This is a genomic window from Bradyrhizobium sp. CCGB20 (genome assembly GCF_024199855.1).
Lineage (GTDB): Bacteria > Pseudomonadota > Alphaproteobacteria > Rhizobiales > Xanthobacteraceae > Bradyrhizobium.
The window spans coordinates 6513398-6568321 of record NZ_JANADN010000001.1; the positions used below are offsets into that span (position 1 = coordinate 6513398).

Annotated in this window: 59 protein-coding genes and 1 pseudogene (1 of these 60 running past the window's edge); 25 read left to right on the plus strand and 35 right to left on the minus strand. The window is 63.3% G+C overall.

All coding sequences use genetic code 11. The features are described 5' to 3' along the window. Positions 1-359 precede the first annotated feature (359 nt). Entirely contained in the window at positions 360-1142 is a 783-nt protein-coding gene (locus NLM15_RS30530; RefSeq protein ID WP_254121482.1) for a cyclase family protein, read from the plus strand. Positions 1143-1146: 4 nt separating this feature from the next. Here the strand turns inward: NLM15_RS30530 and NLM15_RS30535 are convergent, their stop codons facing one another. From NLM15_RS30535 to NLM15_RS30555, 6 genes are all read right to left on the minus strand, one after another. Next, positions 1147-1875: a Crp/Fnr family transcriptional regulator gene (locus NLM15_RS30535; protein WP_028156606.1), complete on the minus strand. Its 729-nt coding sequence runs from the start codon at positions 1873-1875 to the stop codon at positions 1147-1149. A gap of 273 nt (positions 1876-2148) precedes the next feature. Beyond that, on the minus strand, positions 2149-2277 hold the full coding sequence (locus NLM15_RS43575; protein WP_256565512.1) for a hypothetical protein: 129 nt from the start codon (positions 2275-2277) through the stop codon (positions 2149-2151). 99 nt (positions 2278-2376) lie between these two features. After that, complete coding sequence (locus tag NLM15_RS30540) at positions 2377-3090, minus strand: helix-turn-helix domain-containing protein (RefSeq protein ID WP_254121483.1); 714 nt, start codon at positions 3088-3090, stop codon at positions 2377-2379. 142 nt (positions 3091-3232) lie between these two features. Then, positions 3233-4336 (minus strand): ABC-type transport auxiliary lipoprotein family protein, encoded by a 1104-nt coding sequence (locus NLM15_RS30545; RefSeq protein WP_254121484.1) that lies wholly within the window; start codon positions 4334-4336, stop codon positions 3233-3235. Between the two features lie 3 nt (positions 4337-4339). Further along, a complete protein-coding gene (locus tag NLM15_RS30550; protein ID WP_254121485.1) occupies positions 4340-5107 on the minus strand; it encodes an ABC transporter ATP-binding protein in 768 nt (255 codons plus the stop codon). 2 nt (positions 5108-5109) lie between these two features. Then, positions 5110-6246: an MlaE family lipid ABC transporter permease subunit gene (locus tag NLM15_RS30555; protein WP_254121486.1), complete on the minus strand. Its 1137-nt coding sequence runs from the start codon at positions 6244-6246 to the stop codon at positions 5110-5112. 175 nt (positions 6247-6421) lie between these two features. Between NLM15_RS30555 and NLM15_RS30560 the strand changes: the two genes are divergently transcribed. Beyond that, positions 6422-6697: a hypothetical protein gene (locus NLM15_RS30560; RefSeq protein WP_254121487.1), complete on the plus strand. Its 276-nt coding sequence runs from the start codon at positions 6422-6424 to the stop codon at positions 6695-6697. Continuing rightward, on the plus strand, positions 6698-7180 hold the full coding sequence (locus NLM15_RS30565; protein WP_254121488.1) for a phage holin family protein: 483 nt from the start codon (positions 6698-6700) through the stop codon (positions 7178-7180). An 8-nt stretch (positions 7181-7188) separates the two neighbouring features. On the opposite strand, the gene NLM15_RS30570 is transcribed toward NLM15_RS30565, so the two are convergent. Continuing rightward, positions 7189-9882, minus strand: coding sequence for a bifunctional acetate--CoA ligase family protein/GNAT family N-acetyltransferase (locus tag NLM15_RS30570; protein WP_254121489.1), 2694 nt, complete (start codon positions 9880-9882; stop codon positions 7189-7191). 69 nt (positions 9883-9951) lie between these two features. Next, positions 9952-10791: a universal stress protein gene (locus NLM15_RS30575; protein ID WP_254121490.1), complete on the minus strand. Its 840-nt coding sequence runs from the start codon at positions 10789-10791 to the stop codon at positions 9952-9954. A 181-nt stretch (positions 10792-10972) separates the two neighbouring features. On the opposite strand from NLM15_RS30575, the gene NLM15_RS30580 reads away from it, so the two are divergent. From NLM15_RS30580 to NLM15_RS30590, 3 genes are all read left to right on the plus strand, one after another. Then, complete coding sequence (locus NLM15_RS30580; protein WP_254124502.1) at positions 10973-12496, plus strand: bifunctional aminoglycoside phosphotransferase/ATP-binding protein; 1524 nt, start codon at positions 10973-10975, stop codon at positions 12494-12496. A gap of 25 nt (positions 12497-12521) precedes the next feature. After that, positions 12522-13496 (plus strand): CHAD domain-containing protein, encoded by a 975-nt coding sequence (locus tag NLM15_RS30585; protein ID WP_254121491.1) that lies wholly within the window; start codon positions 12522-12524, stop codon positions 13494-13496. A 96-nt stretch (positions 13497-13592) separates the two neighbouring features. Continuing rightward, entirely contained in the window at positions 13593-14321 is a 729-nt protein-coding gene (locus NLM15_RS30590) for a CBS domain-containing protein (protein WP_254121492.1), read from the plus strand. Between the two features lie 13 nt (positions 14322-14334). Here the strand turns inward: NLM15_RS30590 and NLM15_RS30595 are convergent, their stop codons facing one another. From NLM15_RS30595 to NLM15_RS30605, 3 genes are all read right to left on the minus strand, one after another. Beyond that, entirely contained in the window at positions 14335-14793 is a 459-nt protein-coding gene (locus tag NLM15_RS30595) for a RidA family protein (protein WP_375166883.1), read from the minus strand. A 21-nt stretch (positions 14794-14814) separates the two neighbouring features. Then, the gene (locus NLM15_RS30600; RefSeq protein ID WP_254121494.1) at positions 14815-16506 is read right to left on the minus strand and encodes a benzoate-CoA ligase family protein; all 1692 of its coding nucleotides are present in this window, start codon (positions 16504-16506) and stop codon (positions 14815-14817) included. Between the two features lie 150 nt (positions 16507-16656). Then, positions 16657-17175 (minus strand): MarR family winged helix-turn-helix transcriptional regulator, encoded by a 519-nt coding sequence (locus NLM15_RS30605; protein WP_254121495.1) that lies wholly within the window; start codon positions 17173-17175, stop codon positions 16657-16659. Between the two features lie 261 nt (positions 17176-17436). Here NLM15_RS30605 and NLM15_RS30610 point away from each other — a divergent pair, with 261 nt between their 5' ends. Next, the gene (locus NLM15_RS30610; RefSeq protein WP_254121496.1) at positions 17437-18612 is read left to right on the plus strand and encodes an ABC transporter substrate-binding protein; all 1176 of its coding nucleotides are present in this window, start codon (positions 17437-17439) and stop codon (positions 18610-18612) included. 27 nt (positions 18613-18639) lie between these two features. Next, positions 18640-19095 (plus strand): cupin domain-containing protein, encoded by a 456-nt coding sequence (locus NLM15_RS30615; protein WP_254121497.1) that lies wholly within the window; start codon positions 18640-18642, stop codon positions 19093-19095. A gap of 2 nt (positions 19096-19097) precedes the next feature. Here NLM15_RS30615 and NLM15_RS30620 read toward each other — a convergent pair whose 3' ends face one another. From NLM15_RS30620 to NLM15_RS30635, 4 genes are all read right to left on the minus strand, one after another. Then, on the minus strand, positions 19098-20348 hold the full coding sequence (locus NLM15_RS30620; protein WP_254121498.1) for a flavin-dependent oxidoreductase: 1251 nt from the start codon (positions 20346-20348) through the stop codon (positions 19098-19100). A 52-nt stretch (positions 20349-20400) separates the two neighbouring features. Continuing rightward, positions 20401-22752, minus strand: a complete 2352-nt coding sequence (locus NLM15_RS30625; protein WP_254121499.1) for a bifunctional salicylyl-CoA 5-hydroxylase/oxidoreductase — start codon at positions 22750-22752, stop codon at positions 20401-20403. Positions 22753-22850: 98 nt separating this feature from the next. Beyond that, on the minus strand, positions 22851-23687 hold the full coding sequence (locus NLM15_RS30630) for an enoyl-CoA hydratase family protein (RefSeq protein ID WP_254121500.1): 837 nt from the start codon (positions 23685-23687) through the stop codon (positions 22851-22853). A 43-nt stretch (positions 23688-23730) separates the two neighbouring features. Further along, complete coding sequence (locus NLM15_RS30635) at positions 23731-24492, minus strand: SDR family NAD(P)-dependent oxidoreductase (protein ID WP_254121501.1); 762 nt, start codon at positions 24490-24492, stop codon at positions 23731-23733. Positions 24493-24688: 196 nt separating this feature from the next. Here NLM15_RS30635 and NLM15_RS30640 point away from each other — a divergent pair, with 196 nt between their 5' ends. Genes NLM15_RS30640 through NLM15_RS30660 form a run of 5 tightly spaced genes read left to right on the plus strand, consistent with a single transcriptional unit; the run spans position 24689 to position 30420 of the window. After that, on the plus strand, positions 24689-25504 hold the full coding sequence (locus tag NLM15_RS30640; protein WP_254121502.1) for an alpha/beta fold hydrolase: 816 nt from the start codon (positions 24689-24691) through the stop codon (positions 25502-25504). Positions 25505-25511: 7 nt separating this feature from the next. Next, positions 25512-26801, plus strand: coding sequence for an acyl-CoA dehydrogenase family protein (locus NLM15_RS30645; RefSeq protein WP_254121503.1), 1290 nt, complete (start codon positions 25512-25514; stop codon positions 26799-26801). 2 nt (positions 26802-26803) lie between these two features. Continuing rightward, entirely contained in the window at positions 26804-28339 is a 1536-nt protein-coding gene (locus NLM15_RS30650) for a class I adenylate-forming enzyme family protein (RefSeq protein WP_254121504.1), read from the plus strand. Next, positions 28336-29424 (plus strand): NAD/NADP-dependent octopine/nopaline dehydrogenase family protein, encoded by a 1089-nt coding sequence (locus NLM15_RS30655; protein WP_254121505.1) that lies wholly within the window; start codon positions 28336-28338, stop codon positions 29422-29424. Before NLM15_RS30650 ends, NLM15_RS30655 begins: the two co-directional genes overlap by 4 nt. A 3-nt stretch (positions 29425-29427) precedes the next feature. Then, positions 29428-30420, plus strand: a complete 993-nt coding sequence (locus NLM15_RS30660; RefSeq protein ID WP_254121506.1) for a 3-hydroxybutyryl-CoA dehydrogenase — start codon at positions 29428-29430, stop codon at positions 30418-30420. Here NLM15_RS30660 and NLM15_RS30665 read toward each other — a convergent pair. The 6 genes from NLM15_RS30665 to NLM15_RS30690 all read right to left on the minus strand — a co-directional run bounded on the left by NLM15_RS30665 (position 30417) and on the right by NLM15_RS30690 (position 36773). Further along, entirely contained in the window at positions 30417-31463 is a 1047-nt protein-coding gene (locus NLM15_RS30665; RefSeq protein ID WP_254121507.1) for a peptidase M29, read from the minus strand. The genes NLM15_RS30660 and NLM15_RS30665 overlap by 4 nt on opposite strands. A gap of 38 nt (positions 31464-31501) precedes the next feature. Continuing rightward, the gene (locus NLM15_RS30670; RefSeq protein WP_254121508.1) at positions 31502-32269 is read right to left on the minus strand and encodes an ABC transporter permease; all 768 of its coding nucleotides are present in this window, start codon (positions 32267-32269) and stop codon (positions 31502-31504) included. Then, a complete protein-coding gene (locus tag NLM15_RS30675; RefSeq protein WP_254121509.1) occupies positions 32266-33051 on the minus strand; it encodes an ABC transporter permease in 786 nt (261 codons plus the stop codon). The genes NLM15_RS30670 and NLM15_RS30675 overlap by 4 nt, the downstream gene beginning before the upstream one ends. Further along, positions 33048-33893 carry an ABC transporter ATP-binding protein gene (locus tag NLM15_RS30680; RefSeq protein WP_254121510.1) on the minus strand — a complete coding sequence of 282 codons (846 nt, stop codon included), beginning with the start codon at positions 33891-33893 and terminating at the stop codon, positions 33048-33050. The genes NLM15_RS30675 and NLM15_RS30680 overlap by 4 nt, the downstream gene beginning before the upstream one ends. Positions 33894-34016: 123 nt before the next feature. Then, positions 34017-35711 carry a dihydroxy-acid dehydratase gene (ilvD, locus tag NLM15_RS30685; protein WP_254121511.1) on the minus strand — a complete coding sequence of 565 codons (1695 nt, stop codon included), beginning with the start codon at positions 35709-35711 and terminating at the stop codon, positions 34017-34019. Between the two features lie 78 nt (positions 35712-35789). Then, the gene (locus NLM15_RS30690) at positions 35790-36773 is read right to left on the minus strand and encodes an ABC transporter substrate-binding protein (protein ID WP_254121512.1); all 984 of its coding nucleotides are present in this window, start codon (positions 36771-36773) and stop codon (positions 35790-35792) included. 167 nt (positions 36774-36940) lie between these two features. Here NLM15_RS30690 and NLM15_RS30695 point away from each other — a divergent pair, with 167 nt between their 5' ends. After that, positions 36941-37867: an NAD(P)-dependent oxidoreductase gene (locus NLM15_RS30695; protein ID WP_254121513.1), complete on the plus strand. Its 927-nt coding sequence runs from the start codon at positions 36941-36943 to the stop codon at positions 37865-37867. A 6-nt stretch (positions 37868-37873) separates the two neighbouring features. On the opposite strand, the gene NLM15_RS30700 is transcribed toward NLM15_RS30695, so the two are convergent. The 6 genes and pseudogenes from NLM15_RS30700 to NLM15_RS30725 all read right to left on the minus strand — a co-directional run bounded on the left by NLM15_RS30700 (position 37874) and on the right by NLM15_RS30725 (position 42962). Continuing rightward, complete coding sequence (locus tag NLM15_RS30700) at positions 37874-38437, minus strand: flavin reductase family protein (RefSeq protein WP_254121514.1); 564 nt, start codon at positions 38435-38437, stop codon at positions 37874-37876. Positions 38438-38446: 9 nt separating this feature from the next. Further along, on the minus strand, positions 38447-39676 hold the full coding sequence (locus NLM15_RS30705; RefSeq protein WP_305887438.1) for an acyl-CoA dehydrogenase family protein: 1230 nt from the start codon (positions 39674-39676) through the stop codon (positions 38447-38449). Between the two features lie 181 nt (positions 39677-39857). Beyond that, a complete protein-coding gene (locus tag NLM15_RS30710) occupies positions 39858-41126 on the minus strand; it encodes a CaiB/BaiF CoA-transferase family protein (RefSeq protein WP_254121516.1) in 1269 nt (422 codons plus the stop codon). 246 nt (positions 41127-41372) lie between these two features. Continuing rightward, positions 41373-41471 (minus strand): annotated as a pseudogene (locus NLM15_RS30715) (GNAT family N-acetyltransferase); the annotation flags it as partial. Next, positions 41461-42288, minus strand: coding sequence for a PBSX family phage terminase large subunit (locus tag NLM15_RS30720; protein ID WP_254121517.1), 828 nt, complete (start codon positions 42286-42288; stop codon positions 41461-41463). The gene NLM15_RS30720 and the pseudogene NLM15_RS30715, both read right to left, overlap by 11 nt. A 338-nt stretch (positions 42289-42626) precedes the next feature. After that, positions 42627-42962 (minus strand): hypothetical protein, encoded by a 336-nt coding sequence (locus NLM15_RS30725; protein ID WP_254121518.1) that lies wholly within the window; start codon positions 42960-42962, stop codon positions 42627-42629. A 601-nt stretch (positions 42963-43563) separates the two neighbouring features. Between NLM15_RS30725 and NLM15_RS30730 the strand changes: the two genes are divergently transcribed. Continuing rightward, positions 43564-43791 carry a response regulator gene (locus tag NLM15_RS30730; RefSeq protein ID WP_254121519.1) on the plus strand — a complete coding sequence of 76 codons (228 nt, stop codon included), beginning with the start codon at positions 43564-43566 and terminating at the stop codon, positions 43789-43791. Between the two features lie 349 nt (positions 43792-44140). After that, the gene (locus tag NLM15_RS30735) at positions 44141-45670 is read left to right on the plus strand and encodes an FAD-dependent monooxygenase (protein WP_254121520.1); all 1530 of its coding nucleotides are present in this window, start codon (positions 44141-44143) and stop codon (positions 45668-45670) included. 65 nt (positions 45671-45735) lie between these two features. Here the strand turns inward: NLM15_RS30735 and NLM15_RS30740 are convergent, their stop codons facing one another. From NLM15_RS30740 to NLM15_RS30750, 3 genes are all read right to left on the minus strand, one after another. After that, positions 45736-45957 carry a hypothetical protein gene (locus NLM15_RS30740; protein ID WP_254121521.1) on the minus strand — a complete coding sequence of 74 codons (222 nt, stop codon included), beginning with the start codon at positions 45955-45957 and terminating at the stop codon, positions 45736-45738. After that, positions 45954-46394 carry a hypothetical protein gene (locus NLM15_RS43795; RefSeq protein ID WP_309144946.1) on the minus strand — a complete coding sequence of 147 codons (441 nt, stop codon included), beginning with the start codon at positions 46392-46394 and terminating at the stop codon, positions 45954-45956. Before NLM15_RS43795 ends, NLM15_RS30740 begins: the two co-directional genes overlap by 4 nt. A gap of 846 nt (positions 46395-47240) precedes the next feature. Further along, positions 47241-47555: a hypothetical protein gene (locus NLM15_RS30750; protein WP_254121522.1), complete on the minus strand. Its 315-nt coding sequence runs from the start codon at positions 47553-47555 to the stop codon at positions 47241-47243. Between the two features lie 153 nt (positions 47556-47708). Here NLM15_RS30750 and NLM15_RS30755 point away from each other — a divergent pair, with 153 nt between their 5' ends. The 3 genes from NLM15_RS30755 (at position 47709) to NLM15_RS30765 (ending at position 48974) form a co-directional block, all read left to right on the plus strand. After that, positions 47709-48383 carry an SOS response-associated peptidase gene (locus NLM15_RS30755; protein ID WP_254121523.1) on the plus strand — a complete coding sequence of 225 codons (675 nt, stop codon included), beginning with the start codon at positions 47709-47711 and terminating at the stop codon, positions 48381-48383. Positions 48384-48573: 190 nt separating this feature from the next. Next, positions 48574-48774, plus strand: a complete 201-nt coding sequence (locus NLM15_RS30760) for a hypothetical protein (RefSeq protein ID WP_254121524.1) — start codon at positions 48574-48576, stop codon at positions 48772-48774. Further along, a complete protein-coding gene (locus NLM15_RS30765) occupies positions 48771-48974 on the plus strand; it encodes a hypothetical protein (RefSeq protein ID WP_254121525.1) in 204 nt (67 codons plus the stop codon). Before NLM15_RS30760 ends, NLM15_RS30765 begins: the two co-directional genes overlap by 4 nt. Positions 48975-49001: 27 nt before the next feature. Here NLM15_RS30765 and NLM15_RS30770 read toward each other — a convergent pair whose 3' ends face one another. Next, positions 49002-49250: a hypothetical protein gene (locus tag NLM15_RS30770; RefSeq protein ID WP_014493719.1), complete on the minus strand. Its 249-nt coding sequence runs from the start codon at positions 49248-49250 to the stop codon at positions 49002-49004. A 489-nt stretch (positions 49251-49739) separates the two neighbouring features. Between NLM15_RS30770 and NLM15_RS30775 the strand changes: the two genes are divergently transcribed. Beyond that, positions 49740-49937: a hypothetical protein gene (locus NLM15_RS30775; RefSeq protein ID WP_254121526.1), complete on the plus strand. Its 198-nt coding sequence runs from the start codon at positions 49740-49742 to the stop codon at positions 49935-49937. A 62-nt stretch (positions 49938-49999) separates the two neighbouring features. Beyond that, positions 50000-50236 carry a DUF6894 family protein gene (locus tag NLM15_RS30780; protein ID WP_254121527.1) on the plus strand — a complete coding sequence of 79 codons (237 nt, stop codon included), beginning with the start codon at positions 50000-50002 and terminating at the stop codon, positions 50234-50236. 224 nt (positions 50237-50460) lie between these two features. On the opposite strand, the gene NLM15_RS30785 is transcribed toward NLM15_RS30780, so the two are convergent. Beyond that, positions 50461-50640, minus strand: a complete 180-nt coding sequence (locus NLM15_RS30785) for a hypothetical protein (RefSeq protein WP_254121528.1) — start codon at positions 50638-50640, stop codon at positions 50461-50463. Positions 50641-50809: 169 nt separating this feature from the next. Here NLM15_RS30785 and NLM15_RS30790 point away from each other — a divergent pair, with 169 nt between their 5' ends. Beyond that, complete coding sequence (locus NLM15_RS30790) at positions 50810-51001, plus strand: hypothetical protein (RefSeq protein ID WP_254121529.1); 192 nt, start codon at positions 50810-50812, stop codon at positions 50999-51001. Between the two features lie 357 nt (positions 51002-51358). Continuing rightward, positions 51359-51544: a hypothetical protein gene (locus NLM15_RS30795; protein WP_254124504.1), complete on the plus strand. Its 186-nt coding sequence runs from the start codon at positions 51359-51361 to the stop codon at positions 51542-51544. 25 nt (positions 51545-51569) lie between these two features. Here the strand turns inward: NLM15_RS30795 and NLM15_RS30800 are convergent, their stop codons facing one another. Together NLM15_RS30800 and NLM15_RS30805 are read right to left on the minus strand one after the other, a co-directional pair. Beyond that, entirely contained in the window at positions 51570-51719 is a 150-nt protein-coding gene (locus NLM15_RS30800; RefSeq protein WP_254121530.1) for a hypothetical protein, read from the minus strand. A 33-nt stretch (positions 51720-51752) separates the two neighbouring features. Beyond that, positions 51753-51926: a DUF3606 domain-containing protein gene (locus NLM15_RS30805; RefSeq protein WP_254121531.1), complete on the minus strand. Its 174-nt coding sequence runs from the start codon at positions 51924-51926 to the stop codon at positions 51753-51755. 752 nt (positions 51927-52678) lie between these two features. On the opposite strand from NLM15_RS30805, the gene NLM15_RS30810 reads away from it, so the two are divergent. Further along, complete coding sequence (locus tag NLM15_RS30810) at positions 52679-53923, plus strand: NRAMP family divalent metal transporter (RefSeq protein ID WP_254124506.1); 1245 nt, start codon at positions 52679-52681, stop codon at positions 53921-53923. Positions 53924-54178: 255 nt separating this feature from the next. Further along, positions 54179-54406 carry a hypothetical protein gene (locus NLM15_RS30815; protein WP_254121532.1) on the plus strand — a complete coding sequence of 76 codons (228 nt, stop codon included), beginning with the start codon at positions 54179-54181 and terminating at the stop codon, positions 54404-54406. A 43-nt stretch (positions 54407-54449) separates the two neighbouring features. On the opposite strand, the gene NLM15_RS30820 is transcribed toward NLM15_RS30815, so the two are convergent. Further along, on the minus strand, positions 54450-54924 hold the 3' portion of the coding sequence (locus NLM15_RS30820; protein ID WP_254121533.1) for a c-type cytochrome. The gene runs 68 nt beyond the window's last position; only the last 475 of its 543 coding nucleotides appear in the window; the start codon falls outside the window, past its right edge; it ends in the stop codon at positions 54450-54452.

Here is a 54924-nt window from a genome sequence, read left to right on the forward strand (position 1 = left end):
CCGGATGCGAGGTTACGCTCGTCGTATCCATGGACGTTCCTCTGGTGTTGTGCTCGACCGCTATTGATTGCGGCTTGGAGGCTCGGGCGAGACGGTCGCCCCGTTCCTGTGCGATGCGCGCTGCAGCGGCGCGATGCCGCCAATGTCGTCCCTAGGGCGGGCGGCATTCTGAGTCCAAGCCAAATCCGGCATCGATCGATGCTGGAGTTGCATTGATCGATCACGCCGCGCTCCGGGGCGGCAATTGGCAGACATTGCCGTTTTTCAGAATTAATCCGCACCGAGGCGTTACTTGACGCCGTCAATCCAGCCCCCTCAAGATGGGCCGTGACAGTGCGGACCATCGCGAGGAAATGCCCATGCCGCGGAAGCTGATCGATATTTCCGTGCCGCTCCGAAACGACGTGACGGCCGATCCGCCGGGCAACCACCCGACGATCCAGTATATCGATCACCAGCAGGGCCTGCCGCGCATGCTGCAGTTCTTCGACGGCCTCAAGGCGGAGGATTTGCCGGATGGCCAGGGCTGGGCCGTCGAGCAGGTCTCGCTGTCCACCCACAACGGCACGCATCTCGACGCGCCCTGGCATTTCCACCCGACCATGAATCGTGGCGAGCGCTCATGGACCATCGACGAGGTGCCGCTGGAATGGTGCCTTCAGCCCGGCGTGAAGCTCGACTTCCGGCATCTGCCTGACGGCTACGTGGCGACCGCCGACGATGTCGAAAAGGAACTGAAACGGATCGGGCACACGTTGGCGCCGCTGGAGATCGTCGTCGTCAACACCAGCGCCGGCGCAAAATTCGGCCAGGCCGATTACGTCAACTCCGGCTGCGGCATGGGCTATGAGGCCACCATGTATCTGCTCGAGCGCGGCATACGGCTGACCGGCACCGACGGCTGGAGCTGGGACGCGCCGTTCGTCTTCACCGCGAAGAAATATGCTGAAACAAAAGATGCCGGCCTGATCTGGGAAGGCCACAAGGCGGGGCGGCACATCGGCTATTGCCATCTCGAGAAGCTGCACAATCTCGACAAGCTGCCTTCGACCGGATTCACGATCTCGTGCTTCCCGGTGAAGATCGAGCGAGCGTCCGCAGGCTGGACCCGGGCGGTCGCCATCCTCGACAATCAGGGCTGAGGCCTCACTCGCCGTCGAGGCCGCTCTCGGCGAGGTCGCGCAACGCATCGGTATCCAGCACAACGATGGCGCCGTGCTCGAGGCGAACCCAGTTGCGGCCGGCCCAGGCGCGCAATTGCTTGTTGATGCTCTCGCGCGTCATGCCCACCATCTCGCTGATCTCCTGCTGCGTGATGGCGAGCGTACCGCTGCCGGAGTCGAGCTTGCGCTCTTCGGTGAGACCGAGCAGCGCGCTCGCAAGCCGGCCCGGAAGATTCTGCAGGATCACCTGCTCGACCTGCTGGCTGGTCCAGCGCAGGCGCGCGCAGAGCAGCTCGATGAACTTCATCGCCAGCGCCGGCTGGCTCTTCACGAATGGCAGGAAGTCGCGGCGGTCGATGATGTAGAGCTCGCAATTGGTGTTGGCGGTCGCGTCGGCCGAGCGCGGCGCACCGTCGAGAACCGCGATCTCGCCAAAGATTTCTCCGGGACCGATCAGATTGAGAATAGCGTTCCGGCCATCCGGCGAAGAAGAGGAAATCTTCACTGTTCCCGTGATCACCGCGAACAAATTGTTGCCGGGATCGCCCTTGGCGGCGATCGTCGCACCGCGCTTCACCGTGGTGTGCTTGGCGTAACGGCAGAGCTGATCGAGCGCGTCCGGCTCGAGATCCGCAAAGATCGGGTGCTTGCGCAGGACCGATAATTTGTTGCCCGCAGCTTGTCGGGGGTCGCCGGTCTTGTCCTGAGGCACGCCGCTGGGCTCCTAAGACTGCGAGGCACTGGAGTTCCTGCGTAGTCAACGTTAGCAGGCTTTTCAACCGGAAAGCATGCGCACGGTTTGAGCCAAATACGGCGAAAATGCCGCGGTGAGGCGCGAAGGCGGCATCCGAAGGATGAGCCAATGCGCCCCGATCGATGCAGAGTTGCAGCCCCCGCACGTGGCATTGCGTCGAGACGCTGCCAAACGGCCACGAGCTGGCCAAGGAAGCATCAGCGGCAGCCGGGGCAACACGCGATTATGATCTCAGGAGCGCCCGGCGTCCGAATCGAGCCGGCTTCCGCTGGTTTGCCGGTCTGCCCAGGCCAGCGCCCCGGCGAATACGACAAAGATGGCCACGACGATGATAGTCACCAGCAGCGCGTCAGTCGGCATGAGGCCCTCCCCGAGATTGGTTAGGACATTATTGGCCGCGCGCGGCCACCGGCATTGATCGGGATCAAAAATTGGAGCGCGCCGGGTCGTGAGCAGGCTTCAGGCCGCGGCCAGGGCCTCGACCTTCGCCGGATCGAGCAGGCTGACGCCGCCGTGAATAATCTCGATCACCCCATGGCGCTCCAGCTTGGTGAAGGTGCGGCTGACGGTTTCGATGGTCAGGCCGAGGTAGTCGGCGATGTCCTGGCGGCTCATGGGCAGCGGGACGGTGTCGGACGATCCCTTCAGCGAGACCAGACGCTCGCGCCAGCCGAGCAGAAAGGTGGCAACCTTCTCCTCCGCCGAGCGGCGGCCCAGCAGGACCATATGGTCGCGCGCCTGGCTCAACTCGCGAATCGCCAACTCGTTGATCCGCCTGAGCAGGTGCGGCCGATCCTCGATAAAACGGCCAAACGGCACTTTTGCGAACTGGCACACGGTGACGCCGCCGATCGCATCGGCCGAAAAATTGTACCGGCCGGAAATATTCATCCCCAGGAAATCGCCGGGTAGCCCGAATCCCACGATCTGCCGCCGGCCGTCGGGCAGCAGCTTGTAGAGCCGCATGACGCCGTCGAGGAGGTTGTAGAACGAGGTCGCGATGTCCTCCTCGGAGAAGACGCTCTCGCCCCCGCCAAAATGGACGCGACGTCCCAGATGCTCGAACTCCCTGAGCTCGGCCGGGCCCAGCGACGAACACACTGCGAAGTCGCGGACCGCACAATCGCTACAGAAATGCCCGTTCGGCTCGATCGTCACCACGGAAGCCTTCATTGACCGCTCCAAGCGCCGGCTGCCCCGCATCAGGCCGGGTCCACCGCGCGGGCTGCATTTTACTGCACTGCGCCAAAGCCGATTGACCCAGATCAATTTTGGCAGCGATGGCCGCTTTGCCCTGTTGTAGGGCGCGAGGGCGTCAGACCGCCTGCACCGTCCAGCCGATCAGCTCCTTCGTGATACGGGCGAAGGCTGCGTCGAACGCTGCGACGGCTGCGGCCGGCTCGATCTTGTCGAGCTTCTCGCTGGTCTCGACGAGGCGTGACGCGACCACCTTGCCGTTTCTGTCGACGATACGTGCCGACAGCCCGATCTCGACCCGCATCTCGCCCTCGGTGGCGATGCGGAAGCGCCTGATGTCGATCAGGAGCTGATAGTCCGCCTGTCCAAGATCGGTGGTCCGCAGCGGCGCGTGGGCGATGTCGTAGTTCTCAAAACTGTCGATCAGCCGCGCCTGCACCAGCTTTGGAATGCTGTCGGCCCAGAGGAAGTCTGCGAACCCCGGATTGTCGCCACTGGGCATAAACAGCATACGCTGGGTCTGGAGCATCGCCACCGCCGTCGGTTCGGGAATGGCCAGTGACGCCGACAGCGTCTTGCCGGCAGGCCCGAGATTCTGCGGCGTGCGCAAATCGTAGGTGATCTTCTGCGCCGGCGTCCCACCGCCGGTCATCTTCTCGAGGCCCGCCAGGATGCCATCGATCTTGCCGGTGTTGCGTGCGAGCCCGTCGGAGAATGTCTTGAGATTCGCTATGGTATCCTTCAGCGGGCCGGAATTGTCCTCCAGCACGGTATCGACCCGCCGCAGCGCATCGCGCGCCGCCTGCGTCATGCTCTGGCCTGCCCCGGCCTCGGCGATCAAGGTCACGGGCTCGCCGGCCTTCGCAACGATCATGCCGCCCTCCAGCGTCACCACCGGCACGCCGGTCAGCCCCTGGAAATCGAGCCCGACCCTGGTGTCGGCACGCACGGGTGTCGTCGAGGCAACCGAGATCGTCGCATTGACGAAGCGCGGATTGTCCGGCGCAAGGCCAAGCTGCGTCACCTCGCCGACGCGGATGCCGTTGAACAGCACGCCGGCGCCGACCAGCAGGCCCGGCACCGGTCCCTGGAATTGCACGTGATAGTTCGCGCGCGGTCCGATGCCTCCTGTGTTGTTCAGCCAGTAGACGAAGCCGAACACCGCGAGGATCGCGGCCAGCACGAAACTGCCGATCAGCACGTAGGGAGCGCGGGTTTCCATGTCTCATCTCATCTCGTGTTGCAGCATCTGCGAGCGCTTGCCGTGGAAATAGGCGCGCACCCACGGATGCTCGGATTGCAGCAATTCGCGCATCGGGCCGATCGCCACGATCCTGCCGTCGGCGAGCGCGGCGACGCGGTCGCAGACCGTGGTGAGGCTTGCAAGGTCATGGGTGACCATGAACACGGTGAGGCCAAGGGTTTTCTGCAGCGTCCCTATCAGCGCGTCAAAATCGCCGGCGGCGATCGGGTCGAGACCCGAGGTCGGCTCGTCCAGGAACAGGATCGGCGGATCGAGCGCGAGTGCGCGCGCCAACGCCACACGCTTGGTCATGCCGCCCGAGAGCTCCGACGGATATTTGTCGGCGTCCTGCGCCCGCAGCCCGACCATCTCGAGCTTGGCGATCGCGATCTCGTCCATCAGCTCCTGCGACAGCACCAGATTCTCGCGCAGCGGGAACTGCACGTTCTGACGGACCGTCAGCGAGGAGAATAGCGCACCTTGCTGGAACAGGATGCCCCACGTCGTCGCCGCACCTTCCTTGCGGCCTCCGATGGGCTGTCCCATCACGTCGATGCTCCCGCGCTGGCGCGGGATGAGGCCAATGATGGTGCGCATCAGCACCGACTTGCCGCCGCCGGACGCTCCCACCAGCCCGAGGATCTCGCCCCGGCGGACATCGAGCGACAGATGGTCGAGCACGGTCTGGCGGCCGAAGCCGACCACGAGATCGCGAACGCGGATCGCGAACTCCTCTTGTGATTCGTCCATCGTCACATTCCGATCGAGGCGAAGAAGATCGCGAACAGGCCGTCGAGCACGATCACCAGGAAGATCGACTTCACCACCGACATCGTCGTCTGCCGTCCGAGCGATTCCGCGCTGCCCTTCACGCGCAAGCCCTCGCTACAGGCCACGATCCCGATCACCAGCGCCATGAACGGCGCCTTCAGGATGCCGACCTCGAAATGAGTGACGGAGATGGCCTCGTGCAGCCGCGCGATGTAGATCGCGGGCGCCATGCCGCCGTAGAATTGCGCGACCAGTCCTCCGCCATAGAGCGCCGCAACCGCCCCGACGAACGCGAGAATCGGCAATGCGATGACCAGGGCTGCTACCCGCGGCAATATCAGGACATGGACAGGATCGAGGCCCATGGTCGAGAGCGCGTCGATCTCCTCCCGCATTTTCATCGAGCCGAGCTCGGCAGTATATGCACTCCCCGAGCGTCCCGCGACCATGATGGCGACGATCAGCACACCCAGCTCGCGCAGCACCAGGATGCCGACCATGTCGACGGTGTAGGACTCCGCACCGAACCTGCGGAAATGGAAGAACCCCTGCTGAGCGATGATGGCGCCGATCAGGAAGGTAATGAGTACGACAATCGGAATGGCCTGCCAGCCGATGCGGTAGAGCTGATAGACAAGCGACGTCAGCCGCAGCGAGCGGGGCCGGCGCAGCACACCGATCACGGCGCTGAACAATGCGCCCAGCATTTGAAGGAAGATCGTGACGTCTTCGCGCGCGCCAACCGTGGATTTGCCGAGATCGCCGAGCCTGAGCAGAACCGGGTTTGGCGCGGCCGCAGGCGGCGGCGTGTGGCGATTGACCTGACGCACCTCGTCCATCAGTCCGCTGAAATGATCGGCGACGCCGACGAATTCTGCCGATCGGCCTGATGAAGCGGCTCTGCGCGACAACTTCTCCAGGACCCAGGCGCCGAGCGTGTCGAGCGCGCTGACGCCGGACATGTCCAGCGTCACGGCGCTGGATCGATCGACGTCCGCTCCGACCGATCGGGACAGCGTTTCGAGCGCCGACACGTTGGCTGCCGTCCACGGCCCTTGCGGGCACAAGTTCAGCGCATCACCGGAGGGCGTCGCCAGCAACAGCGGTTGGGAGTTCACGCTTCCACCTCATCGGGACAATCTGTCCCCATTCAGCCGGCATTTTTAGGCCAGCATGTGGCGACCGGCTTGACCTGCCTCAAGACCGGGACCGCGCGCCGTCCGTTGATGTAAGTCAAGCGCGGCAGCGTCGCCGGATCTTAGGGTCGTTTCATTCAAGGGAGTTCCTAAATCCATGTTCGACAGCGACAGGATGAGCGAAGAACTGCGAGCGCTGAAGATTGACGTCACGCGTCTGCTGAGCACCGCAGGCGAGGAGATGTTCGACAGCTCGAAAGACCGGGCCGAGGCTCTGGCCGATCAGATCAAGGCCGCGCTGGCCGAGCTCGGCGAAACCGTCAGTGACGAGCAGGAGCAGCTTCAGGGCCTCATTGCGGACCGTCCGGTCACGTCGCTCGCCTCCGCTTTCGCGCTCGGCGTCGTCGTCGGCTTCATGCTGAGGAGGCACTAGGTGAACATCGAAAATGTCGTCAGACATCTGCGCGCGCTGTGGCGCACCGACAGGATCATCGCGGACATCAGGCTGCGCCATCTGCTGATGGGCCTCGGCCTGCGCGCCTTCGCGGCGCTGATCGCCACATTCGGCCTGCTAATGCTGGAGCTATCGGCCTATTTCGCACTGATCCAGATCTGGAGTGCAGTCGCGTCGGCTGCCGCTCTCGGCGCGATCAACCTCGTCATTGCAGGAATCCTCTTCTTCGTTGCTGGCCGCCCGCCCTCCGGCCGTGACATCGAGCTCGCCAATGAAATTCACGGCACGTCCATCGAGGCCCTGCAGATCGAGGCGCGCGCGCTTCAAGCCCAGGTATCGGGCGCGGTGCATCATCCACTCAGCACTCTCATGCCGGTGCTGGTGCCGCTGATCGCGATCATCGTGAAGAACCTGCAGAAGACGGCTAAGGAGACGGCAGCTGCTTCCGAAGCGGGCTCGTAGCCGAACGCTCAGAGCTTGAGCCGGACGTCGCAGATGTCAGGCTCGGTCGGGTCCGGCTTCACTTCGAAACCAAGCTGCCGGCACATCTCGAGCATCACGGTGTTCTCCTGGAGCACGTCGCCCGAGATGGCCTTCAACCCTTCCGATCTCGCGTAGTCGATGATCAGCTGCATCAGGGTCCATCCGAGCCCCCTGCCCTTGAGGTCCGACCGCAGCAGGATCGCGTATTCGCCGCTCTCATAGACCGAGTCCGAATGGAGCCGGACCACACCGACCATCTCGTTGGTGGCTTCGTCGAATGCGATGAAGGCCATCGCGCGCGCATAGTCGAGCTGCGTCAGGCGCGCGATGAACTCGTGGGTGAACTCCTTCATCGGCGCGAAGAAGCGCAGGCGGAGGTCGTGCGCCGTGACGTGACGCAGGAATTCGTGGATGGTCGGCTCGTCTTCCGGGCGCAAGGGTCGTACGAAGATGCGCCAATCGTCCTTGAGCGCCAGGCGACGCTCCCATTGCGACGGATAGGCCCGGACGGCGAAATTGGCCGGGCCGGAGCCAGCGAATTTCCGCAGCGGCGGCCCCACTGCGACGCGGGCGTCGACCGCGGTCACGCCGGTCTCGTCCGCAAGCAGCGGGTTGATGTCGAATTCACGGATCTCGGGAATATCGGCGGCCATCTGGGCGAGCTTGACCAGCACCATTGCGACGGCATCCTGCGCGACCGCGGGTACGTCCCGATAGGCATTCAGCAGCCGTGATACACGCGTGCGGCCGATCAGGTCGCGGGCGAGTTGCAGATCGAGCGGCGGCAGCGCCAGTGCCTTGTCGTTGATGATCTCGACCGCCGTCCCGCCCCGGCCGAAGACGACGACAGTGCCAAAGGTGGGATCGTCGGCAAGACCCAGGATCAGCTCGCGCGCCTTCGCCTTGACGACCATCGCCTGCACAATAACGCCCTCAATGCGGGCTTCGGGACGGAGCTTCCTCGCACGTGCGAGAATGTCGGTGGCAGCCGTGCGTACGGCCTCGGGCGTGGTCAGATTGAGGACGACGCCGCCGACGTCCGACTTGTGGACGATGTCGCGCGACATGATCTTCAGCACGACTGTGGCGCCTTGCGCGAACATCTCGCCGGCGCAGGCGACTGCTTGCTCGACATCATTAGCAGCACGGGTCGGCACCATCGCGATGTCATAGGCCCCGAGCAAGTGCTTGATCTCGACGGGATCGAGCCATTTGCGACCGTCCGCGATCGCTGCGGCGACGATCTGCCTGGCAGCCCGGGCGTCAGGCACGAATGTATCGGGCATCGCGGGAGGAACCTGGCTCAACTCCTCCACGACTTCGCGGTGGCGAACCAGATGCATGAAACCGCGCACCGCATCGCCTTCGGTCGGGTAGTTCGGAATGCCGGCGCCGGAGAGCGCCTGAATGATGTCCTGATCGGCTCCGACCCAGACGGCCAATACGGGCTTTGCCCATCGGCCGTGCTGCTTACGGTATTTGCCGACGAGTTCCGTTACGGTTGCCGCGATGTCGGCAGCCGGGGCGATCGCGGTCTGCACGTTGAGGACCAGAACTGCGTCATTATCAGGATCCGCGAGCAGCACCTTCAGCGCCGCCGCGTAGCGCGATGCATCGGCATCACCGACGATGTCGACGGGATTTGCCCCGGACCAGGTCGGCGGCAGCACTGCATCGAGGTTCTTGCGCGCCTCGGCCGAGATGGACGCCGGAATGCCGCCAAGCTCCACCAACCGATCCACAGCCAGGACGCCGATGCCGCCGCCATTGGTGAGGATGGCGAGACGCTTTCCTGTCGGCGATTCGACGCGACCGAGCGTCTCGGCGCAATCGAACAGCTCGCCCAGATCGGAGACCCGCAGGACGCCCGCGCGGCGGAACGCGGCGTCGTAGACGGCGTCGGCGCCGGCGAGCGCGCCCGTATGCGTTGCGGCGGCCATGGCACCCTGCGCCATGCGGCCGGACTTCACCACGACGACGGGCTTCACGCGCGCCGCGGCCCGTGCCGCCGACATGAACTTGCGTGCGTCCTTGATGGCCTCGATATAGAGCAGGATCGCGCGGGTCTTGTGATCCATCGCGAAATGGTCGAGCAGGTCGGCAATATCGACGTCGATCTGATCGCCGATCGTGACGATGCCGGAGAACCCGACGCCGCGCTGTGCGGCCCAATCCACCATTCCGGCCGCGATCGCGCCCGACTGCGAAATGAGCGCGAGGTTGCCCGCCCCCGGCATGTGCGCGGCAAAGCTGGCATTGAGGCTGACACCGGGCATCATGATGCCGAGGCAATTCGGCCCGATCAGCCGCATGCCGTATTTGCGTGCCGCAGCGATTGCGGCCTCGTGCAGGGATCCCGGTCCATGACCGAGGCCCGCCGAAACGATCAGCGCGCCGGCCGAGCCGCGACGTCCGGCCTGGTCAATAATGCCGGGAACCTCTCGCGCCGGCGCGGTGATGACCACGAGCTCGGGCACGAAGTCCAGCCTGTCCAGGCTCTTCACCGCAGCGAGGCCGCCGACCTCGGCATGGCGTAGATTGACGAGGCCGAACCGCCCCTTGAATTCGGCCTTGCGAATGTTCTCGAGAACGGCGCGTCCGACGGAGAGTGGGCGGGCGCTCGCGCCGACGAGCGCAACCGAATGCGGCGACAACAGATTCTTCAAGCGATAGGTTGACATGACAACAAATGCGCCCGGTCGGTGGCGGTTCCGAAGGTTGACGATCAGGCCGATAAATCGGCAATGCGCCTAGTGCGAGATCATAACCCAGCACGGTGGCTGGCCAATGATGGTCTTTGTCACACCACCCCAGACGATCTCGTTCAGGCGCGAATGATGGTAGGCGCCCATCACCATCGCATCCATAGCATGGGAATTCGCCCAACTTCCGAGCACCTTACCGGTCGAGCTGCCGCCGCCTTTCACGGTCTCGAACGAGGCGTAGACCCCGTGTTCCCGCAGATGGTCGACGAGCGCGGTTCCCGATTTCATGATCGCATCGGTCTTGTCGTCCGCCACCGTGACCACCCGGACGGATGCCGCAGCCTGAAGAATGGGCAGCGCGTCGCCGACCGCCCGCGCGGCACGGGCGGAATGGTCCCAGGCGATCATGACGTTCTCGAACTCACCTCGCAGCTCGTCCGCACGCTGTTCCGGACACAGCAGCAGCGGCCGGCCGGATTCAAACAGGAATGTCTCGATGATGTGCTCCGTTCGACTGTCGTGCGGCTTCACGGGGATCAGCGTGAGATCGCTGAAGCGCGCCTGCTCGGCCAGGATCGACGCCATCTGGTCCGCCGGCACCTTGCCCGAACGGCTTTGGGCCCGAATGTTGGCGCGGGATGCCGCGTGGGTGAAGGCGTTGAGGAGTTGCTGCATGTCGCCCACGTCGCGCGCGCCCGCAGCCTCGGCGGATTCCAGATCAGTCGGGAGCACGACCGCCGGACGAACGAAAACCTCGTCTTCCAGCGCGAGCGCGGTGATCCTGGCGCCGAGGTCGGCGGCGACAGCCACGCATTTCTCGATCGCCACGAGGGCCGGTCCGCGCGGCTGGCCGACAAGCGGCAGAAAGACATCCTTGATGGGCATCGGAATTCTCCTTGCCGGTCAGGATAGGCCGCCTTTTGTCGGAACGCTTGATCCTGCTCAAGGCGGGAAAACATCACGCAGCCGACGACAGACCTTGACGGAAGTCAAGGACTCGCCCCGATCCGACTCTAAAGGTTAGCCTGTTGCCTCACCGCCGAAGCATCTGGATATGCTCGCAGAGATGACGGACGATTCTGCCACCCAGGAACGGGTCTTCCAAGCTCTGAGCGTGCGTCCCGGCGTGAAGCGAATCGACACGCACGCGGCGTCGGTGCTTCTCGACGGGCGCCGCGCGCTGAAGATCAAGCGGACCGTCAAGTTTCCATTCCTCGACTATTCGACCCTCGAAAGGCGCAAGGCGGCCTGCGAGGAGGAGATCAGGATCAACCGACCGCTCGCGCCGCAGATCTATCACCGCGTCGTGGCGATCACGGAGGAGCCGGATGGATCGATCAAGATCGACGGCCGCGGCCGGCCGGTCGAGTATGCAGTCGACATGTCCCGCTTCGACGAAGACCAAACGCTGGACCATCTGGCAAAGGCCGGCCCGATGGACGTGGAGCTGGCCCAGGCCGTCGCAGATGCAATCGCAGCGTCGCATGCGAGAGCGATGGTCGCGGATGGCGCTGCGTGGATGACGTCCGTTCCCGCTCTGATCGATGGCAACACCAATGGCCTGCGCGTCGGTGGCCATTTCGAAGCGGCAGAGGTCGATCAGCTTGGCGAAGCCTCACACCAGGCATTCCTGCGCGTCCGTGCGACGCTCGTGGAGCGCGCCCACAAAGGCTTCGTGCGCCGCTGCCACGGCGATCTGCATCTTGCCAACATCGTTCTGGTCGACCGGCAGCCCGTCCTGTTCGATGCGATCGAATTCGACGCGCAGATGGCGACCGTGGACGTGCTCTACGATCTTGCGTTCACGCTGATGGACCTGCTGCGCCACGACCAGTCGGTCGCGGCCAATACCGTCCTGAACCAGTATCTGATGTCGGCGGCCGACGAGACGCTCGACGCCCTGGCGGCGCTGCCATTGTTCATGTCCATTCGCGCGGCGATCCGTGCGCAGGTGGCGCTGGCGCGGCTGGAGCGGCCCGATGCCGACGGCCCTGCGGTTCTCGACGAGGCGCGCCGCTATTTCGGCCTCGCCCGGGCGTTGATCCATCCCCCCGCTCCCCGCCTGATCGCGGTCGGTGGACTGTCGGGCACCGGGAAATCCGTGCTCGCCCGCGCGCTGGCGGCCGCTGTGCTGCCGCAACCGGGCGCCGTCGTGCTGCGCAGCGACATCATTCGCAAGCAGTTGTTTCAGGTGGGGCATACCGAGCGGCTGCCGTCGTCCACGTACCGCCCCGAGGTCACAGCACAGGTGTACGACATGCTCGTGCAGCGCGCCCGGCGGGTGCTGGCGCAAGGCCATTCCGCCGTCGTCGACGCCGTCTTTGCGCGCGAATTCGAACGGGACCAATTGGCCGCCCTGGCTCGCGCGTGCGGCGTGCCACTCAGCGGACTTTTCCTCGTCGCGGATCTCGCGACCCGGCAGGCGCGAATCGGAAGCCGCCGGGGAGACGCATCCGACGCCACGCAAGAGGTTGCCGCGCAGCAAGAGCACTATAATATCGGCCATGTCGGTTGGGCGACCATCGATGCATCCGGGACACCAGAGCAGACGCTCCAGCGCTGCCGGGACGCGATCGCTGAGGGCAAGTAAGGCAATCTGATTGGCGCGGGCAAGGATGGCGCGACCCACCACGAGTTCGACGGCGACCGCGCGCGCCAAGCCTGCGGCGCGGCGGAGTGCCCTGCCCGGCCGCCTCAGCCCCGGCATGGCCTGCGACACCGCATTCCGGATCATTGCCCGCCGTCATCTCGATGCCGTCCTCACCCAGCATGACGGCACATGCCGCGGTGATCCCGAGGCGCTGCATCAGATCCGGATCGCACTGACGCATCTGCGCACCGCCATCCGCTTCTTCTCGCCGATGGTCGATGACGGGCTGCGGCCGCAGGTCTGGACCGAGCTGAAATGGCTGAACAGCCAGCTCGGCATGGTCAGGGACCTCGACGTCGCGATCGACCGCGTCATCGCCGACAGCGGCGGCGAGCTTGACGTGATCGCGGAGCTTCAGCACTGGGACGAGAAGCGCGCCGAGAGCCATCGCCTGCTGACGCGCGCCCTGCAATCCGCGCGCTATCGCCGCCTGGTCGAGCAGACCTCCAGCTGGATCGAGAGCGGTCCCTGGTCGACCAGGCGCACCAAGGAAGCCATCAGGCTGCGCCGCTGCTCGCTCGCCGACCACGCGACGGCGCGGCTGACAGAGTGGGAAAAGACACTGCTCAAGAAGGCCCGGAAGCTCAACAAGCTCGACGTCGAGAAACGACACAAGCTACGGCTTCTCAACAAGCGGATGACCTATTCGGTCGAGTCGCTTCAGGACCTGTTCGCCGACGAATCGCTGACGAAGCAGAAGTCGATCCTCAAGCAATTGCGCAAGGCGCAGAAATCCCTCGGACAATTGAACGACGATGCGCGCGGGCAAACGCTGGCAGCGTCATTGAACGAGGCCGTTCCCGGAGCGGGCATTCGCTTCCTCAACCGCAAGCGGGAAAAGAAGCTGTTGCGGACCGCCTCGGAAGCCTACCGGAAACTGGCCAAGGCCAAGCCGTTCCGTTCCTCCGACCTCGCGCCGAATGCAGAGCCCGAGGATTAGGTGCGGGCCAACCCGGCTTGACCTGGGTCAAATCACCTTCCTGCCGGTGATCTAAGCTCCACACATCGATATCAGTGTGAACTTGCGGAGCCCACCATGCGCGCCCACCAGATCATGACCCGGTCGGTTATCTCGGTGACCCCCGACACCAGCATCGTCGAAGCCGCAAACATCATGCTGAACCGGCATATCAGCGGCCTCACGGTGGTCGACGATGCCGGCAAGCTGGTCGGCGTGGTCTCGGAAGGCGACTTCATCCGCCGCAGCGAAATCGGCACCGGGCGCAAGCGCGGCCGCTGGCTGCGGTTCATTCTCGGCCCCGGTACATCCGCCAGCGACTTCGTGCACGAACATGGTCGCAAGGTCGCGGAAGTGATGACTGTCTCGCCCGTGACCATCACCGAGGATACGGCGCTTGCAGAGATCGTCGATCTCATGGAGCGGAACAACGTGAAGCGCCTGCCGGTGGTGCGCGGCGACAAAGTCGTCGGCATCGTCTCCCGCACCAATCTGTTGCAGGCCGTCGCGGGCCTCGCCCGCGAGGTGCCGGATCCGACGGCCGATGACGATCACATTCGCAGCCGCATCATCGACACCATGGAGAAGAACGACTGGTGCCCGTTCGGGCTGAATGTCATCGTTCGCGACGGCATCGTTCATCTCAGCGGCGTCATCACCGAGGAACGTGCACGGCAAGCCGCCGTCGTCGCGGCGGAGAACATCGAGGGCGTCAAGAAGGTGCACGACCATCTGTGCTGGGTCGACACCATGACCGGGGTCTATCTCAACTCGCCCGAGGACGACGATCTCGCCAAGGCCAGCTGAGGCCCAAAACGGCTCAGCGGGGAATGACAGCGGTGGCTTCGATCTCGACTCGCGCCGCCTTCTCGACGAGGCGGACGACCTGCACCAGCGCCATCGCGGGATAGTGCGCACCGAAGATGGCACGGTAGACCTTGCCGAGCTCCTTCAGGTTCGCCAGGTACTCGTCCATATCGACGACATACCAGGTCAGGCGCACGAGATGCTCGGGCCGCGCGCCGGCCTCCGCGAGAATCTCGGCGATATTGCTTAGGGTCTGCCGCACCTGCGCGACAAAGCCGTCAGCAAGACGCTCCTCGGCATCCCAGCCGATCACGCCGCCGGTGACGACGATACGTCCCTCGGCGGCCATGCCGTTGGCATAGCCTTTCGGCACCGGCCAGCCGGACGGCTGGAGCACCTGCACCCTGGAGCCGGTTTCGCCCTCGGCTGCTGTTGGCAGCACCGCGAGGTGCGGGCCTTTCGGCGTCGTCACGGACAATTCTCCATCCTTCTCTCACTCCGCCGCGACGCCAGAGGACGTCGCTGCCGCCTGCGCCAATTGCCGCAGGGCAAATCGCTTCAACTTGCCGGTCTCGGTCTTCGGCAGCTGCGTCACGAACTCGATCGCGCGCGGATATTTGTACGGCGCAATCTCGCGTTTGACATGCTCCTGCAACTCGGCTGCGAGCTGAGCGTCCGGCGTCACACCGGGTGCGACGATGACATAAGCCTTCACGATCATGCCACGCGCCTCGTCCGGCGCACCGACGACGCCGCACTCGGCCACGGATGGATGCGTGAGCAGCGCCGCCTCCACATCCGTGCCCGCGATGTTGTACCCGGCCGAGACGATCATGTCATCGGAACGCGACTGGTACCAGAAGTAGCCGTCGCTATCCATCAGATAGGTATCGCCGGTGATATTCCAGCCGTTCTGGACATATTTGCGCTGCCGCTCGTCGGCGAGATAGCGGCAGCCGGTCGGCCCGCGCACGGCGAGCCGCCCCATCGTGCCCGGCGGCAGGTCATTGCCGTCGTCATCGACGATCTTTGCCTCATAGCCCGGTACGGGCTTGCCCGTCGCACCGGGGCGAATCTCGTCTTCGGTCGCACTGATGAAGATGTGCAGCAGCTCGGTCGAGCCGATGCCGTCCATCAGCTTGATGCCGGTGGCCTTGAGCCAGGCGTCGAATGTGGGCTTGGGCAACGTCTCGCCGGCTGAGACGCATTTGCGCAGTGAGGAGATGTCGCGGCCGGCAAGTTTGCCGATCATCGCGCGGTAGGCCGTCGGCGCCGTAAAGCAGACCGTCGTCTTGTACTGCTCGATCGCCGACAGCATGTCGTCCGGTGTCGTCTTCTCCAGCACGACGAAAGACGCGCCGATATGCATCGGAAACAGCACGCCGCCGAAGCCGAAGGTGAAGGCGAGCGGCGCCGAACCGACGAAGCGATCTTTCTGCTCCGCTCTCAAGATATTGTGCGCATAGCCGTCGCAGACCGCCAGCATATCACGATGGAAATGCATGGTGCCCTTGGGGTCACCCGTCGTGCCCGACGTGAAGGCGATCAGGCAGACGTCATCGGAGGCGGTATCGACCGCCTTGAACTCCGGGCTCGCATCCGCAATCAACGCCTCGAGCGAGTCGCCTGCGCCATTGCCCCAATAGACCACGTGCTTGAGATCGGGTGCCGCCGCTTTCGCTTTCTGCATCTCCTCCGAGAGTTTTCCATCGCAGAGCGCGAGCGTGATCTCCGCCTTCTGGATCGGATAAGCCAGCTCCTTGGCGCGCAGCAGAGGCATGGTCGCCACCACGATGCCGCCGGCCTTGATTACCGCCAGGTAAGTCGCGACCATCATCGGATTGTTGGCAGAGCGCAGCAGCACGCGTGCGCCGGTGACGAGGCCAAGCTTGCGAACCAGCACGTTGGCGATGCGGTTCACGAGCGCTTGTAACTCGCGATAGCTGTAGCTGACGGCGGGGCTGATGACGCAGGGCGCGTCGCCGTGGCCCTGCTCGATCCAGCGGTCGAGAAAATAGCCGACGCAATTCAATCGCGGCGGATAGTGCAGCTCCGGCCGGGTGAAAGTGAATTCGGGCCAAAGCTCTCGCGGCGGCAGATGCTGCCGCGCGAATGTATCGACGTGGGCCGTCGCGGCGTTGCCGTCATGCGAGCCCGACACTTGAACCTTCGCGGCGTTGGCCATCGCACGCTCCTTTCAGCATGGAAAGCACCCGGCAGCACTATCTGGGAAACATTTTAGGCTTAAAACAATTTGGCGCAATAGCGGATTTTGGGCATCCCATGCATTTTCCTGCGGCAAGGTGGGACTGGCCGGCGTGTCCCGCTGGCGGATCTACGGCCGGCGGCGACCGGCCGATTTCTGCGCCGAAGCCTTGGTCTTGGCGAGAAGGCGCATCAATTCGCGGACATCCTTCGGGGTCAGGTCGGCGAACAGATCGGCAATCCAGGTCTCGTGCTCCGCAGCCATCCTGCGGAACTCGGCGCGGCCCAGCTTCGTGAGGCGGATCACCTGGACGCGGCGGTCCGTCTCCGAGGTGCGGCGGTCGAGATGACCCGACTCCACGAGGCGCTCGACGAGGCCGGTGACGTTGCCGTTGGACACCATCATGCGCTTGGAGACGTCTGACAGCGTCATGCCGTCGGGCGCCTTGTCGAGCTGCGCCATCAGGTCGAACCGGGGCAGCGTGACGTCGAAGCGCTGCCGCAGGCGGCCGCGGACTTCGCCCTCGATCAGGGTCGTGCAGGTGAGCAGACGCAACCACAGCCGAAGCTCTTCGGCATGGTCCTCCGGCGTCTCGACGGCCTTGGTCTCGGAATCGAGCATCTCGATGCAATCACTCACGGCCGGCATTGGCGCCGGCTCGGATTCCCCAACGTTTTGAGCTTCAAATAAATCGGCCCCGGCCGCAAGCCAAAAGCTGCAACAATCGACCGCACCAGAGTTTCTTTAGGCTTCAAATAATTGGCGCGCCGCTTGCATGCGCCTCTGCCCGCAGGATGGCGACGCCTCGCGCGTGCTTGAGCTTGCTTGCCGCGGCCGCCATCATCAGCATAAGCTTGGATTGGAGTACGCGGCTTGCGGCGCAAGCCCGATCGTCACGGGGGACACATCATGAAGACGCAAATGACCTTGGCCGCAGCCGCCGTGCTGCTCGGCACCGCGGTGAGCCCTTCCCTCGCCCAGGAGAAGATCAAGCTGGGAGTGGTCGTGACCCTGTCGGGCCCCGCCGCCGCGCTCGGCCAGCAGGTCCGCGACGGCTTTGCGCTCGCAGTGAAGGACCTCGGCGGCAAGATGGGCGGGCGCGATGTCGAGGTGATCGTCGCCGACGACGAATTGAAGCCGGACGCAGCGGTCACGAAGGTCAAGGGCCTCCTGGAGCGCGACAAGGTCGACTTCGTGGTCGGCCCGATCTTCTCCAACATCCTCCAGGCGATCCACCGCCCCGTGACGGAGTCCAAGACGTTCCTGATCAGCCCCAACGCAGGCCCGTCGACGTTCGCCGGCAAGGACTGCAACCCGTTCTTCTATGTGACGTCCTATCAGAACGACCAGGTCCATGAGATCCTCGGCAAGGTCGCGCAGGATCGTGGCTACAAGCGCATGTACCTGATGGTGCCGAACTATCAGGCCGGCAAGGATTCGGTGGCGGGTTTCAAGCTCGACTACAAGGGCGAGATCGTCGAGGAATCCTACATGCCGCTGAACACGCTGGACTTCCAGCCGGAGCTTTCCAAGATCTCGTCGCAGAAGCCCGATGCACTGTTCACGTTCATGCCGGGTGGCCTCGGCGTCAATCTCGTCAAGCAATACCGGCAAGCCGGCCTTGCCGACACAATTCCGGTGCTCTCGGCTTTCACGGTGGATGAATCGACGCTGCCGGCGCAGCAGGATGCGGCCGTCGGCATGTTCGGCGGCGCGAACTGGGCGCCCAATCTCGACAATCCCCAGAACAAGAAATTCGTCGCGGCCTATGAGGCCGCCTATAACGTCGTGCCCGGCACCTACGCTTTCCAGGCCTATGACGCCGCGATGCTGATCGACAGCGCGGTCAAGGCCGCGAAAGGCGATCTCTCGAACAAGGATGCAGTCGGGGCTGCGCTGAAGAAGGCCGACTTCACCTCGCTGCGCGGCGCCTTCAAGTTCAACACCAACGGTTATCCGATCCAGGATTTTTACCTGACCAAGGTCGCCAAGCGTGCGGACGGCAAGTTCCAGACCGAGATCGTTCAGAAGGTCTTCGAGAATTATGGCGACCGCTATGCCAAGGACTGCAAGGCGGCAAACTAGGCCGCATCGCGTTACGGGAGGACTGCAATGAAGAGCGAAATCACCGGCATCACGCGTGCCAATGAGGGGATCCAGGGCATCTCCTGGAACATCCTCGGCCAGACCTATGTGCCGAAGAGCAATACCGAGCACAGCTTCTCCTGGCACGCGACATTGCCGCCGGGCACGTTCGTGCCGCCGCACATCCATCCCGATCAGGATGAGTATCTCTACATGCTCGAAGGCAAGCTCGACTTCGTGCTCGGCAATTCGGAGTCGCAGGCGACCGCGGGCGATCTGATCCGCCTCGGCATGGGCGTGCCGCACGGCATCTTCAACAAGTCGGAGCAGACCGCAAAGGTGCTGTTCTGGGTCTCGCCGACCAAAAAACTGTTCGACCTGTTCTGGGGCCTTCACAACATGAAGGAACAAAAGCCCGAGGATGTGGTGGCGATGGCCGCCGAGTTCAACATCCACTTCCTGCCGCCGCCACCCGGCGGCTAGCTTTAAGCGCGCACCGCCGCAAGTCCCGGCACCGCGGCGAAGCCGGCCTTGGTAGCATAGCCGCGCACGATCGCCTCGCGCTGGGAATAGCTCAGCACGTTGTCGACATTGTCGAAACCATCGGGCGCGAGCTGCTCGACCGCGTCGATGACGCCTTCGGGGCCGCCGCGCCGGTTGGAGCGGACGATGTCGGCGGTCATGGGCAGGCGCTTCTTCTCGTATTCGAGCAGCGCCTGGCGGGGATGCTCGGCGCGCACCAGCGCATCGGCAATGCAGCGCGCGTCGAGGATGGCCTGAGATGCACCGTTCGAGCCTACCGGATACATCGGATGCGCGGCGTCGCCGAGCAGCGTGACGCGCCCAGACGACCAATAGGGCAAGGGATCGCGGTCGCAGGTTGGATATTCGTAGAATTCGGGCGTTGCCGAGATCAGGCTCCTCACGTCGATATAGGGCACGGAGAAGCGTGCGACGTGCGGCATCAGTTCCTCGCGCCGGCCGGGCCGCGACCAATCCTCTTTCCGCGGCGGCGGGGCATTGCCCTCGCCGACCTTCACCAGCACTGCCCAGTTGGTGAGGCGGCTCGCGGGGCTCGATCCTTCCGCGATCGGATAGATCACCACCTTGGCATTGAGGCCACCGGCCACGATCATCGACTTGCCGGTGAGGAACAGCGGCCAATCGCGCGCACCGCGCCATAGCATCAGGCCGTTCCAGCACGGCGGTCCCTCGTTCGGGAACAGCGTGTCGCGAACGCGTGAATGGATGCCGTCAGCGCCGATCAGGATATCGCCGCGCGCAGTATGGATGTGCACACCCGTGCGGTCGAAGAAATAGGCGGTGACACCGCCCTCGTCCTGCGTGAAAGCGCCGAGCCGGCAGCCGGTGTGGATTGCTGCGGGGCCGAGCCGCTCCTCGACAGCGCGATGGATGACGCCCTGAAGCCGACCCCGGTGGATCGAGAATTGCGGCACATCGTGGCCGGCGTCGATGCCGCGGGCTTCGCGCCAGACCTCCTGACCGTGGCGATTGAGGTAATAGAGCTGGTCGGTGCGGATCGCGACGTCGTCGAGTTTCTGAAGCAGACCGAGGCCGGCGAGTTCGCGCATCGCATGCGGCAACGTGTTGATGCCGACGCCGAGCTCGCGGATTGTATCGGCCTGCTCGAAGATCTCGCAGTCCAGGCCGCGCGAGCGCAGCATCAATGCCGTGGTGAGACCACCGATACCGCCACCGACGATAATCGCCTTCATCGCCCTTACTCCACTCAATACCTAGGCAACGGGGTTAACGTCGCACGGGCGATCACTCCGCCGCAAGCGGCTTTGTCGCCTCCGCCTTGAGCTCGGCCCGGGTCTTGGGCTTAGCCTTAATTCTCAGCTCCTCGAGATCCTGCCTGTCGCGCACGCTGTTGCGGAAAATCTGATCTTTTCCGGGGAGGTATTGCGGCGGACAGAACGCATCGTTTGCCCCGTACCAGGCCGCCGCCCTCATGGTAAAGAAGGGATCCACCAGATGCGGCCGGCCAAGCGCGACGAGATCCGCCCGGCCGGCCGCCAAAATGGTGTTGGCCTGGTCCGCGGTCGTGATGTTGCCGACGCACATGGTGGCGACACGCGCCTCGTTACGGACCTGGTCGGAAAACGGCGTCTGGAACATGCGGCCGTAGACCGGCTGCGCATCACGCACGGTCTGCCCGGTCGAGACGTCGACGAGATCGACGCCAGCCTCGGCAAAGGCGCGCGCAATCGCAACCGCATCGTCGCCGGTGATGCCGCCGTCCGCCCAGTCGGTCGCGGAAATACGCACCGACATCGGCTTGTGCGACGGCCACACCGCCCGCAGCGCTTCGAAGATTTCGAGCGGAAAGCGCAGGCGGTTTTCGAGTGAGCCGCCATAGTCGTCCGTGCGGGTGTTCGTCAGCGGGGAGATGAAGCTCGCGAGCAGATAGCCATGGGCGCAGTGCAATTCGAGCATGTCGAAGCCACAGCGCTCGCCGCGCTCGGCAGCTGCGACGAAGGCGTCCCTCACCGCGTTCATGCCGGCACGGTCGAGCTCGTGCGGGACCTGGCTGTCCGGAAAATAAGGCAGCGGCGATGCCGAGAACACCTCCCAGCCGCCCTCGTCCAGGGGACGGTCCATGCCGTCCCACATCAGCTTGGTGGCGCCCTTGCGGCCGGCGTGGCCCAGCTGCAGGCAGATTCTTGTGGCCGAATTGCCGTGGACGAAATCCACGATGCGCCGCCAAGCCACCTCCTGCTCATCGTTCCACAGGCCGGCGCAGCCAGGCGTGATCCGGGCGTCTCGGCTGACGCAGGTCATCTCGGTGAAGATCAGGCCGGCACCACCGATCGCCCGCGAACCGTAATGCACCAGGTGGAAATCGGTCGGGACTCCCTCCTTCGCCGAATACATGCACATCGGCGACACCACAGCCCGGTTGGCGATCTCCATCTCGCGCAGGCGGAATGGCTGGAACAGCGGCACGATCGGCTTTTCTGTGTCGACGTCGAAGCCGCTGTCGCGAACCTGCCTGGCAAACGACTTCTCGACCTCAGCCACGAAATCCGGAGCGCGGAGCTTCAGGTTGTCATAGGTGATCGCCTTCGACCTCGTCATAACGCCGAAGGCGAATTGCACGGGATCGAAATCCCAGAAGCGGTCGACGTGCTCGAACCAGACCAGCGAAACGTCGGCGGCGTGCTGGGTCTTCTCGACCTCCTCGCGGCGGCCGTGCTCATAGACTTCCAGCGCTGCCTTGATGCTGGGCGCCCTCTCCATTGCATCGGCGAGTGCGATCGCGTCTTCCATCGCGAGCTTGGTGCCGGAGCCGATCGAGAAATGTGCGCTCGCCTTGGCGTCTCCGAGCAGCACCATGTTGTCCTTGACCCAACGCTTGCTGCGGACCATCGGGAAGTTGCGCCACATCGAACGGTTGGTGAGCAGCTTGTGCCCGTCGAGGAACCAGCCAAAAATCTCTGCCATCCGCGCCGCGGACTGGGTCTCGTTCAGCCCTGCCAGCCCTGCCCGCTCGAACGTCTCCGGATCGGTCTCGAAAATCCAGGTCGAGTGCCCGGCTTCATACTGATAGGCGTGGGCAATGAACGGACCCCACTCAGTCTCCTGAAAGATGAATGTGAAGGCGTCGAGTGGCCTGGTCGATCCCATCCAGGCGAACTTGTTGGAGCGGAGGTCCACCTCCGGCTGGAAGTGCTCGACATATTTTTCGCGGAAGCGGCTGTTGATGCCGTCGGCGAGCAGAACGAGATCGGCGTCGGCGAAGCGGGACTCGTCGTCGATGTCCACCTCGAAATGCAGGACGACGCCGAGCTCCCTCGCCCGCTCCTGGAGGATCATGAGCAGTTTCTGCCGCGAGCAGCCGCAAAAGCCGTTGCCGCCGACCCGATGCACCGTGCCGCGGAAGTGTACGGCGATATCGTCCCAGTAAGCGAACTCCTGGGTGATGCGGCGGTAACTCGGAAGATCATGCTTCTCAAAATTGTCCAGCGTGGCGTCGGAGAACACCACGCCGAAGCCGAACGTGTCGTCGGCCCGGTTGCGCTCGTATACGGCGATGTCGGCGCTCGGCCGCTGCTTCTTGAGCAGAATGGCTGCGTAGAGACCCGCAGGTCCGCCACCGATGATCGCGACTTTCATGGGAGCCTCGCCAAATGACCCGGCGGAAATTATTTTAACCCTAAAATAATTCCGCGCAAGTCCCCGTTGCTGACCTCCCGCAGGAAAGGCTTGGCGGCTCAATCCCCCCTGAAGACCGGCTTGACCTTGTTGGCGAAAGCTTCAAAGGCCCGTTCGAAATCGGCGGTCGTCATGCACAGGGCCTGGGCAACGGCTTCCGCCTCGATTGCCTCTTCCACTGACATCGCCCACTCCATCGCCAGCATCCGCTTGGTCATGGTGTTGCCGAAGGTCGGTCCTTCCGCGACCTGCTTGGCCAGCAATTGTGCCTGGGGCAGTACCTGCTCGGGCGTGACGATGCGGCTGAAGAAGCCCCAGCGCTCGCCCTCCTCCGCGGTCATGAACCGGCCGGTAAACAGCAGCTCGGAGGCGCGGGACTGTCCGATGATCCGCGGCAGGATCGCGCAGGCGCCCATGTCGCAGCCACCAAGACCAACCTTGTTGAACAGGAACGCGACCTTGGCGCCGCTCGCTGCGAGGCGCATGTCCGATGCCATCGCGATGATCGCGCCGGCACCGGCGCAGATGCCCTCGACCGCGGCCACGATCGGCTGCGGGCAGGCCCGCATCGCCTTGACGAGGTCACCTGTCATCCGCGTGAAAGCCGTCAGCCCCTTGGTGTCCATCTTCACGAGCGGGCCGATGATCTCGAACACGTCGCCGCCGGACGAGAAATTACCCCCGGCGCCGGTGACGACGATGGCCTTCACCGCATCGTCGAAAGCGCAGGCGCGGAAGAAATCCGTCAGTTCCCGATAGCTTTCGAAGGTCAGCGGATTCTTCCGCTCGGGACGATTGAGCGTCACGTTGGCAACACCGTCGACAACAGCTAGCAGAAAGTGCTGCGGCGAATAGTCCGCGAGCGGCACCGTCACAGGATTGGCTGGTCTGCTCATGCGATCTCCTTAAGCTCCTTGTTACGCACCTGCGCCATGCACGTTAGATCTCACCGCCCGCAACCGCGATCGCCTGTCCTGTGATCGCGCCAGCGCCCTCGCCGCACAGCCAAAGCACGGCGTCTGCCACCTCTTGAGGCGTGATCAGCCGTCCCTGCGGATTGTGCTTCGCGAGCTCGGCGATCGCCTGGTCGCGGCTCCTGCCGGTCTTCTTCATGATGTTCTCGATGCTGCCGGCGACGAGATCGGTATCGGTGAAACCAGGACAGACCGCGTTCACGGTCACGTTGCTTCCGGCTATCTCCAGCGCAAGCGAACGGACGAGACCAACCACGGCGTGCTTGGCAGCCGTGTAGGCGCTGACATAAGCATAGCCCTTGAGCCCGGCCGTCGATGCAATTGCGACAATGCGACCATAGGGGCGATCCTTCATCCCCGGCAGAACGGCGCTGATGGCATGGACCACGCCCATGAAGTTGACGTCCATCATGCGCGCGAACATTGCACTGTCGGATTTCGCAAACGGCGCGGATTCAGCGCTGCCCGCGTTGGCGACCAGGATATCGATCGGCTGTCGCGCGCTCGCTTGCGCGATGGCGGCTTTCAACGACGCCTCGTCCGAGACATCGGCAACGGCCACGAAGTGCGCGGCGCCTGCCCCGACCGCCTCTTCGAGAGCGGCGGCGTTCCGGCCGAGCACCGTTACGGTCGCACCTGCCCCGACAAGAGAGGCCGCGATCGCGCGACCGATGCCGCGACCGCCACCGGTCACCAGCGCGTGCGGCGAGTGCGGCAATCCGGACATGCGTTGGCTCCCTGGGATCTGCTGATCGTTCCCTCGATATATTTTAACCTTCAAGTTTTTGCAACGAAAGTGCCGATCAACGCCGCGAATGCTATCGCGCGAGAGGCCGGCCCGAAAATTGCTTTAAGTATAAAATTATCGCTTCCCATCCCCCACAGGCCTGTTAGCATCGCCGGGCCAAGCAGAAGGATGTCGCGTGTCGCAGCCTGCGCCAATGATAACAAAAGACGGCCGCTTCGCCTATGAAGCCGCGGGCGATCCGGACGCGACGCCCCTTATTTTCCTGCATGGCATTGGCGGCGCGGCACGGGCCTGGCGACAGCAGCTTGCCAGATTCGGCACCCAATTCCGCGCGATTGCATGGGACATGCCGGGCTACGGCGGATCGGCGCCGCTCGCCAACGTCAGCATCGCGACCCTGGCCGATGCGCTTCAGCAATTCATCGAGCAGCTTGGGGCGACCGGGCCAGTTCTCGTCGGCCATTCAATCGGCGGCATGATCGTCCAGAAATGGCTGACGCAATCACCGAAGCTGGCGCGTGCGGTCGTCCTTGCGCAGACCAGCCCGGCCTTCGGCAAGGCCGACGGCGACTGGCAGAAATCGTTCATCGCGGCGCGGCTTGGGCCGCTCGATCGCGGCGAGACGATGAAGTCGCTGGCTCCCTCCCTGGTGAAGGAGCTTGTCGGCGACGATCCTGATCCGAAGGGAATGGAGCTTGCGCGCGAGTGCATGGGCAGCGTACCCGAGGCAAGTTATCGCGCCGTGATGCTGGCCTTGATCGGCTTCGATCAGCGCAGCTCACTCAAGGACATTACCATCCCGACGCTGTTGCTGTCCGGCTCCAAGGACAACAATGCGCCTGCGCCTATGATGGCGAAGACAGCAACATTCATTCCCTCGGCCGAATATGTCGAGCTACCCGGCGTCGGCCATCTCGCCAACCTAGAGCGCCCCGATGCCTTCGATGAGGCCGTCGGCCGGTTCCTGAACTCCCTCGCAAATGTAGGGTGACTGCGCAATGATCATGCAAGTCAGCAAGAACATCGGCGCAACCGACAAGGTCGCGCTCGATGCTCCGATCTTCGATCCCGTCGCATTCCGCCTGAGCGACGAGCAGGCCGGCATCATCGCGCGCGCCCGCGAGATCGGCCAGAGCGTGTTCGCAGGTCGCGCCGCGACTTACGATCGCGAGGCCATCTTCCCGACCGAGAATTATCGCGACCTGCATCGCGTCGGCCTGCTCGGCATCGCGGTTCCCAAGAAGCATGGCGGGCTCGGCGCGAACTATCAGACTTACGCACTGGCGGCAGCCGAAATCGGCCGCTATTGCGGCGCGACTGCCCTCACCTGGAACATGCACGTCTGCTCGACCCTGTGGTCAGGTCCGCTTGCCGACGATCTCGACATGGACGCGGAGACCCGCGCCGAGCACGAACGGCGGCGCGCGGTTCATTACAAGCGCATCGTCGAGGACGGCGCGATCTATTCGCAGCCGTTCTCCGAGGGCGGCGCTGCGGCCGCAGGCGGCGTCGCCTTCGGCACGGAAGCAAAGCGCGTGGAAGGCGGCTGGATCGTCAACGGGAAAAAAATCTTTGCATCCCTTTCCGGTCACGCCGACTATTACGGCGTGCTCTGTACCGAGATCGAGGAAGGCGAGAAGGCCTCGCGCCGCAATACCCTTTATCTCGCTATCTCCGCCAAGTCGCAGGGCGTCTCGGTCGTCGGCGACTGGGATCCGCTCGGCATGCGCGGGACCGTCTCGCGGACGCTGCTGTTCAAGGACGTGTTCGTACCGGAGGATTCTGCGCTGATGCCGCGTGGCGTCTACTTCCAGGCCGCGATGCGCTGGCCACACATGTTCCTGACGCTGTCGCCAACCTATATGGGGCTGGCGCAAGCCGCCTATGATTTCACCGTGCGCTATCTTCGCGGCGAGGTGCCGGGCATGCCGCCGGTCAAGCGCCGGATGTACCCGACCAAGCAGATCGCGGTGGCGCAGATGCAGATCAAGCTTGAGCAGATCAAAGCGGTCTGGTTCCAGGCCGTCACCGAGGCCCGCGCCAATCCAAGCAAGGAACAGGTGCTGCGCGCCTACGCCGCGCAATATTCGGTGATGGAGGGCGCCAATGAGCTCGCGGCGCTCGCGATCCGCACTTGCGGCGGCCAAGCCATGCTCCGTTCGCTGCCGCTGGAACGGATCTATCGCGACAGCCGCTGCGGCTCGCTGATGCTGCCCTGGACCGCCGAGCTTTGCCTCGACCGCATCGGTCGCGAGGCGCTGTACGAGGCCGGCGAGACGGATGACTGACGGTGGACCTCTGTAGTCTGATCGATCGCAACGCGGCGTTTGCGCCAGACAAGACGGCCATTGCCTTCGAAGGAACACGGTTGAGCTACGCGGCGTTTGCCGCCCGTATCGAGCAGACCGCCACAGCATTGAAGCGGGAGCTCGGAGTCGGTCGGGGCGACCGCGTCGCGATCCTGAGCCTGAACCGGCCGGACTACCTCGTTCTGCTCTATGCCTGCGCGCGGCTCGGCGCGATGCTGGTGCCGCTGAACTGGCGGCTGGCCGTCGCCGAGCAACTGTTCATTCTTACCGATGCTGGCGCCAAGGTCCTGGTGCTAGAGCAGGCGTTTGAAGGAGTTCTTCCCGAGCTGGCGCAGACAGTGCCGGGAACCGCTGTCGTCGGCCTCGACTTCGAGCCGCCGCACGGCACGACATTCGAGAACCTGCTGACTCGCCGCGAAGGCAGCGGCCGGAACCCGCACACCGATCTCTCCTGCCCCCTCCTCATCGTCTACACCTCAGGAACGACCGGACGGCCCAAAGGCGCCGTGCTGCGGCAGGACGCTTTGTTCTGGAACGGCGTCATGAGCCAGCACATGCACAATATGACGTCCGACGATCACGTATTGACGGTGCTGCCGTTCTTCCATGTCGGCGGCCTCAACATCCAAACCACACCTGCTCTCCAGCTTGGCGCGACCGTCACGATCCATGCTCGCTTTGCGCCGGATACGGCACTCGCGGCCATCGAACGGGAACGGCCGACACTGACGGTGATGGTGCCGGCCATCATCCAGGCTGTCAGCGAGCATCCCGACTGGGCCACGACCGATCTTTCGTCGCTCAAGGCCGTCGCGACCGGATCGACAATCGTGCCGCCGCATCTGATCGACCGCTTCGAGGCGCGCAATGTTCCGGTGCTTCAGGTTTATGGTTCCACGGAAACCTGCCCCATCGCTGTCTACACCCGACTTGGCGGCGATCTTTCGCGCGCGGGATCGACTGGACTTGCCGGCTTGTGCTGCGAAGCGCAGGTGATCGATCAACTAGGCAACGAGGTGCCTGCGGGCACGCCGGGCGAGATCACGGTGCGCGGGCCCAACGTCTTCTTCGAATATTGGGGCAATGCGGACGCGACGCGCGACGCCTTACGCGATGGCTGGTATCGCACCGGCGATATCGGCCTGTCCGACGCTGACGGCTATTTCTGGATTCGCGACCGCAAGAAGAACATGATCATTTCCGGCGGCGAGAATATCTACCCGTCAGAGGTCGAACGCGTCCTGCTCGAGCATCCCGATGTCAGCGAATGCGCCGTGATCGGCCGGCCGGACCCGCGCTGGGACGAGGTGCCGATCGCCTATGTTATCGCGCGTTCCGGGTGCCGGCCCGAAGCCGATGAGCTGAGGGCGCATCTTCAGGCGCAGCTCGCGCGATTTAAGGTCCCGCGCGATATCGTCTTCGTCACCGATCTGCCGCGCACTGCCCTGGGCAAGGTCCAGCATTTCCTGCTGAAGCAAGCTGATGCGCAGTCACGCGCGCAAGGAGAAACATCTTGAAGATCGCAGTTCTGGGAGGGGGAAACGGCTCTTTCGCGGCCGCCGGCGATTTTGCGCTGTCGGGACATGAGGTCCGACTCTGGCGCCGCGATGCGGAGCGAGTTGCGGCACATCGCGCCGCCGGCTGGCACATCCTGGTGAAGGACCATAACGGCCCTCATGACGTGAAGCTCGCGCTGGTCACGACCGACATCGCCGAAGCCGTCAACGGCACAGAGCTGATCCTGTGCCCTGCCCCTGCCTTCGCACAGCCGGACATTGCTCGACTGCTCGCCCCGCATTTGCGGGATGGACAAGTCGTATTTCTGCCGCCAGCGACATTCGGCTCGATGATCTTTGCCCAGGCTGCGAGGGATGCTGGCAACCATGCGAAAGCGAGTTTTGCCGAAACCGGGACACTACCATGGCTCACCCGCAAGCACGGTCCGTTCGAGGTCGCGATCACCATCCGCGCCAAGCGACTGCCGGTCGGCGTGTTCCCGCTCGACCAGGAAGCGCATGCGCTCGCGGTGATCGGGCACGCTTTCCCCGATGTGATCGAGCCCTGTGGAGACGCGCTGTCCGGCGCACTGATGAATGCAGGCCCGATCATCCATCCGCCGCTGATCGTGATGAATGCTGGCCCCATCGAGCATTTCGAAAAGTGGGACATCCACAAGGAGGGCACACAGGCCGCAATCCGGCGGGTGACGGACGCGCTCGACGCCGAGCGGATCGCCGTGCGCGAGGCGCTCGGTTATAGCGCGCCCCACTACCCGCTCGCTCACCATTACGCCAAGGACGGCGAGATCTGGATGTATGGCCGCGGCTCGCATGACCGCCTGACCGATTCCGGCGACTGGCGCGAGCGGATCGTGCTGACCGAGCACCGTTACATGCGCGAAGATCTGCGGCTTGGGCTGTCGCTACTGGCCTCCGTCGCCGGCTTGGCGGGCGTGGCGACGCCGCTGGCCAAAGCATTTCTGGCCATTGGCGGCGCGATCTGCGGTGAGGATTTTGCAAAGAGCGGCCGAACGCTCGATACGCTGGGGCTTGGCAATCTCGGCAAGGCCGAACTGCAGACGCTTCTTCGCACGGGATTTTGACCGATGACCAGCCGCACCAATATTGCCTGTCTCGGGGCCGGCCGCATGGGGCGCGGCATCGCCGTCGCGTTCGCCTACGCCGGGCATACGGTCACGATGATCGACATCAAGGCGCGTTCCGCAGAGGACTTCGCGAAGCTGGAAGGGGACGCGCTCGGCGAAGTCAGGAAGACCTTTGCGAGCCTGTCGAAGCTGGGGCTGCTGACCGAGGCAGATGTTGACCCGCTCATCGCACGGGTCTCGGTGGTTCCGGCCAATCAGAGCGGCGCAACGCTATCCGAAGCCGGAATGGTCTTCGAGGGCGTTCCCGAAGTCGTCGAGCTCAAGCGCGAGGTGCTGGGAGCGGCTTCAAAGCAAGTCGGCCCCGATACGATCATCGCATCGACGACGTCCACAATTCTCGTCGACGATCTCTCCGGCGTGATCGCGAACCCTCGCCGCTTCCTCAACGTGCACTGGCTCAACCCGGCCTATCTGATCCCGCTGGTCGAGGTTTCACCCGGCAAAGCCACCGACCCCGCCATCATCGACGAGGTGAAGGCGCTGCTTGAAGGCATCGGCAAAGTGCCGGTGGTCTGCGCGGCGACGCCAGGGTTCATTGTCCCGCGTATCCAGGCGCTGGCGATGAACGAGGCCGCACGCATGGTCGAGGAAGGTGTTGCCAGCGCGGAGGAGATCGACAAGGCGATCCGCTACGGCTTCGGCTTCCGCTACGCCGTGCTCGGGCTGCTCGAGTTCATCGACTGGGGTGGCGGCGACATCTTGTACTACGCCAGCCGATATCTCGAAGGCGCACTTGGCAGCGACCGCTATCGCGCGCCGGACGTCATTTCCCGCAATATGCACGAAGGCCGGATCGGCCTGCGCACTGGCGCAGGCTTCCTCGATTATTCAGGCATGGACGTCGACGCCTATCGCGCGAAGCGGCTTCAGGCCATGGTCGACCTGCTTCGGCACTTCGACCTGGCTCGCCCGCCTGTGCTCGATCGCAACTAGCCAAAGACCTCCTGAAGCACGCCTTCCCGCACCACCGCCACGCCATCGAGCTCGATGGTCGTTCCCATCATCGGCAAATCAAAGTGGCCCGCCGTATAGCGGCCCGCGAATTCGTTCGCGCCGGTCGAGAACAGGAAATTGCCGGAGACAGCACGGATCTCCGTGCCGTTGGTGTCACGCTGGTCGTACATTGACAGCGCTTCGTAGCGCGCGCCCGGGTTCATGCCGAAACCGACATGTGAGACCGCATAGGCCTCGCGATCGCCCCAAGCGGCGAGATAGGCGCGCATCATCGCAGCATCCGTGCCCTCGCCTTCCAGCTCGACGACGTAATCGTCCTTCAAGGTCATCTTCACCGGCGACGTCAGGTAGCGCTTGAAGGTCAGGTTGATGTCACCGGGCGCCATTACGAGCGTGCCGTTGATCGTCCCGCTCTTGGGGAAGCTGACGACGATGCCGCCCGGCCAGTGCGCCAGCGTGCCCGGCTTGTCGGTCCATCCCCAGACGCCGACCGTGGACGCACCGACCATATCCACGTCGAGCGCCGTGCCCGCCTTCGAGGTAACCCGCATCCGCTTGGTTCCACGCAGCATCTTGGCGGCTGCGCGGACACGCTTCTCCAGCGCAGGATCCGGCACCATGCGCTCCAGCGCCTCGGGATGTTCGTTGGAGATCACCAGGATCCGCGCGCCGGCCTTCAGGATCTCGGGCGTCTCCACGGCGTGCATCAGGCCCTCAATGGTGCAGTCCACGACAAAACCGGCCTGCTGAAGGGCGGTGATGACCGGGCCAAGCTTTTGGATCGCCTCGCTCGCTCCTGTCGAGCGAACCGGCACGATATTCCGGTTACGCGGCGTCGGCATCACAACATGAAACGGCCTCGCACCCATCCGCAACAGCGCGAGCTCCGCCAGATGCACGTTCAACGCGCGCGATTGGGTTTCCGAGAGGATCGCCGCGGTATCGCCAGCCTTGACGGCGCAGCGCTCAAAGATCTCGCAAAATGCGTCGATCCATTTTGCCTCGATGCGGTCAGCCAGCATGGTTCACTCCCGGTCTTCTGGTTTCTTGTCCAGTCAGATCACGCTTCAGGAAATCCCCGCAAGAGATACGATCGCACGGCGCCCAACAAGCCATTCAGGATCAACCCGAGCAGCGAGATCGTGATCAGCGGCACGAACATGTCAACCGCCTGAAACGTTCGCGCAGCCGTGACGAGCATATGGCCAAGTCCGTCCGTCGACGTGATCATCTCGGCCAGAAACACCACGATGCAGGAAATGACAAGCCCGATCCGGCAACCGGTCAGGATCGAGGGCATTGCCGCCGGCAACACCACCTTGAACAGGATTTCATAGCGCGGCGTTCCCGCCGCCATGGCCGACCAGATCAGCTTCTGCTCGACGGTCGATGCGCCGTAGTAGGTGGACAGCAGAATGGGAAAGAGAGCGTCCGCCGCCACCAGCGTGATCTTCGACCCATGACCGAAACCGAGCAACAGCAGAAGTGCCGGATAGAGCGCGACCTTGGGCAACGGCGCCAACACCCGGACGATCGGTCGAACCACCGCGTTGATCGTCGGATTGGCCGCAGCGGCGATGCCGATGCTCACGCCGAGCACGACCGCGATCGCAAAACCCGCAAACAGCCGGATCAGGGTCGCCGCGATCTCCTGCTGGAACGTCCACGTCACAAGCTGCTGGAGCAGCCGGCTGAAGACATATCCCGGCGGCGGCAGCAAGACCGCAGGCGCGAAGCCGAATGATACGAGGCCTTGCCACAGCGCGATCACCAGCACGATCGGCGCGAGCCCGAGGACGACGTTTGCCGAGAGAAGGCGCGATGTCATGAGAAGCTCAGCGGCATGTCGAACTGAGGCTCGGACCAGCGCACCAGCCGCGCGCGGACCCGTTCGAAGATCGCATCCAGGAAAATTCCCATCGCGCCAACGATGATGATCATCGCGAAGACCGTGTCGTACTGCCCCATGTCGAGCGCATTGAAGAGGATATTGCCTGCGCCGGACTGGCGGGCAATCATCTCGCTGGTGATCATCGTGATCAGCGCGAGCACGAGTCCAGTTCGGCACCCGGTCAGGATCTCCGGCAGCGCCACCGGCAGCACGATCCGCACCAGCCCTTGCACCGGCGAAAGTCCCATGGCCGCCCCCGACCACAGCATCTTCTCTTCGACCGCCTTGGCACCCTCGAAGCTATGATAGATCACAGGCAAGCTGACGCCGAGGAAGATCACCAGCGTCTTCGTAATATCGCCGACGCCCAGCCACAGCATGATGATCGGCATCAGTGCCGCCTTCGGCACCGGGTAGATTACCATCAGGAGCGGATTGAAGAAGGCTGCGACCGCCCGGCTGCGCCCCATCAAGAGACCGAGTGGAATCGACACCAGCACGGCGATGCCGAATCCGATCGCCATGCGGCGGAGCGAGGCGAGAATGTTGATCAGGGATTCCTTGTCGCCAAGGATGTCCGGGATCGCTCGGATCGCCTCGATCGCCGTCGGGAAACTATCGTTCTTCAGCGCCAGCGAACTGACCTGCCACGCCGCCAGCAATCCGATGCAGGCGAGCACCGGGGCAGCGCGTCTCATCACGACGGCCAATGAAATCATGGGGTAGACCCGGCTTGGTCGCTCTCGTCGAACATGCGCTCGATGTCGACGACGTATTTCTGATAGCGCGGGTCGAGCAGCAGCTCATTGCGACGGCGCGGCCGCGGAAGGTCGATGTCGATCACCTGCCGGATACGGCCGGGCGATTTCGACATCATCACCACCTTGTCCGACAGGAAGACGGCCTCGTCGACCGAATGGGTCACGAACAGCACCGTCTTACGGTCGCGCTCCCAGATATTCAGGAGATCGTTCTGCAGACGCGTCCGGGTGTGAGCATCGAGCGCACCGAACGGCTCGTCCATCAGCAGGACCTCGGGATGGTAGGCGAGCGTGCGAGCCAGAGCGACGCGCTGCTTCATGCCGCCGGACAGTTCCTTCGGATAGAAATTCTCATAGCCCTTGAGGCCGACCATCTCGATCAGAGCCCGGCTTTGCGTCTCTGCATCGGTGGCGCGCACACCCTGCTGGCGCGGACCGTACATGACGTTGCCCAGCACAGTCTTCCACGGAAACAGCGCGAACTCCTGAAACACCGGACCGCGGTCCGGCCCGGGCCCCGTGATCGCCTGCCCCTTGATCTTTGCCGCGCCGCTGGTCGGGCTGACGAAACCGCCGACGATGTAGAGCAGCGTAGACTTGCCGCAGCCAGACGGACCGAGGATGGAAACGAAGGCTCCCTCGTCGATCGTCAGCGAGATGTCCGACAGCGCCAAATGATCCTTCCGCGCCGAGGTCTGAAAAACCTGCGAGACGCGGTCGATCTCGATGATCGCAGAAGCCGGCTTTGGTGACGTCACCGGTTTCACCCATTCGCTCGATCTCGAAGGCGCTACCTTCATCTCGTCTCTCGCCTCACCCGCACGCCCCTCGCGCAACCGATCAGCTGATCGTTCTCTTTCAGCAGCGCGAGCTTAGCAAGAAACTTGCCAGACTACCGGCTGTTTCCGCGCGGACGCGGCGCGTCATTCGAACCAGGGCCATTCTGCAGGCCCCTCATGTGTGACCGCTCCTCCGGGCGCCTGGCCAACCAGCCGCGCATATTTTGCGAGCGCACCTGCGCGGTGACGCGGCGGCCGTTGCTTCCAGTCGCGACGCCGCGCGGCGAGTTCCCGCTCATCGACCAGCATATCCATCCGCCGGTTTGCGGCATCAATCCGGATCCTGTCGCCGTCGCGAACGAGCGCCAGCGGACCGCCGACAAACGCTTCCGGAGACACATAGCCGATGCACATGCCGCGGGTCGCGCCGGAGAACCGTCCATCGGTGATGAGAGCTACCTTCTCGCCCATACCCTGGCCATAGATCAGCGCAGTGACGCCGAGCATCTCGCGCATGCCGGGGCCACCGACCGGTCCTTCATTGCGGATCACCAGCACCTCGCCCGCTTTGTAACTGCGGTCGCGAACCGCCGCGACACAGGCTTCTTCATCTTCGAAAACGCGCGCCACGCCTTCGAAAAATTGGTTCTTCAAACCCGCGACCTTGATCACCGCACCGTCCGGGCAGAGATTGCCCTTCAACACAGCCACACCACCGTCGGGCATGATTGGCGCGCGGGCCGGGTAAACGACTTCTCCATCGGGAGGGTTGGCCGCGCCATATTCTTCAGCGAGTGTGCGCCCGGTGACGGACAAGCAGCTCCCATCGATGTGACCGCTCTGGATCAGCTCGCGGATCACTACGGCGGCACCGCCAATATCGTAGACGTCCTTTGCAGTGTACTTGCCGCCCGGCCGCAGATTTCCGATCAGCGGCGTCCTGGCAAAAACCTCGCCGACATCGTCGATCGTGAAGGCAATGCCGGCCTCGTTCGCAATCGCCGGCAGATGCAGCGCCGCGTTGGTCGAACCGCCCGTCGCAGCGACAATGGCCGCACCGTTCTCCAGAGATTTCCGCGTCACGATGTCGCGCGGCAGTGGCCCCCCTCGTTCCAGCATCTCCATGATCAGCCGCCCCGCGCGCCGCGATATCTGCGCGCGCTCGGCATAGACACCGGGCACCATCGAGACGTTCGGAATGGTCAGGCCCATCGCCTCCGAAACCATGCCCATCGTGTTCGCGGTAAACTGGCCGGCGCACGCGCCGATGGTTGGCAGGCAGGCGCGCTCGATCCGCTCAAGCGTGGCGCCGTCGATCTCTCCGGTCATGAAGCTGCCGACAGCTTCATAGGAGTCGAGCACCGTGAGGGTTCGTCCGTCTACTCGGCCCGGCAGCGAGCTGCCGCCGTAGATGAAAATGGATGGTACGTTGCAACGAACCATGCCCATCATCACACCGGGAAGCGTCTTGTCGCATCCGCCGTAACCGATCAGCGCGTCATAGGCGAGACCATGGACGACGGCTTCGATCGAATCGGCAATCAGCTCACGCGAAAAGAGAGAAAACTTCATTCCCTCGTGATTCATGCTGATGCCGTCGGAGACTGACACGGTCGAGAATTCGCGTGGCGTGCCGCCAGCCTCCTCGATTCCCGTCTTGGCTGCGGCCACCTGGAAGTCGTGGGTCATGTTGCAGGGCGTCTGCTCGCCCTTCATGCTGACGACGCCCACCATCGGCTTGGCAATCGCAGCGTCATCGAGCCCCATTGCGCGCATGAAAGCGCGGTGCGGAGCCCGGTCAAGGCCGTCTGTCGTGACTCGTGATCGCAACTTCTTCATAAGTGCATCTTCTTAATACAGCGTCCCGGATGATCCGGGGCGCTGCGATCTTCCTTGTTCGAATGTTTGTCCGGCCGCCTATTCCAGCGGCGCGACGATCGTCGGATGCTTGAATTGCGCAGCATCCAGCTTCGGCAGCATCCCCGTCTCCGCGTAGATGTCGAGCATCTTCTGGATCGCCGGGAAGTTCGGTGCTGCGCCGGGGTCGCGACCGAAATCGTTGTCTTTGAGCAGATAGGTCTCGAGCACCGGAATAGGCGCCTTGAGGACTTCATTCACGACCTTTAGCGTCTCTTCACGGTTCGCCAGTGCCTTCTTCATGCCTGACGTGATATCGCGGACATAGGCCTTGACGACCTCCGGGTTCTTGTCGACGAAATCGGCACGGCACGCTTCCAGGATGTGCACGATGTTCGGCATGGCCTGCGACAGGGAGAACAATTTGCGGGTGCCGCCCTTTGCCTCCGCCCGCGCGGCAAACGGCTGATTCATGTTGACCGCGTCGACGCGGCCCTGGCGCAACGCATCTTCAGAGACGGCAAAGCCGACCTCGACCAGCTTGATATCCTTTGCCGGATCGACGCCGTTCTGCTTCAGGAGCAGGTTGAACGGGCCTTGCGTGCCGCCGCCGATCACGGAAATGCCGACCGTCTTGCCCTTGAGATCCGCAATCGTCTTGATCGGCGAGTCATCCATCACCGCCCAATAGACCGAAAAACCGCCGGGCTTCTCGAAGACGTGCTGCGCCACGATGTAGGCCTTGAGATTGCCGCCGACCACGCCGTTAGCGAGCGACAGCGGCGCTTGCGTCGCGCAATCCAGAGCGCCGGCCGCCAATGCCTGCGTCATCGGCGCGGTGCCCTGAAACTGGGTCCATTCGATGTTGTAGGCCTTGCCGATATTGGGAAACTCGGCCGGTCTGCGCATCATCCAGTACTTGGATTCCTCGGCCGGGATCGTCCAGCCGACGCGGATGGTCTGCTGCGCCCATGACGGGATCGAACCCGCGGTCATGGCCGCGGCCGCCCCCAAAGCCAGGATCCACTTCGAAACAGTTCGCATCGTGCCCACTCCGCTGCTCCGGCGCTGACTGGCGCCACCCAACCCGACCGCCGCAAATGTTTCATGGTTCAAACAATCAGGCAAGCCATGCGAGCCCGGCGGTTTCGCGGTTCGACCCACGATGTATGGTAAGGCGCGCGTTGCGCTGCGACAGATGGAGGCAACCTATGGCTGATGCGAGCAAGACAAACCCGCAAGGCGTTGAGCGGCTAGGTTATCTCGGCCTTGGGCTAATGGGAACGCCGATGACCCGGCGCCTGCTTAAGGCCGGTCATCAAGTCGCGGTCTGGAATCGTTCGCAGGGTAAGGTAGCCCCGCTCATCGCAGCCGGCGCCAAGCCCGCAGCCACGCCTCGTGACCTTTTGGCGAACGCGGATATCGTGTTCATGTGCGTGACGGATGCCGCCGCCGTCGAAGGGGTGATCTTCGGGCCGGAGGGTCTTGCAGCGGCTCCCGGCGCAGGCAAGCTCGTCGTCGACTTCTCGTCGATCCATCCCGACGCCACGCGCGATCTTGCAGCGCGGCTGAAAGACGCGAATGGCGCGGGTTGGATAGATGCGCCGGTGTCCGGCGGCACCAAGGGCGCAGAAGAAGGCGCGCTTGCGATCATGGCCGGCGGCGAAGCTGCTGACATCGAGCGGGCACGACCCTATGTGCTGCCTATGGCGCGCAGGTTCACGCACATGGGCCCTACCGGTGCTGGTCAAACCACAAAACTCTGTAACCAGGTGATCGTCGGATGCGCGATGGCCGTGCTTGCGGAAGCAACGCGCCTTGCCGCCAATGCAGGAATTGATGCAGGCCGGCTACCCGAGGCGCTCGCCGGCGGCTTTGCGGATTCGATCCCGCTTCAGCTGTTCGTGCCGCGCATGGTCCAGGGCATCCACTCGCCGCCGCTCGGTCACATCGCGACAATGCTCAAGGATCTCGACACGGTCGCCGATGTCGCCCAGGCAACGTCAACGCCGGTGCCGATGGCGACCCTCGCGGGCCAGATATTCAGGCTGGCGAAGGCTGCACGCGGCGCGGACGCGGACGCTTTGGAAATCTACAAGCTCTCGGCCACAGACCGCCAAGCCGACGAGCGCCCCTGAATTGCCTTAAGGCGACTTCTTGCGTTCGTCGTCAACCAGGAACCGGCCATACGTCCCACGCGCAAACAGCAGTGGCTCCCCGGTATTGTAGGCATAGGCCTCGACCGCGCCGAGAAAGATCACGTGATCGCCGCCATAATAGCGATTGACGGATCGGCATTGAAAGTTGGCGACATTCTCGGTGAGCACCGGCGCATCGCCGAGACCCCGTGTCCAGTCGATTCCGGCGAACTTATCCTCGGACGATTTTGCAAACTTGTTCGCAAGCCCCTGCTGTGAAGTGCCGAGTATGTGAACGGCGAAATGGCTGGCGTTCTGAAACACGGTCAGGCTTGAGGAATAGATTCCGAGGCTCCAGAGGACCAGAGGAGGGTTCAGGGAGACCGATGCAAACGAATTGCAGGTGATGCCATAGGGCTTTCCGTCAGGAGCCATGGCGGTGATGATCGTTACGCCCGTCCCATATGTACCGAGCGCATTGCGAAAATCGCGGGGATCGATCGGCGAGCTGTCGCTCGCGAGTTCATTGGCTGGATCGGGAGCGGCCGGCTGCTTCGGCAGATCATTCATCGACCGGCCTCACAGCGTGAGATTCTCGGACGGCAGGCCTAGTGCCACGCGCCCATAATTGGTCCCCGCCGCATCGAAATTGAATGCCAGATGCGAGTTGATCGCATGCGCATCGCGGAATTGCCGCTGCAGCACGCCCGTCGTGAACAAGCCGCGGGCGCCGCTCGCGGCGAACAACATCGACACAGCTTCGGTGCACAGATTGACAGAGAAAGCCCCGTCGCGCCGATACCTGGTCTTGCTGGCCATGTTGGGAATATGACCGCGCCGCGCGTCGTCCATGGCATTGATGCAGGCTGAACGCATGATCAGGCGCGCAGCATCGACCTTGGCCGAAGCCTCCGCGATCTTGATCTGGGTGCTTTGAAAGTCGCTGAGCTTGGCTCGGTTGTAGGTCGATATGCGATGACGCGCGACTTCCGCATAGTCGTCGAGGCACGCTTGCGCATTTCCGAGCGCAACGCCGGACAGGACGTAGGGAAACAGCGAAAACACGGGTAGTGTATATGACGGATTGGGATTGACTCTGCTTCCAGGCGTCGGGCCGCCGGCAAGATCGCCGACGGCGACCGTCATGTAGTCGGGCACAAAGGCATCCTTGACTTCGACGTCGCAGGAGCCGGTACCGCGCAGTCCCGCGACATTCCAGGTGTCGAGCACGTTGTAGTCGGCTTTCGGCAGCAGAAAGATTCGGTACTCGATGCCGTCTGCTTCGTCGTCAGAATAGACGACGCTTGCCAGCATGTTCCATTCGCAGGAGGCAACGCCCGAGGAAAACGGCCAGCTCCCGTGCAACCTGTAACCGCCCTCCACTCTCGTGGCGCGCCCCGCCGGAAAAATGAACGAAGACGCAATCAGTGCGTCGGCATTACGGCCCCAGACCAGATCCTGCGCCTTCTGCTCGAACATGCCGAGCATCCAGTGATGGCTCGCCAGATTGGCAAGATTCCAGGCGACCGACGCGTCCGCCTGCCCAAGTAGATCGGCGCAGTCGATGAGCGCGACATAGTCAAGTTCGGCGCCGCCGATGCGCTTTGGTTGAAGCATACGGAACAGACCCGCGTCGTGCATATCCTGTTCGGTTTCCGGCGGAAGCTGTCGCAGTTCCTCGGTCCGCGCCGCGCGCTCTCGCAGCCGCGGCGCGAGCGCTCGGGCCTTCGCGATCATTGCTGCATAGGCACGTTCGCCGGCCTCCGGCCCAGTGGGCTGGTCCATGCTCGGCTCTTGACCAGGCGCCATTCGTGTCCCTCGCTTCGACATAGTTATGCGGCGGGAACTTCGTCAAATCAAGCCGAGGCTAGGTCAACGGGAGGCAGTCGCCCAGGCTCTTGGTCGCTGGAAATGATGCGAGGTCGCGAACGCCGGCATCGAAGGAATTCCCAGAAGTCAGGCGATGCCTCGTCCCATGAACCAACCAGGTTCAAGCCGACGCCGAAGGCTTCCCGGATCCAAAGACACCCTTTTGCGTGAATTCCGAGATCCGACGCTCGTCGTAACCAAGCGTATCACGCAGGACGTCCTCGGTATGCTCACCTAACAGGGGGGCGGCAACGGGATCGACCGGGCCGGTCAGGCTCATTGTAATCGGCGGCTCGATGTTGGGGATCCATTCCGCCGTAGGATGTGGAATCTGGCTCAAGCGATGGCGCTCCCGAGCCTCGGGTGCATTAAACCCCTCTTCAACGGTCCGGAGATAGCCGACAGGGATATTCGCCAGCTTCATCTTTGCCATCCAGTTTTCGAGGGTATCGCTCGCGAAAACCTCTGCGATGGCTGCCCGCAGAAGCTCCTTGTTTTCGGAGCGCGCTTTGCGCGACGCGAACTGCGGATCGGTGATCAGATCAGGCCGGTTCAGCACCTCGACCACCAGCCGGCGGTAGAGCCGGTCGTTCGCGCAGGCCATGTAAAGCGGCCCATCGGAGGCTTCATAGACGCCGACGGTGGGGGACCCGCTCGGCGAATTTCCGAACCGGCCGGGGTTCTCACCGTTGATCAGATAGGCCATGCCGTAGAACCCGGTCATGCCCATGGCGACGTCGAACAGGGCAACCTCGACATGCTGCCCGCGGCCGAGCCGATCGCGCGCCAACAGCGCCAGCAAGATGGCATTGCAGGCGGACATCCCCGTCGCCATGTCCACGATCGGTGGGCCCGTTCGAACCGCCGGCCCATCGGCAAACCCGTTGAGCGACATGAAGCCGCTTTCCGCCTGTGTGATGGGATCGAAGCCTGGGCGCGAGGCGAACGGTCCGGTGCGTCCGTAAGCCGAAATCGAGCAATAGACGAGCCGCGGATTGAGCGGCGCCACCGTCTCATAATCGAGGCCGAATTTCTTCATGACCCCGCTTGAAAAATTCTCCACGACCACGTCGGCTTTGCGGATCAGATCCAGCGCGATCTGACGGGCCTCCGGCACGGCCAGGTCGAGCGCAATACCGCGCTTGTTGCGGTTCAGGCTCAGATAAGCGGCGCTTTCGCCGCCGATTTCGGCGTGCTCATAGGCACGCGTATCGTCGCCGCCGTCCGGATTCTCGATCTTGATGACGCGCGCGCCAAAATCGGCGAGCGTCTGAGTGCAGGCCGGCCCCGCCACCACGCGCGTGAAATCGACGACCAGAAGACCATCGAGCGCGGTAGGCGCGCCCGTCGTCCGCGACGAACGTTCCGGCAAGTGAGGCTTGGTGGGCATCGACGGCGCTCCCTTACATCGGCTTATGGTCGCCGAATTTCCTGCAAGAGCAAACTTAAAGCCCGGCGCCGCCGACTTCGCAAGTGCTTCAGCAGCATCGCTTCAATACGCAAAAGGGGCCCGGCAGCCGTCAAGCTGCCGGGCCCTCGGACATCCCGGGTGCACAAGGTCGCGCTACGTCTCACGTAGACCATTCTACGTGGAGAAGGACACGTTCCACACCACGGGAAACCTTGCCCATTTCCCTCAGCGAAGCCATTTTCGCCAATAAAGCGTATGCGCCCAGGCCCAAGGCACATCAGGTTCGTAGAGCCGATAGCCCGCCTGAATGAAATTATTGGCAGATTTCGTTCCCGACCCACTGCACGACCCAGATCGTGAAGGCATCCGCCGCGGCGCCCGCGCCACCGATGTCGATGAAGGCGCGGAGCGGCAATAGCGGATCCGCGGCAACCTTCCCGATCCGCCCCTGCGCGCGTGCCTCTGACAGCAGCGCGGCGAAATAGGCGCCCTCGAAGGCACGCGCATACTCACCCTCCCAGATGTGATCGTAGCGCTCCGGATAGAGTTTCTGGTCGAGCAACCGCTCCTCCTCGAGCACCTCCGGAAACCAGGGATTGTCGCGCCAGTTCGCCTTGACGGTCACCGCCCCGTCGGGACGGCGCCCGCGCAAAAAATCGTCGATCGCATCGCTCTTGCGGCGCGGATTCCAGCTCGCCCAGAGCTCGGAATCCTTGGCGCGGATCGTCGGCCGCAGCAGCGCAAGGCTGCGCGCGCTCAACGATTGTGCCTCGTCGATCCAGGCGATGCGAAATCCTTCCAAGGACTTGATCGAGTCCGCCGTGTGATCCTGCAGCCCGCGGAAAATGATCAAGCCGTCCCCGGGCGTCTCGATCTTGTCGCTGAACAGCTTGAAGCCGTGACCGAGGCCAAGGCTCGCGATCTTGCCCTCGATCAATCGCTTCGAGGATTGCGCCAGCGTCCGCTGCGCCTCTCGGATGCAGACCGCGAGCGTGCCGCGCTCGGCCTGGCAGGTTTCGACCAGCAGCTCGCCGAAGAAATGCGATTTTCCCGAGCCACGTCCGCCGTAAACGCCTTTGTAGCGCGCAGGCTTCAGCAGCGGCTCGAAGATCTTGGCGGTTGGAATTTTTAGGGTCGACAATAGATACGCTCGCTTGCCCTAGGGCAGGCCGATACGCCTGCGGTCACGCCATACGTTCAGCCAGCGATCGCTTCGGCCGACACGCCGTACCTTGCCGCCGCAGCAGCGATCTGAGACGTCATCCCTCCATGAGGGAAGCCACTATCGCCTTTAATGGCGCGCCTATAGCCGGCAACGGGCGGCCAGCAACTGGCAGAACAATTTATCGAGACGAAAAACCCGCGGCCAATTGCTCGGCGCGGGCTGAACCAACTAAATCTCTATGATGCCATTCTGCCAATGTTTTGCCCGACGTGTCAAACGACAGATCGAATTCCAGATCGAATTTTTCTCTGAGCTCAGGCGTCACGCCCAGGGTCACTGCCCGAGCTTCCCGGATGAACGATGATGCGCTCGATCCGGTGAATCAATTCCAGAGCGCCGTCCTCGCCGTTCTCGATCGGCTGCGTAGCCTTGCCCCAGCCGCGGTCAAGGATCGCGTTGGCGGCCGAGACGCGGGCCGCCGGCGTCGCGTCATCGCTGCGCATGATGCCGACGAGGACGCGGACGGCTGTCCTGGTGTGGCTGCGCGCGAGCGAACGAATCTCGGTCAGCGTCCGCGCTCGGGATGTCTTCCGCGCTGCGGGCAGGCGGACCGGCTCGTTCTCGACCTCGCCTTCGATTTCCTCGCTCACGAAAATGTCTCCCACAGCACGATTGCGATCAGGCCCGCAATCGCGAGCGATATCAGATAGGCGGTCATCGTCTCTCCACGACAAGGAAAATGCGCGGCAGATCGCGTAACGACGCGCGATCGTTTCGGGCGCGAACCCTATCTCCGTGAAGCCCGGAGACCGCAGCGGCGCGAGCGACTGGCCCAGCGCCGCGAGGCCGGCACGTTCGCGCGTGCACGGCCAGCAATGGTTCGGACGGCGGCACGCCGATCGGCGCTCTCTGAACGCGTATCAAGCGAGTGCGTGGCCGTGTTGCGTGGGCCACCGTCCGATTCTGGAATCGAAACGAAAAAACCCGCGGCGGATGTTTTCCGCGCGGGTGAACAAACTCGTTTCGATGATGTCATTATGCCGGTGTTTTGCCCGACGTGTCAAAACCCATGTTGGATTGAAAAAGCCCGTCGCAGATTGCTCCGCGCGGGCCGAACCAAACGTCTTTCGATGATGCCATTCTGCCAGTGTTTTGCCCGACGTGTCAAACTCCGTCGTTCGACCACGCCGTGCGGGGAACTTACGCAAAGAGCCGCGCGTTTATTCCCGCGGTCAAAGGAACGTTCGTGCGATGAGCCATACTGTACTCGTTGTTGACGACGATCCCCTTGTTCTCGACGTCATCGTGGGCATGCTGGAAGATCTCGGCTACGAGGTGATAAGCGTCCAAAGCGGGCCGGAAGCGCTCGATCGGCTCAGGCAGAACGAGAACATCTCCATCCTCATCACGGACATCAATATGCCGGGCATGGATGGTCATGAACTTGCCGAACTGGCGAGGCGGCTGCGCCCGGAGTGAAGATCCTGCAATTGTCGGGTCGCGAACCCCGGCGCGGGGGCCTGCCAATGATCAGGAAGCCGTTTTCGTTCGAGGAGCTCGCCGAAGCCATGCGGCAAACCACCGGCGGTCACTGAACGTCGGATGCCAAAAAGCAAACCCGCGGCGGGCTCCCGCGCGGGCTGAACCAAACTCATGTCGATGATGCCATTCTGCCGGTGTTTTGCCCGACGTGTCAACGCGGGGAGAGCGGAAGAACGAGCCCTTCCTCCCAGCTTGATATGTGGTGTGCAAGGGGCTTGCTTCAAGTCCCCCGCCCGGCCGTAGAACCCCCGACCCACGACCAAAGCAACAACTCGAGGGGATCCACATGCCTGTATTGCTTCCGACCTCCCGGCCGCGCGGCCACACCAAACGCGCCGGCGCCAGTCGCGCAAGCCACCATGCCGTGGTGATCGCCGGCGGCGGCCCGACCGGGCTGATGCTGGCCGCGGAGCTCGCGCTCGCAAATGTCGACGTCGCCGTGGTCGAGCGGCGCGCGGATCAGGAGCTCGTCGGCACGCGGGCCGGCGGATTGCACGCGCGCACCATCGAGATCCTCGATCAGCGCGGCGTCGCGGAGCGCTTCCTGCGCGAAGGGCAAGTCACCCAGCTCGCAGGCTTCGCCTGGACCAGGCTCGACATCGGCGATCTCCCCACCCGGCACGCTTACGGCCTCGCGCTGCGACAGAGCCACATCGAGCGCATCCTGGCCGGCTGGGTCGCGGAGCTCGCGGTGCCGGTCTATCGAAACTCCGAGGTGACGGGCTTCGTTCAGGACGCGACCGGCGTCGACGTTACGCTCTCCGGCGGCGCGGCACTGCGCGCAAGCTATCTCGTCGGCTGCGACGGCGGCCGCAGCCTGGTGCGCAAGACGGCCGGCATCGATTTCGTCGGCTCCGATCCGACGCTCAGCAATCTCATGGCCGAAGTCGAGATGCGCGACGAGCCGGCATGGGGCCTCCGCCACGACGGGCTCGGCTTTCACGGTCTCAGCAAAACGGAGAGCGGACGTGTGCTGGTCGTCGTGACGGAAGCGACGCTCGGCCGCACCGGCGAACCCGGCCTGCGCGATCTCGGCGATGCGCTCCTCGCCGTGTATGGCACCGACTTCGGGCTCCAAAATCCCGCCTGGATCTCCCGCTTCACCGATGCGGCGCGGCAGGCCGTGTCCTATCGCCGGGAGCGCGTGCTGCTCGCCGGCGATGCCGCGCATATCCATCACTCCGTCGGCGGGCAAGGCCTCAACACCGGGGTGCAGGACGCCGTCAATCTCGGCTGGAAGCTGGCGCAGGTGGTGAGGGGCATTGCGCCCGACAGCCTGCTCGACAGCTACCACGCCGAACGTCATCCCGTTGCCGCGCGCGTCCTGCGCAACACCATGGCGCAGATCGCCCTGCTCCGCCGCGGCGACGACGGCCTCAAGGCCGCGCGCGAGGTGGTGTCCGACCTGCTCGCCATGGACGAGCCGCGCAAACGTTTTGGCGCGATGATGAGCGGGCTCGACATTCACTACGATCTCGGCGAAGGACACGAACTGCTCGGACGCCGCATACCCGACCTCGATCTGGTGGTCGAAGGCCGTCCGCTGCGGCTGTTCACGCTGCTGCACGGCGCGCGAGGCGTGCTGCTCAATTTCGGCGAGGCCGGCGATTTGAACATCGCCCCCTGGGCGGACCGCGTCGGACTCATCCGCGCGGCTTGCGACGGGACATGGGAGCTTCCGGTCATCGGACAGGTCGCCGCCCCCGAAGCCATTCTGGTGCGGCCAGATGGGCACGTCGCATGGGTCGGAGATCATAGACACCTCGGACTAGCGGAGGCACTTACCATTTGGTTCGGACCGGCCGCTGCGGCGTAACGCACGAACGTCATAGCGCCACGCGAACAAGCAGGCCCGCGGCATTCCGCGGGCCTGTCGAAACCTCAGGTTCTCAAAACTCGCCTCAAGACGCGAATGTTGCGCCGCTCGGTGCTTTCCGATGCGGCCGCTTCACCCGGCGAGCCGGGTTTCAGGGGCTGGTTCTGAGGTTTGTATGCGAGCGCGTCGGCGATCCAGCGCGGCCAGCCTGTCGGTTCTGCAATGCCCGACTCTTGGCGATCTGGCTCGATCCGCGGTTGATGCGGCTGCTGTCGGTTCGTGCTCATGTATTCTCCTGCGAAAGCAGCCAAAGCTCTTCGTGAGAGACGTCGAAATCGCCCGTCGCGCCGATGCTTCCAAGAACGCTTAGCGGTTCGCGGATCACGGACTCCTCAACACGGGCGTCGAGCGTTCGACAGTCATCGCCGGGGTGTGCAATGACCCGCTCGATGCGATGAATAAACTCAAGGGGCTTGCCGTCTTCATTCGCGATGGGCTGCAGCGGCTTGCCCCATCCGCGATCGAGAATGGCATTGGCTGCCGAGACACGTGCATGCGCCGGCGCCTTCTTGTCGAGCATGATCTTCACGAGAGTATTGACGGCGTGCACGGTGTGCGTCCGCGCCAAGGATTTGATCTCGGTCATCGTTCGTTGCTTCAAAGTTCTGCGGGCGGCTTCCCTCGCAAATGCCACTTCAGAGCGCCTGTTCACAACTTCATTCATCTGAAAATCCTTTGCAATTCAGGCCCGATGCTGGATCGGGAATAAAAAAACCCGCGGCGGATGCATCTCCGGCGCGGGCAGCAAACAATCGTCTCAACGATACTATTCTGCCAGTGTTTTGCCCGACGTGTCAAAATCGCAAATACGGCTCTGGCTGCGACGGGGGGCAGGTGCGCCCGAGGCCGGAACTAGAAACCCTCGCCTGAGTTTATGTCGGGCGTACAGGGACCGTTGCCCATGAACCGGATGATCCGACCGGAGGCAAACGAGCGCGCACACGTGTTGTTGCGGCGCTCAGCCGAAAGAATCCGAATATCTTTGGAGCTCCTGAACCAAGACCTCCCGTTTTTTGCGAGGCCGCAAGAGAAGCCGGTTTGCGAAGGCTGCGATAGGACAATGTCGTGGGCGAGGTCGTCCCTCGCTGCTACCTACCGGACGGTTTCAAACGTGTATACATGCACACTTTGCGGGGCGGTCAAAGAAACAGCGAGCCGGGCAAAGATATCGATAGAGTTGTAATACGCTTGTGGCTCTTCGCGCCATTTGCTGTTGCACAGAACCGGTCGTTGTCCGGGCGCAGCGGACATCACCGACGATTTATAAGTACGCGCCCTAATACTGAGGACGTTTCAGCAAATCAGGCAATCGAGAGATTGCCTTGGCGATCCTTCTTGCCTCGTCACGCGATAGGAACTGGTGGGCATACTGGTAACCCCACGAGTGCAAGTCTTCTCGATGGAGGACGCAGCAGATCGTGAAGCCGCTCGCGTCCTTAACGCGGAAACACTCTTCCTCCTCTTCCATGACCCACGGCGCCGGAAACCGCCTGAGATTGTCCATACAACTTCACGGACGTGCATAACCCCTGATCGGCGCAACGCCGGGCGGCAAAAGGCGACGCTTGGCAACGTGATCCCTTGGCGCTTGCGCTGGTCGGCGAGGAATAAAGAAACATTGCACGAGGATCGGCTCATTGTCGCCGAGCTGCACCCGCTCTTGCGCCAGACCGCTCATCACCACGCGCATCTTCATGATCTCTTCCGCGACAAAGGTGCAGTCTTCGTCGCGCTTGATCTGCTCATGCATGACGGCCTCGGCTTCGCGCATACTGAGGCGTAAGGCCCTGATAATTCGGCGAATTTCACTTATGCGGTTGTCCATAGCCATCTCCACTCGAAGATGTCAAAATAAGAACAAAACATGAACATAGAGTCAAGGGAGACGAAAGCATAAGAATGCTCGGCCCCCCCGCCCGAGCAAGTCGTCGTCCGTGGATGTATCAAGTGTGTCGCTCGCAGGAGGTCAAACGCTTTCATGTGCAATCTGTATTCGATCACCACTAACCAGGCCGCCATCGCCGAGCTTTTTCGCGTGGTCCGTCGCTACGAAGGCAATTTGCCGCCCATGCCCGGCGTATTTCCGGATTACCCCGCACCTGTCGTTCGCGACATCGGTAGCGGCGAACGCGAGTTCGTGATGATGCGTTGGGGCATGCCCCCGCCACCACGCACCGGCGGTCCGCCCGTGACGAACATTCGCAACACCTCATCGCCGCACTGGCGTGCATGGCTCAAGCCGGAGCATCGCTGCCTCGTGCCCGCCAACAGCTTTGCCGAATACGCACCGGAGCCGAACCCGGAAACAAAGAAGAGAGACGTCGTGTGGTTTGCGCTAGCTGAAGCGCGGCCTCTATTCGCGTTCGCCGGTATCTGGACGACGTTCAGTGGTGATCGCGGCACTAAGTCAAAGCCGGTCCGCGGACCGCATCAGGTCTATGGCTTCCTCACGACGTCGCCTAATGCCGTTGTCGAACCCATTCATCCAAAAGCGATGCCGGTGATCCTGACGACGGCCGAAGAACAAGAGGTTTGGCTGCGGGCGTCATGGGATGAAGCCAAGGCGCTGCAACGGCCTTTGCCGGATCAAGCTCTTAAAATCGTAGCGCGAGGCGCGGACAAGGAGGACAGTCCGGTCCAGCACGTAAAATGAGTAAACCGCTCATACCGCTCAAACCTCGCCTCGACGAACGCGCGAAATTTGCAGCGCAATGTATCAAATGATGCAGACTCCCGCCGAAGGCAGGCATACGGTTACCCCATCACCGCACGGCCCGTGGCATAGACCGGTGATGAGAACGCCAGTTGCGCTCCCGCCCCTGCGCTAACGAGGGAGCAGCGCCATGCTGAAACGGCGTCGTTTCAAACAGTCCAGAACGCTCGATGAACGGCTCGCAGACGAGGCCGCACGGCTTCGCGAGGAAGCGCGCGCGCTCAGGCCCGGGCGCCACCGCGAGATGCTGCTGCGCCGGGCGCGGCAGGATGAGACCGCGATCCAGATCGACGCCTGGTTGAAGTCGCCGGGCCTGAGGCCGCCGACATGACCCAGCAATATCGCGCTTATCTCGTCGGCGAGAACGGGGTGTTTCGCTCCGCCGAAGCATTCGAGGCGGTCTCCGACGAGTCCGCGCTTCGCATCGCGCAGCAGTTCACGCGGCACGGCAAGGTCGAGGTCTGGCAGCTCGGCCGAAAGATCGCGGTGCTCGAGCCCGAAGAGGCGGCGAGATTGCTGACGCGTCAATGACCGCTGCGCCGGCTCGCGCAGCGACCCTCACTCCTCTGCAAGCTTGCGCTCGATATAGGCGTCCACCGTCTCGGCGAAGGAGCGCTGCACCCCGACCGCGGCACCGTGCTGGTCGAGCGCGTCGCGCTGGAGCACGCGCAGGCCGCGGCCGCGCAGGCTGGCCGGCGCGGTGTTGAGATATTGATCGATGGCGCCCTTGGCGAGCGGGATGGCTCTCGGATCTCCCCTTGCGATCAAGAGACGCAAGAGGCTCTGGCAATCGGCCAAACCGGGCATGGGTTCAGCCTTCAGCCTTGCCGCGATTTCGGCCTCGGCCGCTTGACCGGCTGGGTGTGGGTGCCGAACAGCGCCAGCAGCAACGCGACTTCTTCCTTCGAACCGATCTGGATCATGACTTGCTTCCCTTTCGCTCCGTTGGTCGGGGCGAACGGGCACGGCGTTCAGGACAATCGGGTTTCAGCAATGTTTCAGGCGTGTTTCGTCGGGATCGAAAACGCCAACCCTCAATCGTGAAAACGGCCCCGGCGCGGGGACGGGGGGCTGGAGCGTCGGGGCCGTCATTCCAAGGCCGGCAATCGGCGGTAGGCCGGCCGCGAAACCAATTCGCGTTTGGAACAATAAGTTCCTAACAGGGAGCCGAGAATTCCACGCGCCTCTCGCGCGCAGATGGAGCCGAACAGGGTAAGTCATACTTTCGTTCTGATCGAGGAACCGGCCCGATCCGATGCGGTTGAGGGGTATCTTCAACGGCCCAGGGAGCGTGCCATGACAAAGCCCCGCCTCAGAGTGAGGCAAACCCGCTCGCTCGAAGAACGTTTGGCCGAAAACGCGGCCAGGCTCAGGGAGCGCGCCGATCAATTGCCGGCGGGCGCGGAGCGGGAAGCCCTGCTCAAAAGGGCACGCCTCGCCGAGACCGGAGCTAAGCTCAGCGATTGGCTCATCACCCGCACGACAGGCTCGTGAGTAATTTAGGAACGTTCTCGACCACACCCAAGTTGGCGCCATGCTCGAGACGCGGTGCCATCATGGCGAGATATTTTTTCGACATTCGAGACGACGGCGGAGTTTATCCGGACGAAGAAGGATTGGAGTTCGCAACGCAACGCGAGGCCGAGGTAGAGGCGACGCAAACCTTGGCAGGCCTGGCGCAGGATCTGGCCGTTCAGGACGAGCGGCCGGACGTGGCCGTCGAGGTTCGCACGGAGGAAGGGCGCGTCTTTCAGGCCGCGCTCATTTTCGAATCCAATGCGAAGCGACATTGAGGCCGGTCCGATCAGAACAATGCCGTGGCGAGCCGGTTATCCCGGCATGATTCGCATCTGGTACTTCACCGCCTTCATCGCCGTCACCGCAGCAATGTTCTGGCTGCTGGTCGGGTTCGACAAGTTTCTCGACGGGTAGGCCAAGCGAACAACCCTGAGGACGCTTCGACAAGCCCGGCCATCGCGAGATGGCCTTTGCGATCCGCCGCGCCTCAATGCGAAACTCAGGGCTCGCCGTCTTCGCGCGGGAACGGCTCATGCGTCTTGCGGCCGAGGAAGATGTCAGGTTTCGGCAGCTTCAAGACCGCGAGGCCGAGTTCATGCGCCGCAACACCACGCGCGTAAACCTCCACGAAGCGACTTTGGCTTTCGAGAAATGCCCGGGGGTCGTATTCGGAAACCATTACTGCACTCCGATTGCCGACCGACCATAACCGGAAATCAAATCACGACAGTCCAAAAGGATACTTGGCTAGGCACGCCGATGGCACGACTCTGTTACCAATATTGCCGGAACGCATGGACCGGGGGTCCATTAATCCACCGGATCGGACCAATTCAGGGATTGGTATCGTGGGCGTCGAGCGACACCGGCCGCCGAAATACTGGCGGATGAGAGCGGAGGAGTTCCGGGCCAAGGCGGACAATGCCGAGCACCCGCCCGTCAAGGCATCGCTGCGCAAGGTCGCGGAGACTTACGAAGAGCTCGCCCGCCGTGCCGAGAAAATCCGCACCATCCGGGATGTGGACGGGACGTCCGAATAGGCTCGCCGTCGCCACACCAGCTTCTTTGGACAATGCCGGAGTATCAGGATTTCACGTGGGTCCTCCGAGCCGCCTGCGAGCCTTCGCAGCATGGATCTCGGACAGCGCGATGATGATTGCGACAACGCCGCCGCCGCCAACCATCATGATCAACACCATTCCGAGCATTCGAATCGCCCGCGTTACCCGCGAGGTTCCTAAGTACCAAAGTGAACCGTTCGTTCCAAAAACAAAACGAGCGACGGGTCAAACTTTAACCAAATGCGGCGAAGCGGGTTGGGCGGAACGAAATCTCTTCGCGCCATGCTGGGACATGTCCCCTGCGAAGGGCGCTCGGGCAAGCTGGAGAGACCGTCGATGTATTACGTCGCCGCCGCATTGCTGGTGCTGTCGGGACTGTTCTACTCCGCGGGCCATCACGAGCTCGGCCAGTTCGGCGCGAACATGTGCCGCTACGGCAGCACGTTCTGCGACAGCCCGGTGCTGGTCTTCACCGGCGGCGCGCTGGCCGCCGCCTGGGGCATGTTCGTCAGCGTCAAGTAGCAGCACGCGCTTCGGCGCGCCGGCTTCAAGTCTCGTCGTTCTTGTAGCGCTTGCGCACGATGCTTTCGGCAACACGACGTTCGGTCGGACTGCGGTAGCGATTGCGCAGCACGCCGTAGATCAGCGCCACGAGCAGGACGAAGGCGCCGACAAAGAACACTGCTTCCAGGCCCATGAGGCCCTCCTTCGAATTCTTCCGCTCAACGCGCTACCTCGCCAATTCCTTGCGGACGGCGGCGGCCGAATTGCCGACCTTGTCGACGGCCTTCTTCAGCTCCTCCTTCGATACGCCGAGCGCGTGCGTCCAGTACTTGACCTCGAAGGCCTCGTGCATGTTGATCTTGCTGCGGTCCGGTTGCTCGCGCTTCGTCAGATTGTCCATGGCGTTTTCCTCCCTCAGGCAGGAAAAACGCCATCATGGACCGGCCGTTCCATACGGTGCGGCAGCGCTCACACGTTGAGCCACAGCATGGAAGCGAGCACCGCCGAAAACACAAACAGCCCTGCAATTGCAATTCTGAAAACCAGATCGGCGGCCACGTATGCCCCCTTCGTGTTTGCAAATTCTTTGCCCGCACGGCGCCCGGTCTCGGCCTTAGGCAAGGCAAGGACTGCACCGTGACTTCGCTGCCGGGTTGGATTGGGAACTGCCCGTCAAGCGGCAGCGCAACGCGCGAATCAATCTTTCGTTCCAAGTTGGTAGCGAGCGCGCGAATTTGACCGATGTCAATCCGCACGGCCGAGCGGAGTACTGCCTTGCACGATCCGACCGTGGACCATGACCTCGCTGCGCCGTCCGGTTGCACGCACGCCTTCGTCGGCAACGACGCGCCGAGAGGCGCGATGCCCTGCCGACCGTTTGAACGCGCGAAAACGAAAAGCCCGCAACCGGTGACGGTGCGGGCTCGAACAATCTCTGCGATGGTATGACTCTACATGTGTTTTGCCCGACGCGTCAAAGCAACGACGGTGCGTTGGCGTCGGCAGGCGGCGTGCGGGCCGACGAAGGAACTTTGCGGCCTTGATCGCGCTTAAAGCACAATTCGTAATTCCGGAAGGTCAGCCCTGTCAAATCGATCGAAACACGCCGCCAGGCACGACGACACCGAAGGCCGGGCGCAGTCCGGGCCGGCGCTGCTGAAGCGGCTGGGGCCCGGCCTCATCACCGGCGCTGCCGACGACGATCCGTCGGGCATCGCCACCTATTCGCAGGCGGGCGCGCAATTCGGCTTCGGGCTGCTCTGGACGGTGTTTCTGACCCTGCCGTTCATGATCGCGATTCAGCTCGTCAGCGGGCTGATCGGCCGGGTCACCGGCAAGGGTCTCGCCGCCAACGTCCTGCAGCTCGCGCCGCGCTGGATCGTGCTGGGGCTCGTCTCGCTGCTCGTCATCGCCAACACCATCAATATCGCCGCCGACATCGCCGCGATGGCGGAGGCGCTCTCGCTGGTCATCGGCGGGCTCAATCACGAGCACGCGCTGATCTTCGCGGCCGGCTCGACCCTGCTCCAGGTGTTCGTGCCCTATCGCCGCTATTCGCCGGTGTTGAAATTCCTGACGCTGGCGCTGTTCGCCTATGTCGCCACCGCCTTCACCGTGAAGATCCCCTGGAGCACCGCCCTGCTCGCCGCAATCTGGCCGAAGGCGAATGTCAGCGCCGAGTATTTCCTGATGGTCGTCGCCGTGCTCGGCACCACCATCAGCCCCTATCTCTTCTTCTGGCAGGCCTCGCAGGAAGTGGAGGAGATGAACCAGGGCAAGCGCGACAAGCCGCTGCGCGACCTGCCGAACGGCGGCGATCCCGAGATCGCGCGCATCCGCTTCGACACCATCGTCGGCATGCTGCTCTCCAACTGCATCGCCTTCTTCATCATCCTGACTACGGCGTCGGTGCTGAACGCCAATGGCGTCACCAAGATCAACTCGGCAACCGAGGCCGCCGAAGCGCTGCGTCCGCTCGCCGGCGACTTCACCTTCGCACTGTTCGCGATCGGCATCATCGGCACCGGCCTCCTGGCGATCCCGGTGCTGGCGGGCTCGGCGGCCTATGGCGTTGCGGAGATTTTCGGCTGGCGCGCCACGCTGGAGGCGAAGCCGGAGAAAGCGGTCGGCTTCTACACCATCATCGCGGCCGCAACCATCATCGGCTTCGGCCTCGGCTTCACCGGCATCGACTCGATCCACATGCTGGTATGGAGCGCGGTGCTCAACGGCATCGTTGCCGTGCCGATCATGGCCATGATGATGCTGATCGTCTCGAGCCGTGCGATCATGGGCCGCTTCAAGGCCCGCCCATGGCTGGTCGCGCTGGGCTGGCTCGGCACCGCGATCATGGCGCTGGCCGTCCTTGCTCTGCTCGGCTCGTCATTGATCGGCTGACCAGGGCGTTACTCATAAATGGCCGGATGGGAGGTCTGCTTCCGGGAGCATGGCAGACCAATTGTGCTCAACGTGAGTTCTTCGGATTTTGACCCATTGGAGACATTGTTCGGCGGAACGGGCGGTCGCCTCTCTCCTAGGAACCGCTGCTTCGTGGTGGTATTGTCTCTACATCATCGGCCGAGGCTCTGCCCGTAGGCGTCGATGGCTGAGAGACATTGCTGTGCTCCCGCCTGCAAGACAGGGAGCGCGGCCATGCCGATCGATCGCCACATCCATCATCCGCTACAAATCGATGCTGCACACGTCCAAATGGCGCGTGACGCAATCGGTGAGGCCCTCAAGGTGCTAAGGCAGCCTGCTCCCGATACCTTCCTCGGTCGCGAGACCTTCAAGCCGTTTCCAAAAGAACACACCGAAAATAACATACTTAATGGGAAGGTTAACTCAAACCCATCCTGCGAGTTCCGCCGTCGCTTTTAAGCAAGTTCCGAGCCACTGCGCGAAACCTGATCGTGCCATACGATCACTTCTTCACATCGGGGCGCGCGTCGCCGACGAATCTGTCGCGGTTCGGCATTTTGACGGCCGCAAGCGATTTGGCATCGAGTGTCGCATCGGCTCCCACCAGCCCGTTCAGGTTCAGGATATAGGCGGACACCGCATAGACGTCCTCGTCACTCAGCGACTGCGGCGCGTTCTGCGGCATGGCGCGGCGGATATAGTCGAACAACGTGGGCGCATAAGGCCAATAGCTGCCGACGGTGCGGATCGGCCTGGCCGTCCCGATCGTGCCCTGCCCGCCGACGAGCCGGTCACCCAAGCCACCCTCGCCTTTGTCGCCATGGCACGAGGCACATTGCTGCGCGAACACCTCGCGCCCATGGCTGACCGAACCGCCTCCCTTCGGCAGATTGCTGCCGTCACGTCCGATATCGATATTCCAGCCCGCGATCTCCGCGGCCGTCGCCGGGCGACCGATGCCGTAGATGCTTTGCGCC

What these genes read in the sequence shown, in the direction of transcription:
- NLM15_RS30775 (WP_254121526.1), top strand. Translation starts at nt 49,740, where the DNA reads ATGACAAAGCCCCGCCTCAGAGTGAGGCAAACCCGCTCGCTCGAAGAA.
- NLM15_RS30760 (WP_254121524.1), top strand. Translation starts at nt 48,574, where the DNA reads ATGCTGAAACGGCGTCGTTTCAAACAGTCCAGAACGCTCGATGAACGG.
- NLM15_RS30705 (WP_305887438.1), bottom strand. Translation starts at nt 39,676, where the DNA reads ATGGCGCCTGGTCAAGAGCCGAGCATGGACCAGCCCACTGGGCCGGAG.
- NLM15_RS30540 (WP_254121483.1), bottom strand. Translation starts at nt 3,090, where the DNA reads ATGAAGGCTTCCGTGGTGACGATCGAGCCGAACGGGCATTTCTGTAGC.
- NLM15_RS30680 (WP_254121510.1), bottom strand. Translation starts at nt 33,893, where the DNA reads ATGAAGGTAGCGCCTTCGAGATCGAGCGAATGGGTGAAACCGGTGACG.
- NLM15_RS30765 (WP_254121525.1), top strand. Translation starts at nt 48,771, where the DNA reads ATGACCCAGCAATATCGCGCTTATCTCGTCGGCGAGAACGGGGTGTTT.
- NLM15_RS30605 (WP_254121495.1), bottom strand. Translation starts at nt 17,175, where the DNA reads ATGCCGGCCGTGAGTGATTGCATCGAGATGCTCGATTCCGAGACCAAG.
- NLM15_RS30660 (WP_254121506.1), top strand. Translation starts at nt 29,428, where the DNA reads ATGACCAGCCGCACCAATATTGCCTGTCTCGGGGCCGGCCGCATGGGG.
- NLM15_RS30560 (WP_254121487.1), top strand. Translation starts at nt 6,422, where the DNA reads ATGTTCGACAGCGACAGGATGAGCGAAGAACTGCGAGCGCTGAAGATT.
- NLM15_RS30625 (WP_254121499.1), bottom strand. Translation starts at nt 22,752, where the DNA reads ATGAAAGTCGCGATCATCGGTGGCGGACCTGCGGGTCTCTACGCAGCC.
- NLM15_RS30735 (WP_254121520.1), top strand. Translation starts at nt 44,141, where the DNA reads ATGCCTGTATTGCTTCCGACCTCCCGGCCGCGCGGCCACACCAAACGC.
- NLM15_RS30590 (WP_254121492.1), top strand. Translation starts at nt 13,593, where the DNA reads ATGCGCGCCCACCAGATCATGACCCGGTCGGTTATCTCGGTGACCCCC.
- NLM15_RS30730 (WP_254121519.1), top strand. Translation starts at nt 43,564, where the DNA reads ATGAGCCATACTGTACTCGTTGTTGACGACGATCCCCTTGTTCTCGAC.
- NLM15_RS30755 (WP_254121523.1), top strand. Translation starts at nt 47,709, where the DNA reads ATGTGCAATCTGTATTCGATCACCACTAACCAGGCCGCCATCGCCGAG.
- NLM15_RS30670 (WP_254121508.1), bottom strand. Translation starts at nt 32,269, where the DNA reads ATGACATCGCGCCTTCTCTCGGCAAACGTCGTCCTCGGGCTCGCGCCG.
- NLM15_RS30530 (WP_254121482.1), top strand. Translation starts at nt 360, where the DNA reads ATGCCGCGGAAGCTGATCGATATTTCCGTGCCGCTCCGAAACGACGTG.
- NLM15_RS30780 (WP_254121527.1), top strand. Translation starts at nt 50,000, where the DNA reads ATGGCGAGATATTTTTTCGACATTCGAGACGACGGCGGAGTTTATCCG.
- NLM15_RS30785 (WP_254121528.1), bottom strand. Translation starts at nt 50,640, where the DNA reads ATGGTTTCCGAATACGACCCCCGGGCATTTCTCGAAAGCCAAAGTCGC.
- NLM15_RS30665 (WP_254121507.1), bottom strand. Translation starts at nt 31,463, where the DNA reads ATGCTGGCTGACCGCATCGAGGCAAAATGGATCGACGCATTTTGCGAG.
- NLM15_RS30575 (WP_254121490.1), bottom strand. Translation starts at nt 10,791, where the DNA reads ATGCCCATCAAGGATGTCTTTCTGCCGCTTGTCGGCCAGCCGCGCGGA.
- NLM15_RS30545 (WP_254121484.1), bottom strand. Translation starts at nt 4,336, where the DNA reads ATGGAAACCCGCGCTCCCTACGTGCTGATCGGCAGTTTCGTGCTGGCC.
- NLM15_RS30770 (WP_014493719.1), bottom strand. Translation starts at nt 49,250, where the DNA reads ATGCCCGGTTTGGCCGATTGCCAGAGCCTCTTGCGTCTCTTGATCGCA.
- NLM15_RS30570 (WP_254121489.1), bottom strand. Translation starts at nt 9,882, where the DNA reads ATGTCAACCTATCGCTTGAAGAATCTGTTGTCGCCGCATTCGGTTGCG.
- ilvD (WP_254121511.1), bottom strand. Translation starts at nt 35,711, where the DNA reads ATGAAGAAGTTGCGATCACGAGTCACGACAGACGGCCTTGACCGGGCT.
- NLM15_RS30700 (WP_254121514.1), bottom strand. Translation starts at nt 38,437, where the DNA reads ATGAATGATCTGCCGAAGCAGCCGGCCGCTCCCGATCCAGCCAATGAA.
- NLM15_RS43795 (WP_309144946.1), bottom strand. Translation starts at nt 46,394, where the DNA reads ATGAATGAAGTTGTGAACAGGCGCTCTGAAGTGGCATTTGCGAGGGAA.
- NLM15_RS30675 (WP_254121509.1), bottom strand. Translation starts at nt 33,051, where the DNA reads ATGATTTCATTGGCCGTCGTGATGAGACGCGCTGCCCCGGTGCTCGCC.
- NLM15_RS30580 (WP_254124502.1), top strand. Translation starts at nt 10,973, where the DNA reads ATGACGGACGATTCTGCCACCCAGGAACGGGTCTTCCAAGCTCTGAGC.
- NLM15_RS30600 (WP_254121494.1), bottom strand. Translation starts at nt 16,506, where the DNA reads ATGGCCAACGCCGCGAAGGTTCAAGTGTCGGGCTCGCATGACGGCAAC.
- NLM15_RS30630 (WP_254121500.1), bottom strand. Translation starts at nt 23,687, where the DNA reads ATGAGCAGACCAGCCAATCCTGTGACGGTGCCGCTCGCGGACTATTCG.
- NLM15_RS30800 (WP_254121530.1), bottom strand. Translation starts at nt 51,719, where the DNA reads ATGGGCCTGGAAGCAGTGTTCTTTGTCGGCGCCTTCGTCCTGCTCGTG.
- NLM15_RS30620 (WP_254121498.1), bottom strand. Translation starts at nt 20,348, where the DNA reads ATGAAGGCGATTATCGTCGGTGGCGGTATCGGTGGTCTCACCACGGCA.
- NLM15_RS30740 (WP_254121521.1), bottom strand. Translation starts at nt 45,957, where the DNA reads ATGAGCACGAACCGACAGCAGCCGCATCAACCGCGGATCGAGCCAGAT.
- NLM15_RS43575 (WP_256565512.1), bottom strand. Translation starts at nt 2,277, where the DNA reads ATGCCGACTGACGCGCTGCTGGTGACTATCATCGTCGTGGCCATCTTT.
- NLM15_RS30750 (WP_254121522.1), bottom strand. Translation starts at nt 47,555, where the DNA reads ATGGACAACCGCATAAGTGAAATTCGCCGAATTATCAGGGCCTTACGC.
- NLM15_RS30615 (WP_254121497.1), top strand. Translation starts at nt 18,640, where the DNA reads ATGAAGAGCGAAATCACCGGCATCACGCGTGCCAATGAGGGGATCCAG.
- NLM15_RS30710 (WP_254121516.1), bottom strand. Translation starts at nt 41,126, where the DNA reads ATGCCCACCAAGCCTCACTTGCCGGAACGTTCGTCGCGGACGACGGGC.
- NLM15_RS30645 (WP_254121503.1), top strand. Translation starts at nt 25,512, where the DNA reads ATGATCATGCAAGTCAGCAAGAACATCGGCGCAACCGACAAGGTCGCG.
- NLM15_RS30805 (WP_254121531.1), bottom strand. Translation starts at nt 51,926, where the DNA reads ATGGACAATCTGACGAAGCGCGAGCAACCGGACCGCAGCAAGATCAAC.
- NLM15_RS30585 (WP_254121491.1), top strand. Translation starts at nt 12,522, where the DNA reads ATGGCGCGACCCACCACGAGTTCGACGGCGACCGCGCGCGCCAAGCCT.
- NLM15_RS30815 (WP_254121532.1), top strand. Translation starts at nt 54,179, where the DNA reads ATGCCGATCGATCGCCACATCCATCATCCGCTACAAATCGATGCTGCA.
- NLM15_RS30690 (WP_254121512.1), bottom strand. Translation starts at nt 36,773, where the DNA reads ATGCGAACTGTTTCGAAGTGGATCCTGGCTTTGGGGGCGGCCGCGGCC.
- NLM15_RS30550 (WP_254121485.1), bottom strand. Translation starts at nt 5,107, where the DNA reads ATGGACGAATCACAAGAGGAGTTCGCGATCCGCGTTCGCGATCTCGTG.
- NLM15_RS30635 (WP_254121501.1), bottom strand. Translation starts at nt 24,492, where the DNA reads ATGTCCGGATTGCCGCACTCGCCGCACGCGCTGGTGACCGGTGGCGGT.
- NLM15_RS30795 (WP_254124504.1), top strand. Translation starts at nt 51,359, where the DNA reads ATGTATTACGTCGCCGCCGCATTGCTGGTGCTGTCGGGACTGTTCTAC.
- NLM15_RS30695 (WP_254121513.1), top strand. Translation starts at nt 36,941, where the DNA reads ATGGCTGATGCGAGCAAGACAAACCCGCAAGGCGTTGAGCGGCTAGGT.
- NLM15_RS30610 (WP_254121496.1), top strand. Translation starts at nt 17,437, where the DNA reads ATGAAGACGCAAATGACCTTGGCCGCAGCCGCCGTGCTGCTCGGCACC.